Here is a 56351-nt window from a genome sequence, read left to right on the forward strand (position 1 = left end):
TGGAAATGCCGTGCAATGGCCAGATAATCCGACGCGCCGCGCGGCTGACCGCACAATCTTTTGAAAGAGAATACCGCAACGCCTTTCAGCGACTTTGGCACATGCAAGCTTCGCCCGCCCTGCACCGGCAATTCCTCGCTCGGCACATGGGCGCGATCTTCCGGCGGATAATCGGTCAGGCGGAAAAAAGCCTCGCTCAGCGCCTTGGTCGCCGCTTCGCCATTGGGGACATGCCACAGCGCCATGCCGCCCAGCCGTTCGCGCCGGTAATCGGTCGGACCGTTGAGTGAAATGACATCGAGCCGGGTTTTAAGCAAGCGGATGAAAGGAAGGAAATGCTCACGGTTAAGCCCGTCTTTGTGAAGATCGGCAGGCGGCCGGTTAGAGGTCGCGACCAGAGTCACACCCGCTTCGACCAGGCCGGTAAACAGCCGCGACATGATCATCGCATCGGCGCTGTTATTGACCACCATTTCGTCAAAGGCAAGGAAGCGCGCCTCTGCGGCCAGCGCGGCGACAACCGGCAACACCGGATCGCCCTGCTCCTTCTTGCGCTCTTCATTCAACCGCGCATGGACATCCAGCATGAATTCATGAAAATGCGCGCGTTTCTTGCGGTTTATCTGGAGGCTGTCGTAAAACAGATCCATCAACATGGATTTGCCGCGTCCGACACCGCCCCACATGTAAACCCCGCGCGGCGGCTTTGGTTTCTTGCCGAACATCCGCCACAGCACACTGCCCCGCGGCGGCACGGCTTCCAGTTCGTCCTGCAATAGAGCCAGTCGCTGGGCGCATGCTTCCTGATCGGGATCGGGCTTCAACTCGCCATTGGCGATCAGCGCCTGATAGCGCGCGTAAAATCCGGTCATTGGCTTGGCGCAGCTTGCGGCGACGGTTTCTTTACGATCGCCGTGAAAGACGCCTTGTTCTCGGCATGGTTATCACTTGCCTCGCCCTGCACTATCAGTCCGCGAAGGAACAGGAACCGGCCTGTTTCGCGAGTCACTTCAACGCGCGCTTCAATTGGTTCGTCAAGCTGCGCCGCGCCGATGAAATGGGTCTGCAACTCAACCGTCAGCGCAAAGCCGGAAGGGCCGATATCCAAAGCCCGCATCGCCGCGAACAGCGAACAATCAATAAAGCCCGCCAAGGCCCCGCCATGAACCACATCACCCAGATTGCGGTGCCGCTTCTGCGGGGTCATGCGAACGCGAGCAATATTATCAGCAACACCGTCACCGCCGCGCCGCACGATTATCGGGCCCAGAAAGCTATTATAGCAATCGGCCTCGCTTAATTCCCATCGATACCAGCCGGGATTATCGGGGTCCGGTTCATCGGCAAGAACAATAGGCTCAGCGTGCGTTATCGGCTTGTCTGCAGACAAGATCAGGCTTCTCGTGCAGCGGTCAACTTCTTGATCTCGGCAATCGCTTTTGCAGGCGACAGACCTTTGGGACAGGCGTTCGAGCAGTTCATGATCGTGTGGCAGCGATAGAGACGGAAAGGATCTTCCAGTTCGTCGAGCCGCTCTCCGGTCATTTCATCGCGGCTATCGGCCAGCCAGCGATAAGCCTGAAGCAAAATGGCAGGACCAAGAAACTTGTCTGAATTCCACCAATAGCTGGGGCAACTCGTCTGGCAACATGCGCACAGAATGCACTCGTAAAGGCCATCGAGTTTGGAGCGGTCTTCGGGTGATTGCAGACGCTCTTTACCGGATGGCGTAGGCGTTACCGTCTTCAGCCAAGGCTGGATAGAGGCATATTGCGCATAAAAATGAGTGAAATCCGGAACAAGATCCTTGATAACTTCCATATGCGGCAAAGGCGTAATTTTGATTTCCTTGGAGCAATCCTCAATCGCGGTGGTGCAGGCAAGGCCGTTCTTACCATCAATATTCATGGCGCATGAACCGCAAATCCCTTCGCGGCAGGACCGGCGGAAAGTCAAAGTCGCATCCTGATCGCTTTTCATTTTGATCAGCGCATCAAGCACCATTGGCCCGCAATCATCCAGATCGATTTTGAATGTATCATAACGCGGGTTTTCACCACTATCCGGGTCATAGCGATAGACCTTGAACGACCGTACTGTTCCGCTGCTCAGCGCTTCATGCACTTCGCCGGTCTTACGGATTTTGCTATTTTTCGGAAGGGTGAATGTTGCCATTGGGTTTCTCTTGTTAGTGGCGAAAGGAATCTTTCGTATATCCGAAGGTGGATGGCGCGCACCATAATTGGTTTTCTGCCAAATTCAATGACAGAATTATCAGTCGCCCGCGTCAATTTATGTTGAAAATCAGGTAAATCGGCACGGCGGGACTGGAAAGAACGGTAAATTAGGCTAAAGCCACAAGATGAGCGCAACAACCGGCAACGGTGGACAGAAAGACGATAAATGCTGACCGACAACGGCATCAAGCTATCCCTTCACGGGGCCAATGACACCCCGATCTGGGGCATGAGCAACGCGGTCCGTGTACAGCGGTTGGCGGGCAAGCTAACCGCCAAGGTAGATGGCACTATATGGGTCAACCTCGCCTATGCTTTCGATCCGCAATGGATGCGTCATATTGCCGAGCATCCCGGCCTTGTCCTGACAATGGATGGCACTCCCATTCTGGCCAACGCACGAACAGAGGCAGAGATTGATGCCCTCAACAGGCTCGAGATTCCTGCTGGTGGAGCGATGACTGAATATCGGGACGGGCCGCAGATCTACAATCACGAGCTACGTAAACTGGACACGCCTTTTGTCTCTATCCTCGATTCCGCAACTGTGAAGGACATTGAACGACAAAGCTATTTTGGCGCCTACAAGGGTGTCACCGACATTCTAACCAAATATCTTTGGCCGGAACTTGCCTTGGTCCTTACCCGCTTTGCAGCGCGTATCGGCATGACCCCGAATATGGTCACCGGTATTGGGGCCATCGGCTGTATCGCTGCGACATTTCTGTTCTATTATGGCTACTTCTGGACAGGGATGGCCGCCGGATTTGTGTTCATGGTACTGGACACAGTCGATGGAAAACTCGCGCGCTGCACCATCACATCTTCCTTTTGGGGCAATATTTTTGACCATGGGATTGACCTCATTCACCCGCCTTTCTGGTGGGTAGCCTGGGCATTAGGACTTGGCACAGCAGGATTGGCGCTACCCGATGAACAATTCCGCCTGGTAATGATCGTTATCTTGGGCGGATATGTCTTACAACGCATCATCGAGGGGATTTTCATGCGCGCCTTCGGTCAGCATATCCATGTCTGGCGACCAATCGATTCCTGGTTCCGCCTGATTACCGCAAGGCGTAATCCCAATATGGTGTTGCTATTTGTTTCGATGATTTTCGGCAGACCGGACATCGGGTTGATCGCCGTAGCATGGTGGACATTAATTTCGCTCGCCGTTCATATGGTGCAGCTCCTTCAAGCCATGAAGGTACGTATGCAGGGCGGAGAAATTGTGTCATGGCTGGAACGGGAGCAAGGATAAAGTGATGATCAACGATACCATCACCAAATTCGGTTATCCGGCAACTTTAATACACGACTATGATCATTGGATGGTTTTGCTGCGGCCGGCCCAAGTGACTTTGGGCTCCCTTATCGTCGCCGCGAAATCCGATGCACAGGATTTCGGTGCATTATCCGCTGATCATTTTTCCGAGCTTAAAGTGGTGACAGGGGATGTCTCAGCCGCACTGGCAAGCTTGGTATCGTATCAGAAACTTAACTGGCTGATGCTGATGATGGTTGATCCCCATGTCCATTTTCACCTCATTCCCCGCTATGAAGGAACACGCGAATGGGAGGGACAGGCTTTTGAAGATAAATCATGGCCCGGCCCACCGGTATTGAGCGACGCCATCAAGCTCTCAGATAACCAGATTTCCGGCATGGCGACTTGGTTGAAATCAGGCTTTCCAGATTAAAGGGCTTTATCCAGCCACTGATCTGTAAGGGCTGTCGCGGTTTCCACATCATTCAAGAAATCAACCTCAGCCCAGTCATATCCCTGTATAGAGATGGTGCCAACCTTGCCACTTGGCGCAAGCTCATCGATAATCTTGAGATACCAGTTTTCAACACCAGCAGGTGTTCGCATAAATTCACGCACCTTTTCGCGGAATAACGCCCCGCCTTCCCGTCGAAATGCCAGAAAACCGATAGATTCGGCGTTACTCTTCTCGGCAGCCAGCGTTTTGCCGATGGATATTAACCGGTCGCCATCAAGCGACACTTTCATATCGTCGCTATCATATTGATCTTTGATATCTACCGTGACTGTTATCGGCCAGGAATCGCTATTTTGTACAGTTTCGATAATCTCGGGCGAAATCAGTGTATCTCCGTTCAAGATCATAAAATCACCGTCCATTTCGTCGCGCACAATCCAGCAACTGCCCAGATTATCGGCAACCTTGTAGAATGGATTGAAATGGACGGTAATATTCGTCCCGGACGGTTTCAATTGTTCCAGCTCAGCCTCGACCATATCAGTCATAAAACCGGTCACTACATGAAAGTCGGTCACCCCTCTGGCGGCAAGAATCTCGATCTGCCAGGCGATCAGGCTTTTTCCCGAAAAATCGATCAAACATTTGGGCCGCTCTGCAGTCAGCGGCAAAAGGCGGGATCCTTGGCCCGCGCTCAATATTATTACTTTATCGATCATGTTGGCAATTGGCCTTTATCGGGATAGGGACATTTGTGGGAAGACACTTAGAACGATGTGCGAAAAAGCTCAATCCTGTTACCACCGGTTGCAGGGGCATTATAGGATGCAAGATTAAATCATGGCCGAGGACGCAGCGACCGCACCGGACAAAACCAAAGATAAGAAAACCGGGATAAGGCGTATCCTTACCAATACCGGCTGGTTGCTTGGCGGCAAGGGCTTTGGGGGAGTGCTAAGTCTTTTCTATCTGGCGATTTTGACCAGATCCCTTGGCGTTACCGTCTTTGGTCAGTTTGCGCTTATCACCGGCGCGGCTCAGGCGATTGTCCTGATCGTTTCTTTCCAGACATGGCAAGTCGTTGTGCGCTATGGCGCAGGTTATCTTGAGGGCGCTGTAAACCGGCAGAAATTTGGCCGGCTGGTTGGCCTGTGCACATTGCTCGATATGGCCGGGGCTGCGGTGGGATGCATTATTGCCTTTTTTGGCATACGCTGGTTAGCACCGCTTTTTGGCTGGGGCCCGGAATTGGCGCAAAGCGCGCTATTCTTTGCTCTCGCCGTGCTGCTTTCCATCAAATCAACGCCCACCGGCATATTGCGGGTTGAAAACCGTTTCGACCTGACCGTCTATGCGGAATCGATTGTTCCGATGGTCCGCCTGATCGGAACCGTCATTGTATGGCTGACGGACCCAAGCCTGGTAAACTTTCTGATCGTCTGGGCTTTGTCGGAAGTCTGTACCGCTATCGGTTACTGGATGTTCGCAATGTGGCATAGCCGTGACATCATGTCGCCCCGGAACCTGTTTCGCGCCAGGTTTGCGCTGCGCGAGAATAAAGGGATTGGCGAATTTTTGATGATAACCAATCTGGGATCAACCTTAGCCGGGCTATCCCAGAATATGGCGCTGCTTATCGTCGGTTATTTTGTCGGCCCCGCAGCAGCCGGCCTGTTTCGTCTTGCCAGCCAGCTCAGCGTCGCCATGACCAAAATATCGGTGCTCTTGTCGCGCGCGATTTTTGCCGAGGTTAACCTGGTCCGCTCACAGCAAGGCATAGGGGCCATGAAAAAACTGTTCCGCCAAACCAGCCGGATGTTGTTCATCACCGGCGGGGCAGTCATCCTTCTCGTGCTCATACTTGGCAAACCGGCGATATATTTCATGTCAGGGTCAGAGTTTTTACCCGCATATCCCTTGCTCGTCCTGCTGGCGACAGCCGCATCTATCGACCTTGCCGGCGCGATATATGAACCCACTTTATTATCGGGTAGCGGCGCGCGAACAGCGTTAAAGCTACAGGCCATCCTAGCCGCGCTATTCATAATATTGATGTTTACAGGGCTGGAGCTATACGGCGCGACGGGCGCAGCGGGCGCGATGGTGGTCACCGCTATCATCCGATTGTTAATATTTGGAAGGGCAGCGCGGCGCAGTCTGAAGCACGGTTAAGACCGGCTCTCGATAATCTGTTCAACCATCACAAGGTCGCTTTCCTTATCAACATCAATACAGGCTTCTGCCTGAGCCATTGATACGATCTTTATTTTGAGCCCCAGTTTTTTTCCCACCCTTGATGCAAGCTGGTCGATGGTAAGCATTCTGGTGACGGCAAGGAACAACAGCCACGGACCAAAAATCGTCAATATTTTCCAGCCTTTTTTCCGATCCTGCTCCACCGCAGCCCAATATTGCAATATCTGCCGCGCTTTGGGGGAGCCGAAATAAAACAGGTTCGCGCCGCTATATTGTCCCCCGCGCAGCTTTAACCAGGTTCGCTGTGATGCCGGATAGCGCTTTAGCAATGTCTTTTTTTCGACAACCGCAATGGCAATATCCGCCGATCCGGCAATACTCAGAAAATCGCCAATCATCTGCTCACTGAGCAACACATTATCCGCCGTGGTAATCAGCACGGGGAAGCGCATGTCCTCGCGTTCCAATACGCTATCCAGCGATGACGCAATAGTGGCGGAACTTGTTTTCGCTATCACACGATCATCGGATTTGAGCGCCTGTGTATCCGGGTTGTCCCAGAAGGGCTCGAAATCCTGCGCCAGCAAGTAAAGATTACTGATTTTTTTGTGTGCCAGCAAAGCCTCTGCGACATGGGCGAGCATTGCCTTACCCGCCACGGGTATCAAGGCTTTGACAGCGATGCCCCGGCTTTCGGCCATGGGATCGCCAGCCGGACGGCTGCCCGCCATGATGAGCGCGCTCGTTGATCCCATTTCCCGGCAATCATCCGGTTTATCTATTTGGCGCGTCATCATTTGCAGCTTTCAAAAAAGGCGATCATGTCGTCCAGCACCGGACCTTTACGGCGAAATGGTTTGGCAACCGCCATCATGATTTCAAGATGATCCATGTCGGCATATTCATTATATTTTGCACTGCCCCCGGCTTCGAGAATTTTGTCGCGCAATACACGGCTGTTTCGCGGCTTCACTTGTGTATCTTCAAGGCCGGTCGCAAGCCAGAGTGGCGGAGCATCAGCGCGGACGAAATTAACCGGCTGAGTCATTTCAGGAAGATCGTAAGAGCCAAAGCTATTCTTTGTCCTGTCACTATCGAAGGGATAAAAATCATAAGGTCCGGCCAGCGCCGCTACGCCCTTGATAAGATCAGGCGATTTGCCCAGACGCTCCAGCCACTGCCGGTCAAGTGCCAGCATCACTACATTATAAGCACCAGCGGAATGTCCCGACAGAAATATCCTGTCCGGATCGCCGCCCAAAGATGCAATATTATCATGAACCCATGCGACGGCTTTTGCACTATCTTGCAGAAAGCCGGGAAACTGGACGTCTGGATAAAGCCGGTAATCCACCAGTACTGTCATATATCCGCGATGGGCGAACGCACGGCCAGCAAATCCATAATCATTCTTTGACCCGGAGTTCCACCCGCCGCCATGGATGAAGATAACCACCGGGAGCGGCCTGTTTGATGCTTGATGGTCTGGCGTTTTCTTTGGCGCCCAGATATTCAGCGCCAGATTTAACTCTTCATCATAGACCTGATTCCGGATCACAGATTTTGCATTACCGTCACCGGGCAACAGGTTGTTGAGCATATCAAGCTGGCGCGGGCCGGATTGCGAGAAAAACCAATAGGCAAACCCTATCACTGCCAATCCCGCGGCGCCCAATATGATAAACCATTTCATCCACAACGCCTTAACCAGCGGATCAGATGCTGGCAATGGCACGTCAGAGTAGCGCCATCTTTGATGAAAAAAGCTATGACCTGTGGCAGGGCTGTCAAAAAAAAGGCGGCCCGAAGACCGCCTTTTCGTAATTTCGATAAGGACTGGTTTAGCGTTTCGAGAACTGGAAGCTCTTACGCGCTTTTGCCCGACCGTATTTCTTACGTTCAACCTTACGGCTATCACGGGTAAGGAAGCCTGCTGCTTTGACCGTGCTGCGAAGCGCAGGTTCAAATTTTGTCAGGGCCTGTGAAATGCCGTGCTTTACAGCGCCAGCCTGACCAGACAGTCCGCCACCTTTAACCGTAACGTCCACATCATACTGGCCTTCACGATCGGTGATCGCAAAAACCTGGTTTATGACGAGGCGCAGCGTAGGACGTGCAAAATAGACTTCCTGAGCGCGGCCATTGACGGTGATTATGCCTTTGCCGGGCTTTACCCAGACGCGGGCAACCGCATCTTTACGGCGACCGGTTGCATAGGCACGGCCATATTGATCGAGCTCCTGTTCACGTAGTGGCATGGTGGAAACCGGCGCTTCGGTTTCACTTGCGCCAGCCGTCGCAGCAGGGGTGTTGACCACCGCGTCTCCAGCAATTTCCTTAAGATCAGCGAGATCGGTTACGCCTTCTTTATTATCGGTCGCCATTATACGCTCACCTTGTTTTTGCGGTTCATGGAAGCCACGTCGAGCGGCTGCGGGTTTTGGCCGGCATAAGGATGCTCGGTGCCATTGAAGAGGTGCAGGGCGCGCATCTGCGCAAAGCCAAGCGGGCCTTTTGGAATCATGCGTTCAACCGCTTTTTCCAGGACGCGCTCCGGAAACTGGCCTTCAAGCACTTTTTCCGCCGAACGTTCTTTCAAGCCGCCGGGGTGGCCGGTGTGCTTGTAATACATTTTCTGCTTGGTCTTGTTGCCGGTGAACTTCACTTTGCCAGCGTTGATAACGATGACATGGTCGCCGCAATCAACATGCGGGGTATAGCTTGCTTTATGCTTGCCGCGCAGGATGTTCGCAATGATCGAGGCAACGCGGCCAACGACCAGGTTTTCGGCATCAATAATATGCCATTTCTTTTCGACGTCTGCCGGTTTAATCGACTGCGTCTGTTTGGTGATAGCCTTCATGGGCTTAACTCCTTTTGGAGCTCTCCGCTAAGGAGAGGGAACGAATCAATGTGATAAAGGCCGGACTGATACCCGGCCAAGTGAGGCGCTATTGGCTATGTTTTCGCTTCAAGTCAAGCAAAAGTGCGGCTTTGCTGACGGGTATAATAATACCCTCCATCAATTATCCGCGACCTGACCGGATAGCCACCTGCCATAATCAGGATCGCATTTATCGGCGCTCCAGCTCAATATCGCCGGCACATCATAGCTGTGCAATGCTTTCAAGCGCGCCATCGCCGCATCCGTCCGCGATGCCATGGTTTTCAATAGCACCGGATATTCCTGCTCTTCGCAGGTTTCGCCTTTCCAGACATATTGCGAGCTTGCCGGTGCCAGATGATTGGCGCAGGCGACCAGCTTTTCTTTGATCAATATTCCTGCGACCTGCTTCGCCTCTGCTCCCGACCCGAACAATGTATAGATCAGGACGGGCTGGTCCATCATGACCTGATGGAAGTGCGGCTTTTGCGTCCAAGGTCATGCACACCCCACGCTGTCGCTGCGACAAGCAGGGCACCAACCGCCTGGTGAAGCACCGCCATATAGATGTTCATTCCGGTCATTACCGTCGCGATGCCAAGCAATATCTGGACCCCAAACGCACTATGGATAGCGACAGATGCCATCCGTGACTGGCGGCGAATTTTACGAGCCAGCACGACTAGAAAACCGACTACAACCCACGCCCACCAACGGTGGATGAAATGCACCAGAAACGGGTCGTTATTGATCGCCGACCAAAGGCCAAAGCTATAGTCAATTCCCTCCGGCAGAAGCTGGCCATTCATCAGCGGCCACGTGTTGGACACATAACCTGCATTCAACCCGGCGACATAGGCCCCAAATAAAAGCTGCAAGAACAGCACCACCGAGACAACAAGACCAAAGCCCGTCATCCGCGCGGGTCTTGGAAAGCCGCTGGACGTGTTCCTGAGGTCAAGCGCGGTCCAGACAAGACACGCCAGAATGAATAGTGCCAGCAACAAATGGATCGCCAGACGGAAATGGCTGACATCCGTTTGCTGCGCGAGGCCGGAGGTGACCATCCACCATCCGATCAACCCTTGCAAACCACCCAGAGCAAGCAGCCCCGTCAAGCGCCAGCCATAGCCTTTCGGGATGGCCCGTTTCACCGCGAAGTAAACAAACGGTATCGCAAAGGCGATGCCAATCACGCGGCCCAACAGCCTGTGGATCCATTCCCAGAAATAGATGAATTTGAAATCCGCCAGCGTCATTCCTGCGGGGCCGGTAATTTCTATATATTCGGGAATCTGTTTGTATTTATTAAACTCGGCCAGCCAGTCCGCTTCACTCAGCGGCGGGATAGCTCCCATGATAGGTTTCCACTCGGTAATCGACAGGCCTGATTCGGTCAGCCGCGTAATGCCGCCGACTATCACCATGATAAATACCAGAAAAGCAACGGAAAGCAGCCAATTAGAGATTGCGACAGGACGTTTCCCGGAGGCTCCGTCAATGGACACTATGGATCTGGCTTTGCTGTTCATGGGCGGCAATGTATGCCAAAATTACAGACTGACAAGCGAAATAGCGGAAAAACATATGCAACCATTAATGATATGTTGTATCTTAACATTAAACAGCCTATGTCAGGTGTCAGCTTATCAGCATAATGGGAAATTCGTTCGTGTTGCCAACCTCTAAACTCTGGAACAAAGGCGCCCTTTTGGGCAAGGATGGTTTATGGGACCGCATAGCGGTGCTCATATCCGGCCTATGCCTGATCCATTGCATATCGACTATAGTTCTGGTCGCTCTGTTATCATCGACAGCGGGAGTGTTGCTGGACCCGATCATCCATGAAATCGGTATTGCCATCGCTATCGCACTAGGCCTGTTTGCGCTGGGTCGCGGAATAAGCGTCCATGGCTATTACATGCCAGCCATAGTCGGCGGAATTGGCCTTGCCATCATGGCAGCCGCGGTCCTTATCGGACATGAAGGCAGCCATGGTTTAACGGAAATATTGCTGACCATGGTTGGCGTCGGAATTCTGGCGCTAGGGCATGATTTAAATTACCGCGCCAGAGGCTAAGATTCCGGAAATTAGGTTAAGAGCAAAGCGAGATTGAGTTTCTAACTCAGCCGCGAAGTCCTTAATCCCCTTCGCCGGGAGCTTCGGAGAAATATTTCTCGAACTTGCCTTCAACGCCTTTAAATTCGTCGGCATCCGCTGGTGGTTCGCGGCTGACGGTAATGTTGGGCCAGGTTTCGGAATATTTTGTGTTCACTTCCAGCCACTTTTCCAGACCGTCTTCGGTATCCGGCAAAATCGCTTCGGCCGGGCATTCCGGTTCACACACACCGCAGTCGATACATTCGCTGGGGTTGATGACGAGCATATTGTCGCCTTCGTAAAAGCAATCCACGGGGCAGACTTCAACGCAGTCCATATATTTGCATTTGATACATGCGTCGGTAACAACATAAGTCATTGGGTCGTCTACTCCATTTTATAGACCGTGAATCATTCTGCTGTTCCTGCACGGTCGTCGCGCCTCTGCTATTGTGCAAAATTAATAACGTCAATAGCTGGTTTAAAGTCCTGTTATATTGACCCAGGTCATTGACGCCCATTCTTGGGACTCAGCTATCCGTTTCAAATCATTCTCCAACGGACAGTCGTTCAAAGCAGCTATGGGCATCGGGAGCGCTACCGCGGTGTTGCGGCAAGACGGTTATCCGGATGACATGCACTTCGCGGCCCTGCGGAATGGTCAGGATGTCACCTTGGCGGACCATCATGTGCGCCCGCCCCACCCGTCGGCCATTCAGGCGCACATGACCCGTATTGGCCAATTTCTTTGCCATCGCCCGATTGCCCGCGAAACGTAAAAACCACAGCAGCTTGTCTATTCTGAGATTCGAAAGATCAGAATCAATTGCAGCGGCGTTTTTCGTCTTCAAAGCGGTGTCCTGTTTTGTGCCCTATTTCTTCATCGTTTCTTTCAAAGCAGCCAGCTCGGCAAATGCGCCGCCGGCCGTGGCCAGAACCGGCTCTGGCTTGCGCGCTTTGGAGTCGGCTTTACCAAATTTCTTGCCGGGCTTTTTGCCGCGAGGCCGCGCGTTATGATCATTCGACTTTGCTGACCGCGCTTTGGCCATACCCTTCCAGCGCCAATAGGTTGCCGGTGTTTCAGCGGAAGGTTCTTCCGTAGGGACCGCTTCCGCCGAGGACGCTTCAACCGGAGCCGTTTCATTTGAAGCGGTCGCTTGAGCAGTTTCAACACCCTCCTGAGCAACGGGGGCTTCAGGCTGCGACGCTTCTGCAGGGGCAGTTTCAGCCGCTTCTGCTGTGTCCGGCGCCTTATCGGTTCCGGAAACCTGTGGCTTCTCGTCCGTCTTCACAAATCCGGCCATTGCAAGCAGCTCTTCATGTATCTCCGCCGATAGGCCAAGGGAGGTTGCGAGCGCCGGATCAATCGTGAAAACCGGTCCTGCCTTCCGTGCTTCATGCGCCTGTTTGACAAGCCGTTCCGCCATATCGACCCGGACATATTCACCGGCAATCCTGCGAAAGCCCAGGCGGCTTGCATGTTCGGGGGCGGCGAATTTCCAATCTTTAAGATGCACCGCATTATCATCGGGAAGCGCGATCATCGGCTGTTCATCCAGCGCCGCGAACAAGGCGTTTCGCCACAATACCGCGCCGGGCTTCATCAACGCATGGTGGAAAATATCAAGCGCACCGAAAACCAGCCCGCCGCGCCGCGCCACGCCGCGCAAGTCATTGTCCAGAGCGCGAACAGCCTGATCGATATGACGGCGCATGATGATTCCGCCCGCGTCAACAATCTGGGCAAACAGCGCGCGCACAGAGGCCGGTGTGGCGGCATCATTGGCAAGCACGTCAATCTTGACCAGCCCTTCCAGATGCTTCGCCTTCATCGCCTCCACCCATTGCTTGATGCGCTCTTCGGCCTTCTTGCAATTTTCCGAAGACATATCTTTCAACGCGCGATCAAACTTGATTTCGGGATGAAGCAGGTTTTTGCCCTTGGTAAGCACGGCAAGTTTTGTTCCTTGCCAATGGATGACCGGCTGACCGGCCTCGTCGGCAGCCAGCGTCAATTCATTATCGGGGGCTTTTGCCAGCGCGTCGGCTTTGTCGGTCATAATTGGTCCCAAATATCTTTCCGCTGCGGCAAGCAGCATCTTGCGGTCTTCCCTCCGGCTATCCGAAGGCACAGAAAATTGAAAGCCTCTCAACATTCCAATTTCCAGTCCGTCCACCAATACCGCACCATCGGCTTCCAGTGCAACATATTGCGGCATGGCATCTTTCATTAATCCGCGCATCAACACACGGGTGCGCTTGTCGACAAATCTTTGAGTGAGTTGATTGTGCATCGCATCACTCAGTCGTTGTTCCAGCACGCGGGTGCGCTTCACCATCACATCGGCTTGCTCCACCCAGCGTGATTTTTGCGCGATATAGCTCCAACTGCGCGCAGCAGATATGCGGGCCGCAAGCGTGGAAATATCCCCCTGGACATTTTCCAGCCGCGCTATTTCCTGAGCCATGCGTGCATGGGGAATGCGGCCGTTGCCCTGTGCCAGAAAGGGCCAGAGCGATGCGACAAAGCGGGCCTGATGATCCGCGCCAACTTTACGAAAATCCGGGATAGAGGCCGCTTCCCAAAGCAGGCCCACTCTGTCCCGTCCGGTTGCGAGGCGGGTAATATCCTGGTCCTGTGCAAGCCGTTTCAGCACCGCCAGATCAACCGCTTCCGGTGCAGCCTGCAAAAGACGGTCGCCGGGCTTTTCCTCCAGCGACTGGATCAAGCTGGTCACGCTAGTCAAATCCGGTTCGGAATTGCGCCAATAAAGCCATTCCAGTCGCGGAAAATCATGCTGCTCCAGCCGCTCGATTTCTTCCGGCTCCAACTCGTCTGAAGAATCGAGCCCCGAAAGCACACCGAAACTGCCGTCCTTTTGATGGCGACCGGCACGTCCGGCAATCTGGCCGATTTCCGCAAGTGTCAAGCGGCGGCGTCTGTGGCCGTCAAATTTCCGCAAAGACGCAAAGGCAACATGGGAAACATCAAGGTTCAGCCCCATGCCAATCGCATCCGTAGCGACAAGATAATCCACCTCTCCATCCTGATACATTTTAACCTGCGCGTTTCGGGTTTGCGGGGACAGCGAGCCCATCACAATCGCCGCCCCGCCATGTTGCCTCCGGAGCATTTCGGCGATGGCGTAAACATCCTCCAGAGAAAAGGCGACAATGGCAGACCGGCGCGGCAAACGTGATAATTTGCGCGAACCGGCATAGCTAAGCGTCGAAAATCGGGGACGAGAGATAATTTCCGCATCGGGAATCAACTGTTGAACCAAGGGCCGCAAGCTGTCGGACCCCAGTATCATCGTTTCATCACGGCCCCGGACATTCAACATGCGGTCGGTAAAAATATGCCCGCGTTCGGGATTTATACCAAGCTGCGCCTCATCAATCGCGACAAAACTGAAATCGCGGTGGACCGGCATTGCTTCGGCTGTGCACAGGAACCAGCGGGCATCTGGCGGGATGATCTTTTCCTCCCCCGTGACCAGCGCCACGCGGCTTGCTCCTTTTAGTGCAACCACGCGATCATAAACTTCCCGCGCCAACAAACGCAGTGGAAAACCGATCATACCGCTGGAATGGGCACACATGCGCTCGACCGCCAAATGGGTCTTTCCGGTATTGGTCGGACCAAGAACAGCGATAACAGGGGACTGGGAAAAGTCGGACATTTGCCCTACCTCACCGTATCTGGCCCAAACAGGCAAGCAGATTCCACCCGCCACCAGCAAGATTATTTGCTTTCCCGCTGAATATCCACGTTTTTACACGCTTTACCGCATAGCTTGCGATCAGATTCGATCTTAATTTGACTTTAACCTTGTTCCTTCACACAGGAAAAAACAACATTGCGATGAAACCCTGTCTTCTGCTTGGAGGAAGCCAGCATCGTGAAGGGGTGCATTTGTTCAAGAGTATCGACATGCTTGCCGATCAGGGAATGGGAACTGCTGCTATGGCAGTGGATGCCCCTGTGCAAGAACCGGCACCAGCATCCGTTCTCCCCGAAAAACTAGCTCACAAAATTGACGACTGGCGCGACAGATTGGCCCAGACCGACTGGGTACCCGATCTTGGCCGCGATATTGGCAGCCTTACATGGTTTCGCGGCCTTGCGACCCTGACCTTGCTTTGCGGCTTCGCTCTATCCTGTTTGCCCGATTTCGGTCCGATCAACGGCCATGCAAAAGCGGCACTGACCGGCCTTCACGCCGACCGCGCGCGCTCGCAAATGATCGCGCCGCTGGCCTTTGGGGCGGATACAGGCATCAGCATGGCTGCAACAGATGCGGTTCGTCCGCTGTCCGAAAGCCCGGAACGCCCCTTCATCGAACTGGTGGCAACTCTGGGCCGGGGGGACAGCCTGCACCGGGTTTTGCAACGTGCGGGCGTGGCCGATGGACAGGCACGTGAAGTAACCGATATGGTCGCTGGCGAGGTCAGTCTGGACGAGATCAAGCCGGGCACCAAAATTGATGTGACCCTGGGCCGCCGTTTTACAAAAAACCAGCCCCGTCCGCTGGACCATCTGGCGTTTCGGGCGCGGTTTGACTTGAACTTGGAAGTGCTTCGCAGCGCGGATCAACTGAAGCTCAACCGCAAGCCGATCCTGGTTGATAACACGCCGCTCAGGATCAAGGGTGAAGTCGGGTCCAGCCTGTATCGCTCCGCGCGTGCTGCGGGCGCTCCGGCAGAAGCCGTGCAAAAATATCTACAGGTCATCGGCAAGACAATGTCGGTTTCCCGCGATATCCGTTCGACAGACAAATATGATATCATCGTAGAATATCGCCGTGCCGAAACCGGGGAGGTGGAAGTTGGCGACTTGCTTTTTGCCGGCATAGAGCGCGATGGCAAAATGAAGGCGCAGATGCTCAAATGGACCAGCGGCGGTCGCAGCAACTGGTTTGAAGCGTCCGGCGTCGGACAGTCCCGCGGCGAGCTGGTCCGCCCCACCGCTGGCCGTCAGACTTCCAACTATGGCATGCGCCGTCACCCGATATTACGCTACAGCCGCATGCATAGCGGTATGGATTTTGGCGGCGGCTATGGCGCCCCGATTTACGCGGTGACAGATGGCGTCGTCACCTATGCGGGCCGCAAGGGCGGTTACGGCAAATATGTGAAGTTAAAGCATAGCGGCAAGCTGGGTTCCGGCTATGCACATATGAGCCGCATCGCAGTGAGCAACGGAAGCCGCGTTCGCAAGGGGCAGATTATCGGCTATATCGGTTCGACCGGATTATCGACCGGGCCGCACCTCCACTACGAACTCTATCGCAATGGCCGGAAGATCAATCCCAGTTCGGTAAAATTCGTCGAACGCTCCGAACTGGCCGGTAAAGAGCTGGCAAGGTTCAAGGAAGAATTACGGCGACTGCAAAATGTGACGCCCGGAGCAGCACTCAGCGCGATAAAAAGCGCATCGAGCGATCAGGAACAGCAAAGAGAGATCAGCCGGATCGGCAAGCAATCGATTAGTTGAAGTTAAATAAAACACTTTATAATAATAAATTGCTCTACACCGCCGCCGCTCTATATTGCCCCCCATGACCACAAATAACGCATTCCCACGCACCCGCCTGCGCCGCACGCGCGCATCTTCTTGGACACGAGCGATGGTGAGGGAAAATGTCCTGACGCCTGCGGATTTGATCTGGCCGCTGTTCATTTCGGAGGGGAGCGGGGTAGAAGATCCGGTGGCCGCCCTGCCCGGCGTATCGCGCTGGTCCGTGGACCTGATTGTTGAACGTGCAAAGGAAGCCCGCGACCTTGGCATCCCGTGCATCGCATTATTTCCCAATACTCCGGCGGACAAACGCAGCGATGATGGCGCGGAGGCGCTGAATATAGACAATCTGATGTGCCGGGCGACCAAAGCGATCAAAGATGCTCTGGGCGATGATATCGGCGTGCTGACCGATGTGGCGCTGGACCCCTATACCACCCACGGACAGGACGGTCTGCTTGATGCCAAGGGTTATGTCGAGAATGACAGGACGCTTGATATGCTGGTCAAACAGGCGCTGAACCAGGCCAATGCGGGGGCGGACATCATTGCCCCTTCCGATATGATGGATGGCCGGGTCGGCGCGATCCGCGACACTTTGGAACTTGCCAATCATCACAATGTCCAGATCATGGCCTATTCCGCAAAATATGCCAGCGCCTTTTACGGGCCGTTCCGCGATGCAGTGGGTTCCAGCGGGTCGTTGAAAGGGGACAAGAAAAGTTACCAGATGGACTTCTACAACAGCGATGAAGCGATGCGCGAAATTGCCATGGATATTGCCGAGGGCGCGGACAGCGTCATGGTCAAGCCCGGCCTTGCCTATCTCGACATCATCTACCGCGCGAAAAGAGAATTTAACGTGCCCGTTTTCGCCTATCAGGTATCCGGCGAATATGCGTTGGTAGAGGCCGGCTGCGCCGCAGGGGTCGGTGATCGTGATGCGTTGATGATGGAAAAGCTGATCGCCTTTAAACGGGCGGGTTGCGCCGGTATCCTGACCTATTATGCCGCCGACGCAGCACGGTTATTGCGTGATGGGGCGTTTGCATGAGTGACATAGTTCTGGAAACGGAGCGGCTTTACCTGCGCAACTGGCGTGAGAGCGATATCGAACCGTTTATGGAGCATCTCAACACGCCCAAAGTCATGCGCTGGCTGGGCGGTCTGCAAACGCGGGAGAAGTTTCTGGCCGCGGTTGAGCGAATCAAGGGCTATCACCGCGATTTCGGCCACACTTTCTGGATTGTCGAGCGCAAATCCGATGGCGCGTTATTGGGCTTTTGCGGTTTGAAGCGGGTAAATGCCCCGCAACCCAAATTAACCGGCGCGTTTGAAATTGGCTGGCGGCTGCGCGAAGATGTCTGGGGCCAGGGCTATGCAAAGGAAGCGGCAACGGCGGCATTGGATGCCGCTTTTACCCGTCACAAAGCCCCCTTTGTGGTGGCGCTGACGGTTGCGGGCAACGAATCGTCATGGGGGCTGATGAAACGGCTTGGCATGACCCACCGGCCGGAACTGGACTTTCACGATCCAAATTATGATAATGACCTGAATCCGACCATTGTTTACCGTATCGAAGCCCAAGACTGGCTAACTGCCAAAGATTGAAAGCCCGACCCATGACTGAACCGCTCATCCTTCCGTTTAATGGCAAAACGCCAAAGATTCACGAATCGGCCTTTATCGCCCCCGGTTGCAAGATTATCGGTGATGTGGAAATCGGGCCGGAGGCCAGCATCTGGTATAATTGCGTGGTCCGCGCAGACGTGAATTTCATCAAGATCGGCGCGCGCAGCAATATTCAGGACGGCACGACCATCCACTGTGACAGCGCATCACCGGCTACGCCGAACGGACATCCGACGATCATTGGCGAAGACGTATTGGTCGGCCATATGGTCATGCTACACGGCGCAACTCTGGAAGATCGCGCCTTTGTCGGCCTTAGCACCACCGTCATGGACGGCTGTGTCATCGAAGGCGACGCGATGTTGGCGGCGGGCGCTATTTTGACCCCGAACAAGCGCATCCCGGCGGGCCAGCTTTGGGCAGGATCACCCGCCAAATATATGCGCGACCTGACGGAGCCTGCCATCGCAGGGATGCGGCTGGGCGTCGCCCATTATGTGGAGAATGCCAAAGCCCACAAAGCAGCGATAGAAGCGGCCCGAAAATAAACGGTACAATAAAATGTAGTTAGCGGAGGCGGGATCGCAGTGATTCGATTTCCCGCTGCTGGGAAGCAACCTGGCTTTCAATCTTGTCCCTTGATTCTGCGACCAACGCCGCGCCGCCGGGCTGAGCCCCTTCCACCTCGTCGCTGAGCCGCTGCCTGTAAAGCAAATCCATATCTGCCAGCGCCGATACGGAAGGACTGCGATCCATTTCTAGTGACGAGAGTTCCATCTGGGCCACCACCCATGATTCGCTTGAGGGTGCAGCGCCCTGCGCCGCCAAAACCCGCTGCCGGGCACTGGGCAGACTGCCTAGAAAAGCCTGATGCGCCATATTGCTTTGCCGGATAGCCGCCGAGACTGCATTACCCAGGTCAGCGGGCAAAGCCGTTATTTCAGGTGCAGGCGTGGGGACCATTTCCTCTATGGCCGGATCATCCTCATATGGCCGCTTGGCCAGCGAAGGAAAATCACCGGACTGCATAGCGCAAGCGGATAAAGAGAGGCCCAGAACCGGCACCAGAAGCACAGATAATTTCATAAAATGTCTTTAGGCTGCGGGGATTGCCGCCGCAATGGCCTTTACGCGCTCTTGCCCCGCGACAGCGGCTTCCTTACATCCTTGCCACAGCTCTACACCCCGCTGATACTGGACATGGAACTGGGCATGTTGGTGGGCCTGCATCAAATTAGCTAAAAATCGGCCAATACCGGTTGACACAGGGAAGCCCATCTAGTAGCCGCTCACTCTTTCCAGCGTGAGCGTAGAGACTCGCGTTTCCTTGCCTATGCGCTGGAACCACAAGATTGAAACGGAAAAATGCCATGTTCGCTATAGTGCGCACCGGCGGTAAACAATATCGTGTTGCCGCAGGAGATATAATCGCAGTCGAAAAACTAGCTGGTGAAGCCGGTGATTCGGTAACCTTGGATGATGTTTTGCTGGCCGGTGACGGCGGTGAGGTGAAAGATCTTAAAGGTTTGACCGTGGCTGCTGAAATTCTTGCACAGGAAAAAGGCGAGAAGGTCATTATCTTCAAGAAGCGGCGCCGGCACAATTATCGCCGCAAGAACGGCCATCGTCAGCAGCACACCGTGTTGAAAATCAACGCAATCGGTGATGTGAAGGCAGAAAAGAAAGCCGCTCCTAAGAAGGAAGCTGCCAAGCCTGCTGAAGACAAGCCAGCAGATACCAAGCCGGCTGCCGAGAAAAAGGCTGCTCCGGCAAAAGAAGCTGCGGCAACGAAAAAAACTGCTGCTGACAAGCCAGCGCCAAAAAAGGCAGCTGCTGACAAGGAAGCAAAACCGGCCGCAGCGAAAAAAGCTCCAGCCAAAAAGCCAGCCGCCAAAAAACCGGCTGCGAAGAAAGAGGACTAAACCATGGCACATAAGAAAGCAGGCGGTTCATCACGTAACGGTCGTGATTCAGAAGGCCGCCGTTTAGGCGTCAAAAAATTTGGCAGCGAAGCTGTAGTGGCTGGCAATATCATTATCCGCCAACGCGGAACCAAGACCCATCCGGGTCGCAATGTCGGTATGGGCAAAGACCACACCCTTTTTGCGCTCGTCGATGGCAAAGTGGAATTCCACAAAGGCAAGCTCGGCCGCAAATATGTGTCCGTTGATGCCATGGCGGAAGCCGCTGAATAACCGGATAACCATGAACGGGTTATCCTTTGAGGGATGACCCGGCTGGTTCGAAAGAATCACCGATTTCAGGGAGAGGGTCACCCCCTCTCCCTTTTTTTATGCCTCGCAAATATCTCTCTCCCTGTCGAAAATGTCACTGCTTTGTCACAGGCCTATTCTAAAGAGCGGCCAGAGGAACAAAAAGGCAAAGCAGGGGCGCTTTAAATTCAGGCTTCGGCCGAAAAGAAAACGGAGAGTCCCAATGTTTGCAAGAACGCCGAGATTATTATTAAGACCGGGCTGGCCCGAAGATACGGACGCACTTTATCACGCGATTAATGACGAAGCGATCGTCCGCAATCTCGCCAGCGTGCCATGGCCTTATAGCCGGCAGGATGCCGAAGAGTTTCTGTCACAATCAGGGGACATCAAAACGCCGCGCTGGCTGATTTACCGGCGGACGGTTGGCACGCCTTGCCTCATCGGTACCTGCGGGCTTGATTGGACTCCGGACGATAGTGTCGAGCTCGGCTATTGGATTGGCCGCGATCATTGGGGCCTCGGCTATGCTACGGAAGCTGGTCGTGCTGTGCTGGAAACGGCAAAGGCACTGGGTCACCGCGAAATTATCGCCAGCCATTTCATCGATAACCCTGCTTCCGGAAATGTATTGACCAAATTGGGTTTCCGTCGGACCGGCAGAACCTCCTACAGGTTCAGCAAAGCCCGCGGCGCATCTGTTCCTGCGGTTGAGCACCAGCTTTTCCTGGAAAAGGATGTGGACCAAGGATCCAAAACGGAAAGTGACGACATGCGAGCCTTAGCGGCTTAAGCAACTTTCCTCAGACGATTTCCTCTGCGTCGATCACCCACGGGCGCGACAATTTCCGGTGCTTGCGGCTTGTCCATAATCGCGGCCTCATATTCGCTTTCCGCCAGTTGGATCAGGTGCCGGTCATCCTTGTTCCAGGGGTGGAAGCCGGGGAGCAAAAACTGCATCCAGGGCCATAGAGTGTTGCGGAACGGGGCTGGACGGACCAACGCATAGTGCAGGAAACCAAACCATGCGCGTGGTCCGGTAATACCATCCTGACGGAGCAGGTCAAAAACCCCCTTGCTGCGATTTTTGGCGAAACCCAGCGAGATACGAACCATGAACAGGGATTTGACAAGCCATCGTTTTGCCCGGCTCCAGTCTCTGGTGGCATAGAGCCATGTGTCATACGCAACGCCCTTATGCTCAACCTCTTCCGAGGCATGCCAAAGCCACATTTTGCGCTGCTCTGCATCGGCATCTTTGAAATGGTTTGGATTGGCAATCAGTTCGGCTGCCAGAATCGCGGTCAGATGCTCAAGGCAAGTCGTGGCCACAAGCTGTTTGATAAGCGGCATGGTACCGATATGGTCCAGCACCGTATCCAGAGTTTTTTCCAGTCTTGAAAGGTCGAAACCCGACTCTGTGAGCTGTTTGTTGAAAAACAGATGCTCCCTGCTATGGACCGCCTCTTGCTGCACAAAGCCGGAAATCTCGCGCCGTAATTTCTCTGGAACCTCGTCACGATATTGTTTGAGGACCCGCATGAAAAACGTCTCCCCTTTCGGAAAGGTCAGCGACAATGCGTTGAAAAAGGCGGTCGCATAAGGATCACCGCCAACCCACTGGCGGCGCTCTATTGCCGCGCTGGAAAAGTGCCGGTTGCGTGACTGGATATTCAAATCTGCGGGCGTGGCGCTGCCTGTTACGGCCTGCTCTTCGCTGTTGGCGTTATGATAGGTTGATTTGTCGCCCATTTTTATGTGGCCTCCCTGAAAAGTCCAATAGCTGCGCGACCAGTTTATTGATGGAATGACTTATAAATCGACAGGGTTAACAAAATCTTCCCGGCAATGAATATATGCCGGTTTGACTGTGAACTTTCAGGCAAATATAATGGAAAGACAGTAAAGTTAGAGACTAGGATTGTTGTTTTAAACCGTCACTTGCGCTGATAGCGGAAATACCAGACCTCATGCCCCTGCCGCCGGGCCTTGGCTTCATAACGGGTTTCGGGCCACCCGCCCGGCCGGATCAGCCAGCTTTGCGGACCATTGCTAAGCCAGTTAAATTCGCTGCGCTGGTTCATGATCATCATCGCCCATTCCAGATAGACCGGATGATCGGTGCCAAAGCGGAACTCCCCGCCGGGCTTCAGCTTGGCCGCGATCATGTCAACGGGGCCATGGTTCATGAACCGCCGTTTGGCATGGCGCGCCTTTGGCCAGGGATCGGGGTGCAGCAAATAGACAAAACTCAAACTGCCATCGGGTATGCGCTCCAGCACATCCAGCGCATTGCCCATGTGAAGTCGGATATTGGGCAGGATACCGCTGCGAATATGCTGCAAGGCCCCGACCACGCCGTTAAGATAAGGCTCGCAGCCAATAAATCCGTGGTCCGGCAACATATCGGCCCGCGCCGCCATATGTTCGCCTGCGCCAAAGCCAATTTCAAAATGCAGCGGGCGGTCATCACCAAATAACCGTTTCGAGGTGACCGGCCCCTCTGTCGGTACGCTGATTTGCGGCAGGAGTTTTTCCACCAGTTCGACTTGACCTTCACGCAGTGCATGGCCTTGTCTGCGGCCATAAAGCTGCCGCACGGTGGTTGGGTCGTGATTCTCTCTGCTGGTCATCCGGGGCGGTTAGCACCCATTAACCGATTCAAAAAGCGGCTTTTAGCGCATCCACCAAATCGGTCTTTTCCCAAGTGAAAAAATCACCCTCGGCCTTGCGGCCAAAATGTCCATAAGCGGCTGTCGGGCTGTAAATCGGCTTGTTCAGTCCCAGATGGGTGCGGATACCCTTGGGCGTCAGACGCACCAGTTCCGGCAACAGCTTTTCCAGCTTTTCCTCGCTCACTGTGCCAGTGCCATGCAAATCGACATTGATCGACAGAGGTTCAGCGACACCAATTGCATAGGACAGCTGGATAGCGCAGCGCTTGGCAAGGCCCGCCGCAACAATATTTTTTGCCAGATAGCGGGCAATATACGCCGCCGACCGGTCTACTTTTGTTGGATCCTTGCCGGAAAAGGCACCGCCTCCATGGGGGCTGGCGCCGCCATAGGTATCGACGATGATCTTACGCCCGGTCAGTCCTGCGTCTCCATCTGGTCCACCAATTTCAAATCGGCCCGTTGGATTGACATGAATAACCGTCTTGTCCGTGATGAAGCCTTCCGGCAGAACCGAGTGAAACACACCCATGACATAATCATGCAGCTCTTGGTAAAGCGCGGGATTGTCACTGTCTTTATAATAGCCCGGTGCATGCTGCGTCGACACCACCAACGCAACCGCCTCTACGGGAACTTCGTTTACATAGCGCAAGGTAACCTGGCTCTTGCTATCCGGTCCCAGAAACGGAGCTTTGCCGCTATGACGGTCATCGGCCATCCGTTTCAGGATCTGGTGCGAATATTCCAATGTAGCAGGCGTTAACTCAGGCGTTTCATCACTGGCATATCCAAACATGATCCCCTGATCGCCAGCGCCCTCATCCTTGTTGCCGCTTTCGTCCACGCCCTGAGCGATATGGGCAGATTGTGGATGAAGGTAATTTTCAAAGACAAGTGTTTCCCAATGAAATCCGTCCTGCTCGTAACCGATTTTCTTCACGGTATCGCGAACTGTTTTTTCAATTTCAGCAAGCGCCCCTTCGGCCCAATTGCCATCTGTATCAATCATACCCTTGCCGCGTACTTCGCCGGCCAGAATGACACGATCAGTCGTCGTCAAAGTCTCGCAAGCCACACGCGCTTCAGGATCTTTGGATAAGAACAGATCAACAATCGCATCGGAAATCTGGTCCGCGACTTTGTCCGGATGGCCTTCGGATACTGATTCGGAAGTGAAGATATATTCTGAACGCATTATTTTCTCACTATTTGTCCGCTAGGGGTGGTGAACAACAATATAAAGAAATGTTTATATCCGATGCTTAACGCGTACGGAGCCGAATGGCAATGGCACAGAATATCAGTAATAACGCAAAGCCCAGCGGCAGGACATTTCCATACCGGGCAAATAATGTCGGAGTTTCCGGTGGTGGCATCTTGGTGTCGATCCGCCCGGCATGCCCCATCGGTATAGAATCCACAATTTTGCCCTTGCTGGTAATCACTGCCGATATGCCGGTTGGCGTAGAGCGGATTATAGGCAAACCTTCTTCAACTGCGCGCAGGCGGGCCTGAGCCAGATGTTGTGGCGGACCCCATGATCCGAACCAGGCGTCATTGGACGGGTTAAAGATAAAGTCGGGCCGGTCCTCACGATTCACAACTTGTCCGGAGAAGATGATTTCATAGCAAACCTGTAACCCCGCTTTGCCAAGGCTCCCCAGATCAAGTGATTGCGGCCCCGGGCCCGGCCAGAAATCAAAATCGCCCGGAGCCAGACGAGACAGGCCAAGAGCGGAAAGGAGCGGGCGCATGGGAAGATATTCACCATAAGGAACGAGATGGCTCTTGTCATAGCGCCCCAATATTTCCCTGTCCGAATCCATAGCGAATACACTGTTCCGCGCTCCGATAGCCCGCCTTTCATCCGGCGCACGGGTTTCTTCGAACTCCAACTTTAATGCGCCCAGTACCAACACATCACCGGGCCGCATCAGGCTGGCGAGCTGTCCGCGCACCATCTGCGGAGGGCGGCCGTAATAATAGCGCTCAGGGTAACCAGTCTCAAGATAATCGGGAATCGCCGCTTCGGGCCAAAACAAAATACGAGGTTCACCGCCCTCTGTGCGTCCGGTGTCTATCGGCACGGTCAATTTGGCAAGTTTCGTAAGGTTCAGGTCTTCATATCCAGCCTGCCATTTATCCTGCTGACCGATATTAGGCTGGACGACGGTTATATTCGGTTGATCGCCAGATTTGGAGACTTCATCCCCGCTACCCACAAGACCCAGCAAAACAGCACTTATGCCCACCATTATAAAAAGAGCGACGCTGCGGCCAGCAATCCGCCATTGTGAGTTCAATAATCCGCTTATCGCGGTGCCAATGAAGCCCGCGATACCGATCACCATAGCGGAGAATCCATAGGTTCCGATTGATCGGGTGCTAAGGGCCAAAGGAGTATCAATCAGGATCACGCCTAGAGGATTCCATATAAAACCGCTAAAGACCCAGCTTCGAAGCCATTCTGTGACGATCCAGAAGCCCGCAAAGGATAGCACGAAAGCTATCGGACGACCCTTGGCTAATAACCATGAGCCAATGGCCGCCAAGGCCGGATAGATGGCTAGGATCAGGGATAATAAAATGACCGCCACATAGCCCAGCCACTCCGGCATTGCCGCCTGAAAGGTAAAGGCCTTTGCAATCCAGTTCAAACCGACCATGAAATGTCCCAGGCCGAACAACCACCCCGCAAGGAACACAGCTTTGCGACTGCCAAGACTGCCCACAATCGCCATCCATAATGCCAGCGTAAGCAAGCTGATCGGCCATAGGTGGAGCGGTGCAAAACCTGTCGCCGATACCACGCCTGCTATCAGCGAAAGCCAGAACGGATATTTTTTGAACAATGTATCTAGAATTTTCACCCGCCGCTTCTGCCGTGTTCTCGAAACAGGTTCAAACGTTATTTGGCAATTGCCGTTTGCAGCCAATGTCAAAGCACCGCTATAGCGGGATCCATGAAATTATTTCTTCTCATGATGCTCGCATTTGTGCAACCTGCGCCCGATGTTTCCGGGCCGGTTCCGGAAAATGAAACAGCCGCGCCTTTGAGCGACGCTCACAAACAAGGACTTTCCTGTGTAGCCGCCTTTGCGATTGTCGCATCGGAACAGGAGCGCGGGGTCGAAAGCGCATTACGCTATCCGCTGCTTTCAGAGCGTGGCCGCATCTATGCCGGTCAGATCGGTGAAAAGGTCATGGCAGAGACCGGCCAATCACGCGAACAGGTGCGCGATGCAATTTTGACGGCGGTTGCGGATCAACAGGCTAAGGCCAAAGATGTTGCCGAGCCGGCTGAAATCATTGCAGCCGAAATGGCAAAATGCCTGCCGCTGCTGGAGGCTGAACTTCCGGCAAAGCCCACGCCCACACTGAACCAGTGCGCGGTCTTGATGCAGATGGCCTATGAAGAAGTTTACCAACAGGAAAAACTATCCAAAATGGCGCAAGATTTGAAGACTTTGGCCTTCGTTCTCGATAGCCGGGCCCGCGAACAGATGCGGGGCGAAGGTAAAAGCGGCAATGAAAGCGATATTATCCTCACCTTGATTCGGGAGGAGTTGGAAGCCGAACAAGCACATCAAAGCGGGCAAACGGAACTGGATGTTGACCATTGCTTTACATTGGCAGCTCCCGATAAAAAGGTTCAGAGCTTTGAGCACTGAGCTGCGCCCTTTCCATCTGGCCTTTTCTGTCAACGACTTGGCGGCGGCGCGCCAATTCTATGGCGGCCTGCTAGGCTGTGAGGAGGGCCGGAGCAGCAACTCGTGGATTGATTTCAACCTTTTCGGTCATCAGATTGTCGCCCATCTGGACAAAGATATGCAATCGCATGCTATTACCAATCCGGTGGATGGAGAGGACGTTCCAGTCCCTCATTTCGGGATTGTTCTGACCATGTCGCAATGGCAGGATCTGGCAAAACGTCTGGAAGATGAAGGAACTGATTTCATCATCGCTCCGACCATAAGATTTCGTGGACAGGTTGGCGAGCAAGCCACGATGTTTTTTCTCGATCCCAGCGGAAACGCTCTTGAATTCAAGGCTTTTGCCGATGATGGGCAGTTATTCGACGCGGGTTGATGAAGACTGTGGTTCCACTAGTGCCATTTTACGTTCAATCTTGTGACGGCGCATTTTCTCCACAAATGTAGTCCGGCGCAGGCTGACCAGATGTGCCGCTTCCGCGACCACCCCTTCGGCCATTCTAAGCGCTGAAAGAAGATATTTGCGCTCCTCTTGCATGAGGTGTTTTTTAAGGTCAAAACCGCCGCCTAACGTGCCCTTGCTGCTGCTGTCATCCGCAACATAGCTGAATGGACGCGCTTCACCGCGATTTGGGAAACTCGATGGCAGAGCATGTTCCTGATAGGTTGGCGCATTGGAAGCGCGGCGACGGAACAGCGATGACACCTGATTGGCCGTTATCATTATTCCGGGAAATAGAACTACCGCACGCTCGATAATATTGCGAAGTTCACGCGCATTTCCGGGCCATTCATAATTTTCCAATATGTCCATGGCTTCAGGGGTAAAATATATCTCTTCCCCGCCAATCTTTTTAATGAAGTGCCGGATCAGCGGCGCAATATCATCCCGGCGCTCTTTGAGAGCGGGTATGTCAATGGGAAAGACCGAAAGACGATAAAACAGATCCTCCCGAAAACGTTTCTCGGCAATTGCCTGATCCAGATTCTGGTGCGTGGCCGATATGATCCGCGTATCAATTGCGATGGACTGTGTGCTGCCAATCCGCTCAATCTGCTTTTCCTCAAGCACACGGAGCAATTTGACCTGCATATCAAAAGGCATATCGCCGATTTCATCAAGGAATAAAGTGCCGTTATTGGCATCTTCAAACTGCCCTTTGCGCTGCGCTATCGCGCCGGTAAAGCTGCCCTTTTCATGCCCGAATAATTCTGATTCCAGCAGATCGCGGGGTATAGCGCCGCAATTCACGCCAACAAATTTCTCATCAACCCGTGCAGAACAAAGGTGCAGCGCCTTTGCCACGACTTCCTTTCCGGAACCTGATGGTCCGGTAATCATGACAGGTATTGATGTGGCCGCAGCATATCGGATCATGCTGCGGACTTCTTCTATCGCCGCGCTATCCCCGACAAGATGAAGGGACGGGTCATCAGGGTATAATATCCGTTCTTTTCCGATAGCATTAGGGCGTTGTTCCATAGCAAATCCACACTCTTGTTAACTGAGCGTCTCTTATGAGGGCTATGGCAAAGCCTATATGTAACGGGTCGTAAATTGTTTTACAATTTAGTCGATTCTGGAGGAAACCGGCCTGACGCGCTGGGTCACTTACTCTTCATGTTCCTTTTGCCAGCGGCTCAGCGCATGTTCCAAATGGCGTTCCGCCACATCGCGCGCCTTGTTACGCGGAAGGCCAAGCGAGCTGGCAAGCCGCTCCCCGATCAGCGCATCTCCCAGTGCCATGAGCACCAGTGTCAACGTATCTTCATGCATTTCCTGGTCTTCATGGCCGCCCTCACCCACTTCATCGACCAGCGTATGGATCGCATCAACAATCGGATCGAGCGCGTCTTCATTCCCGGTGAGCAGCATCCATGACGACAATGCCGCTGCGCCCTGCGTGTCAAAGGCGTCGAAGGTCAGGTCGACAATATCCCGCACCGACCCTTCACCCGTGCGCGACTTCAGCACCGCTTCGGCAATCGACCCGCACACCTGATCCGTCAGATATTTGGCGAGCGATTTTTGCAATCCCGATGCCGAACCGAAATGATGGAGAAGGTTGGCATGTGTACGGCCGATCCGCGAGGCAACGGCTTTCAAGGTTACTGCTTGCGGCCCGGATTCGATCAACAGATCACAGGCGGCGGCCAAGGCCATTCTGCGGCTTTCTTCCGGAGAGAGGCGTCTCTTAGCTATTGACATTGGTGTAGGTTAACTTTCATTATCACACTGTCAGTCTAAACAGTTATTGTATAAAAGCGAACCTTTATGAACATGCAGGCCAGTGCGCAACCGCCAAGGGTCGGCAGTTAGCCCCGCATAGCTACCCGCGCTTTGGACCATAGCGATCCAACACCTACTCCATAAGCCTATTCAATGGGCAGCGTTACCCGTCTCCACTTTCTCCACCCATTCGGGGAAAAAACTGGGCGCGCGGGTAGACCAACCAGGGGCAGTTGCGGCGGCTTCGCTAATCGACTGAAGCAAAGTCTTGCGGATCTTCGGGTGAAGGTGCGGCAACGACGCGGCCGCACAAAAGCTGGCTGGAAGCCAAGGCCTGATATCTGGGCCAAGTAAACGTTCGTAAAGAAAACGATAAGCAGGAAAGCCGTTAATACGCCCCTCCCCCAGGTCATAAGCCGATAGCGAGATCAGGGCAGGCATGAAATTTTCGATACTGTCAATCGCGCAGTCCTCAGGAATGGCTTTGCGGATATCGGCAAGGCGCATGTAGAGTTTCGCCTGCTCCTTGATGCCAGCTTCCTCGACTGCATCACGGCCCCATGTTCCCACAGCGTCGCCGCGGTCCAGCCCAACGTCAAGAGAGCGCCGGATATAACGCTGGGTCGCCGAACCGAAACCGGCAAACTCCCTCATCTCTGCCAGTGTCATTGCGCCGGGTATCACTTGCATATCTTTGGCCATGTTAACTCCTCGCCATGAAACAATTGTTCTTTTCTGGCGGGGGCCATTGAACCAAAACATGGTTAGTATTTCGTTAAATCCTGACCAAAAACGCTGGCTGAAACCACTTATTACTGCCCAAACAATGGATGAAGTGCGGTGTAATGAGCGGCGATTGGTCAAAGGTTTCGACCAACTGTAATCCTGTCTCGACCAGGCACGATTCCAATGAAGACAATTGATACCTTTTCATTCTAAACTGGAGTGAATGGAGAAGCTAAGCAATTAATGAGAAAATTCGAGATCGCTAATCACAAACCATCGGTTGGGCAGCAGGTCGCCATCTTGTCGATCCTCGGCTTTTGGTTATTTTATGTTATCATCATCACCCTGCGTGCTGCGGTCGGAGACTGGCCTGCACAGGGCGAGATGGCGATAAGGCGCGTGGTCGTGACCATCTTTGGCATCGGGCTTACATATATACTTTATCTCTTGCTCCGGCAGTGTGAGAACAAGGCGCTTTCCATCCGGATTCTGACAGCCTTTGCCGGGGCGATTCCCTGTGCCCTCGCCATTGCGGCGTTCAACTATTATGTGTTCAACATCTATAGTCCTGAAAACCTGCTGGACGAAAAGAATTTCGCCGCAATTCGCGAATATATGGAGCAGGAGAATTACGCCCTCAAAGCGATTGTAGAGGACAGCATTTCTCGCTTTTTCTTCATCATCAGCTGGGCCTCGCTCTATCTGGCGCTCAGCTATGCCGCAAAGGTTCGCAGCGTGGAACGCAAGGCCGCCCGCTTTGCACAAGCCGCCCAGGATGCCGAGCTGCGGAGCCTGCGCTATCAGGTGAACCCCCATTTCCTTTTCAACACGCTCAACAGCCTGAGCACTCTGGTCATGCGGAGCCATCCCGGAGAGGCGGAGAAAATGATTCTCAACCTGTCGAAATTTTACCGCACCAGCCTGTCTGCCGACCCTCTGGAAGATGTCGCATTGTCCGAAGAGGTGCATCTGCAAAACCTTTATCTGGATATAGAGGCCGTGCGGTTTCCGGAGCGGTTGAAGGTTGAGATTGATATTCCCGAAGAGCTGATGACCGTTCTTGTCCCCGGCCTTATTCTGCAACCGCTGGTTGAAAATGCGATTAAACACGGGGTGGCCCATTCCAAACGGCCGGTCACGGTGCGTATCAGCGCGCAGGCACAAGGGGATTTCCTGAAACTTACCGTCGCCGATGATGGCGAGCCGCCGCAGCGCAAGGAATCCAGTTGCCACAATAGTGACAATAATAACGGCATCGGCCTTGCCAATGTTCGTGACCGGCTGGAAATCAGGTTCGGCAAACAAGCCGACCTTAAAACCTATCGCCCGGAAAATGGCGGCTTTGTTGCGGAGCTGACAATTCCTTTACTAACGGATATCTGATAAGGATGGACCAAATGGACTCTGCTGCACAACATTCGGAAATGCCGCCGCGACAGCTCAACACCTTGATCGTTGATGATGAGCCCTTGGCGATCGAGCGCTTGCAGCTTCTTTGCGCCCGGCAGGAGTATATCAACCTTGTGGGCACGGCCAGCGACGGGGAAGCCGCGCTTCGGCTGGCGGAGCAATTGGAGCCGGACCTGCTCTTGCTCGACATCGCCATGCCGGGCATGGACGGGCTGGAAGTGGCCAAAAAGCTGGCTTCCCTTAGCCTGTCCCCGGCGATAATCTTTGTCACCGCCTTTGACAAATTTGCTGTCGAAGCCTTTGGCGTGGCCGCTATTGATTACCTTCTGAAGCCCGTCGAGTCAGATAGGCTGTCCCTTGCCATATCGCGCGTTCTGGAGCGCAAGAGCGAACAGAGCGCGGCCCCGCAACCCTCCGAACAATCCCCCTGGGCCGAGGAATTCTGGGTGCCCTATAAATCCGAACTGCGCCGGATTGCCGCCTCTGAAATCAACCGGATAGAGGCGGATCGCGATTATATGCGGCTGCATGTCGGCGGCGACCCGCAGCGCGAGCATGAGGGCACAAGCTATTTGCTGCACCAGACCATCACCGGCCTTGCCGAACGACTGAACCCCGACCAGTTTATCCGCCTGCACCGGTCCCACCTTGTCCGCCGCGACTGGATCAGCGGCCTGCGTCACGATGGCGGCGGGATATGGATTGCCTGCCTGAAATGCGGCACAGAAATCCGCATCGGCCGCACCCATCTGGCCGAAGCCAAAAAGCTCGCGGGAAGGTAACGAAGCCTCCCCTCCTCGTTCCCGCATCCCCCGGTACACGCTTAAAAGCCTGCCTGCGAAGACATTCGTTAAGGATAAACTGCTGAAGTAGCGGACAAAGCTCTCTTGCCGCGCAGCGTTCCCGGCTCTATGGTTTGAGGAGGAGCAGGGTCGCCCATGAATCTGGGAAGCTGAAATATGGCAGATGTTTTTATAAGTTATTCGCGTAATGACAGGGACCGGTGCACGGCCATCCGCGATATACTGGAGGAGCTGAAAGTCAGCGTCTGGTTTGACGCAGGCATTGGCGCAGGTTCGTCATTTGACCGGGAAATTGAACGGGAAATCGATGCGGCAAAAGCTTTGCTGGTATTATGGTCGGAACAATCCGTGGAGTCCGACTGGGTGCGTAATGAAGCACGCACGGGCAAGGAACGCAGCGGGCTGATCGCGGTCCAGCTACGTCCCTGCACCCTGCCGCTTGAATTCCGGTCGGTTCAGGCAGAAGTCTTGCCGGAAGGGGCTGAAGGCACCGACAATTCGACATGGCTCGGCATATTGGAGCGGATTGGCGATTTGCTCGACCGCAAAGGGCTGGTTGAATATACCCGCCTGAAAGCAAAGGGCAGCGTGGCCGACTGGAAAAAGTGGCTTGCCCGCTATCCGACAGATCCGCTTGTTCCCGATGTTATCGACAATATCATTGAAAACGCGACGCCGGATATGGGCCAGCAACTGGCCAGCGAACGCGCCAAACGCTCCGCTCTGGAAGCCGAGCTGGCGGAGCTTTCCGCCGCGTCCAAGGCCCAGTCGAGCGAAGTCGCGACCAATGCGAGAGAGCTTGTGCGCCTGCGCCGCGAGCTGGATCAGGCCCAGTCCGGCCAACATGATGCCGAGGCCGAGCTTGCCCGTTTCCGTGAAGCGTCCGGCGGAAAGAGCAAGGATGACGGCCTGTTCGGGCTGGGCATCGTGCTTAACGACAAGATCGCCCTTTACATCACCGCTTTGCTATGGATCGTGGCTATCCGGTTCATCTGGGAACATCTGAACCAGCTTATCAAGGGCTATGGCGGGCTTGGCGATGTATTCTGGATCGCATTCGGGATCATGACAGTGGCCGTGCCAGCCGCATTGCTGAGCATCAAGTTGTTTCGCAAACGCAAGGCGATGCAGCGTGAAGAGGAAAGATTGGCGCAAACTGTTGCCGAATAATGGAAACGGTTGATGCGACAGCGCTAACCCAGGCGGCGATTGACAACGGCAATCTGCTGCTTGCCTATGACACGGCAATCTCTGCGATAAACGAAGGCGACCCTTCGGTTGAATTGCGTCACCTGATGGTATTGGCACTGGCCCGTATGGGTAACAGTGAACAGGCAATGGCCCTGTTTCACCAATATGGTCTGGACAGTTCGCCCGACGCCCATCACCGCAGCATTGCAGCGCGCATCCTGAAAGATGCGGCATTTTCAATTTCCCCGACTGCAACATCGGCAGCAGACGAACGGCAAAGCGCCCTGCTGAACGCCTATCACGCCTATCGGGTAATTTTTGAAGAAAGCGCAGACTCCTATCCGGGGATCAATGCCGCGTCGCTGGCCTTTCTGGCCGGGCAAACGGATGAAGCCGCCGCCATTGCGGCCTCAATCCTTGAACTGCCGAAAATCGCGGAGCCGGATAATTATTTCGATACCGCCACGCAGGCCGAAGCCTTGACGATTACCGGGCGATTGGATGAAGCGCACCGCAGTTTGACCAAAGCGGGCGCGATGCCGGATGCCAATGCCGGGGCCAGAGCCAGCACCAACCGGCAGTTGGAGCTTGTCGCCAGACAGGCGGGTTTGGACGAAGATGCAATCAAGACTCTGCTCGCCCCCATAGCGCCGCCATCGGTCATCCATTTTTGCGGCCATATCTTTCTGGAAGATGCCGGGACCGAGGCACGGCTGCGAAGCGCCATTGACGATTTTCTGGACGAAAATGATGTTGGCTATGCCTATGGCGCCCTGGCAGCGGGGGCCGATATATTGATTGCAGAGGCGGTGCTGGAACGCGGCGGGGAGCTTAACGTTATCATGCCGTTTGCACAGGAGGATTTCATTGCCCAGTCGATCACCCCTGCCGGTGGCAATTGGTTCAAGCGTTATGAAGCCTGCATGGCGGCGGCAAGCAGCATCAATTTTGCCACCGAAATGCACTATGTCGGTGATCCGGACCAGTTCGGCTATGCCAGCAAGGTTGCCATGGGTCAGGCGGTATTACGCGCCCAATATCTGGGCAAACCGGCGCAGCAGCTTGCTGTTTGGGACGGGCGTGAATCATCCGGACCTGCTGGAACCGGCGCGGATGTTGCGGCATGGAAATCTTATGGGGGCGAAAGCTTTATTATCGACGCGGGCGCGATAGACCGTAATATTGCACGATCCCAAAATCCCGGTGAAGACCTGTATAAGCGCACGGCTGCGGCGATATTATTCACCGATTTTCCCGGCTTTTCAAAATTGGGAGAGGCATCGCTTCCTGCCTTCTGGAACGGGGTGATGGGGAGCATGGCGAGCGTGCTGGAACACTATCCGGGGCAGATATTGGCGCAAAACAGTTGGGGGGATGCGCTGCTTGCCGTGACCCCCGACGCCCCTTGCGCCGCCAGTCTGGCGCTGGAACTGCAAAGCTCGCTGCAAAATTTCGATTATGCGCTTTTAGGGATGACAGAGCGTAGCGGGATGCGGATCGGCGTGCATTTTGGCCCTGCCTATGAAACGCGCGATCCGATTACGGGAAAGACAACATTTTATGGCACGGAAGTTTCCAGAGCCGCGCGGATCGAACCCGTGACGCCCCCCGGCGCGGTATTCGTCACAGAAGCTTTTGCGGCGGTTCTGGCGCTTGAGGCACCGGAGCAATATAAGTGCCGTTACGCCGGAAATATCGAATTTGCAAAAGGCTATGGCACTTATCCCATTTATCAGCTCACCTATCGGAACTGATAGATAGCGGCACGGCCCCCTATACATTTGCGATCCCGTGCGCCAGAAAGCGGCTATGGAACTACATCTGGAAAATAAAACCGTCCTCGTCACCGCTGGTAGCAAGGGTATCGGATTGGCGACCGCAAGGGGATTTCACAAGTGCGGTGCAAAAGTGGCCATTTGCGGCCGATCACAGGACAAGCTTGATGCCGCCGCCGCGCAGATGCCCGGCTGTCTGGCGATGATAGGTGATGTTTCCAGATCACAGGATATCGAGCAAGTAGTTGCCGCGGTGAACAAGCAATTTGGCGGCATTGATATTCTGGTAAACAATGCAGGTGGCCCGCCTCCCGGCCTGTTTGTCGACCTGTCTGACGAGGATTGGGACAAAGCCGTCAACCTGACTTTAAAGTCCGCCATTCGTGCAACGCGGCTGGTGTTGCCGCATATGCGCGCCCAAAAATGGGGCCGCATCATCAATATTTCATCGTCCGGAGTGAAACAGCCGGTGCCGGGGCTTACGCTATCCAATAGTATAAGGATGGCTGTATTGGGCTGGGCCAAGACGCTGGCCAATCAGGTCGCGGGCGATAATGTGCTGGTCAACACCGTATGTCCGGGCTTTACAGAAACCGACCGGGTCACGCAAATCCTTGAGCAGCAATCGGCGGCTTCGGGCCAAAGCGTCGAGGAGGTTGCCGCCAAAATTGCAGCGCAGATCCCGATGCAACGGATCGGCCAACCCGAAGAGGTCGCCAACCTTGCCGTTTTCCTTGGATCGGAAGCTGCAAGCTATATTACCGGAACAGCGATTCAGGTCGACGGCGGATCAGTGCAGGGTTTCTGAATAATACCGGTTCGATTGCCGCCCGGGAGCTCATGGCAATAGTTTATCTGACAAATCATTGTCTTTTGTGCAAATTGCCTTTTATGCAAAAAGGTGAACGTTACGAATGAATCTGACGGCAATCTCGCCTTAACTTGATTTTGATGAGCCCGATAACGAATGACAGATGAAAACCTGCTGCTAATTCTTGCGGTCCTGCCATTTCTGGGCAGCATGATTACAGCATTTCTGCCATCACAGGCTCGCGGTCTTGCTGCGCTGATCGCCGGCATACAGGCCGTTCTGGTTACCGCCATCATAATCTGGCTCTATTCATCCATGATCGGCGGCCAGGTCATTCGCCAGAATTTCGAATGGCTGCCTTCGCTTGGCCTGAACCTGACCATGCGGCTGGACGGGCTGGCGTGGCTGTTTGCCTTGCTTATCTCCGGTATCGGCGCGCTGGTCGTGCTTTATGCCCGATATTATATGTCACCGGCTGATCCGGTGCCACGCTTTTTCTCCTACTTACAGGGGTTCATGGGGGCGATGCTGGGCATTGTATTGTCGGGCAACCTTATCCAGCTTGCTTTCTTCTGGGAATTGACCAGCATTTTTTCGTTCCTGCTGATCGGATACTGGTATCACAACCAAAGCGCCCGTGACGGTGCGCGTATTTCCTTGCTGGCCACGGCAGCGGGCGGGATGTGCATGTTGCTGGGCTTCCTGCTCATCGGCCGTATTGTCGGCAGCTATGACCTTGACCTTATCTTTGCATCGGGCGACCTGATCCGCCAGAGCGATCTTTATATACCCACGCTTATCTTCATTTTGATCGGCGCCTTTACCAAGAGCGCACAGTTCCCGTTCCATTTCTGGCTTCCCCACGCCATGGTCGCACCGACCCCGGTATCGGCCTATCTGCACTCGGCAACCATGGTGAAAGCGGGCATTTTCCTCATGATGCGGTTGTGGCCGGTACTGGCTGGCACCGATGAATGGTATCTGATTGTCACCATAACCGGGCTTATCACCTTGCTGGTAGGGGCATGGTCAGCCATTTTTCAGCAAGACCTTAAAGGCTTGCTCGCCTATTCGACCATCAGCCATCTGGGGCTTATTACGCTGCTGCTCGGTCTGGGCAGCCCGCTGGCCGCCGTCGGCGCCATATTCCACACGGTCAACCACGCGACGTTCAAGGCATCGCTCTTCATGGCCGCCGGGATTATCGACCATGAAACGGGCACCCGCGACCTGCGGCTGTTGAGCGGGCTTTACCGCTTCATGCCGATCACCGCGACGCTGGCCATGGTGGCGGCCGCCGCTATGGCGGGTGTGCCGCTGCTCAACGGGTTCCTTTCCAAAGAGATGTTTCTGGCGGAATCGCTGGAGGCAGATACAGGGACGATCATAGATATCCTGCTGCCGGTCCTTGCTACGATGGCCAGCGCATTCAGCGTGCTTTATTCGCTGCGCTTCATCCATCAGACTTTTTTCGGACCACCACCCACCGAATTACCCAGAGAGCCAGCCGAAGCGCCGCCATGGATGCGGCTGCCGATCGAGATACTGGTCATCCTGTGCCTGCTCATCGGTATTTTCCCCACACTCACTATCGGGCCGATCCTTGGCCTTGCAGTAGATGCCGTGCTGGCGGAGCGGACGCCCGTATATAGTCTGGCCATCTGGCATGGTTTCAATGCACCGATGATCCTCAGCCTGATTGCGCTGAGCAGCGGCGTCATCCTTTACCTGAAATTCGGCAAGCGGCTTAACAAGGCCAAACGCTCGCCGGTGATTGGCCGTTTCAAGGCAAGGCAGACGTTCGAGGCGATTTTGAACTTCATTCTGGTCGGTGCGGGTATGCTGGAGGAAATTCTGGCAACCCGGCGGCTTCAGGTCCAGCTTCGTCTTTTGGTGGGAATCGCGCTGGCAGCCGGGGTGCTGCCGTTTATAATGTATGGCTATTGGCCGGGGACCGTGCCGGTGTCATTGCTCGATCCGGTTTTCGCCATGGTCTGGGTAATCGGCGGGCTGTCCGCAATCGGCGCCGCCTGGCAGGCCAAGTTCCACCGGCTTGCCGCCCTGATCTTGTTGGGCGGGGCGGGACTTGCCACCTGCATCAGCTTTATCTGGCTCTCTGCACCCGACCTTGCCCTGACCCAGATACTGGTCGAGATCGTCACAACCGCGCTCTTGTTGCTAAGCCTGCGCTGGTTGCCGCAGCGGCTACCGGATATTTGGGCAGGCGACCGCACACCATTATTAGTCAGGCTACGCCGCGGCGGGGATCTGGCTATTGCCCTGATTGCCGGACTGGGCATGGCTGCACTGACCTTTGCCGTCGTAACCCGGCCCATGCCGGAAAGCATATCGCGCTTTTTCCTTGAGCACGCCTATAGCGATGCTGGCGGGACAAATGTCGTCAACGTCATCCTTGTCGATTTCCGCAGCTTTGATACGCTGGGCGAGATAACCGTTTTGTGTATCGTCGGGATAACAGTCTTTTCATTGCTGCGGCGTTTTCGCCCTGCGCCGGAAAGCATTAAAACACCTTCACAGCAACGTTTTCAGGATGCCTATGACGAGCGGGCGGTAGGGCGCTCGGTTGGCGATTCCCTGAAAGATTATATCACTATCCCTCGGATTATCATGATCTGGATATTCCCGTGCATCATCATGCTGGGCATATTCCTGCTGTTACGCGGGCATGACCTTCCCGGCGGCGGGTTTGCCGGGGGAATTACCATGACGATCGGTATCGCCCTGCAATATATGGCGCTGGGTACGCGAAAAACCGAAGTCCGTTTGACAGTGCAACCGTTCCGCTGGATCGGCATCGGCCTGTTATTGGCCGTGGTCACCGGCATGGGAGCATGGCTCTTCGGCTATCCTTTCATGACCTCGCATTTCCAATATGCCGACTTGCCGTTGATCGGGAAAATCCCGCTGGCCAGTGCATTGCTGTTCGATATTGGTGTGCTGTCCGTGGTTGTCGGAGTCACCGTTCTGATTTTGATCGCGCTGGCCCACCAATCGGTGCGCAAACCGCGCAGCCAGATTGAGGAGGCCGAGTAATGGAGATAGTATTCGCCCTCGCCGTCGGCGTGCTGACCGCATCGGGAATATGGCTATTGTTTCGCCCCCGCACGTTTCAGGTCATTATCGGCCTGTCGCTTCTTTCTTATGCCATCAACCTGTTCATCCTTGGCACCGGACGCCTGAAAACCGATGCCCCGCCCGTCATCCCGCGCGATGCAGCAACAGACCCGGCGCTTTTTGCCGACCCTTTACCCCAGGCGCTGGTGCTGACGGCCATTGTCATTTCCTTTGCGACCACCGCTCTGTTGCTTGTCGTGCTTCTCGCCTTGCGCGGGCTGACCGGCACTGACCATGTCGATGGCAAGGAACATGACAAGAGCCGGAACCTGAATCAGGATGACCCGCAAAATCACGACCAGAAGCAGGACGATCAATGAACGGTTTGATGCAGCACCTTGTCGTGACTCCAATCTTGCTGCCGCTAGTGGTCAGCGCGGCGATTTTGGTGCTCGATGAACAGCGCCGCAAGCTGAAGCGCGGGATAACCCTGCTCGCGGTTCTTGGCCTTATCATTAATGCAACGATGCTTATCGTCGTAAGTGCGAAAGACAGCGTTCCGATCGTCTATCTGCTCGGGAACTGGACTGCGCCCTTTGGTATCACGCTGGTCGCGGACAAGCTGACAGCGATAATGCTTATGCTTACCGGCATATTGGCACTGGCGACCCTGCTCTATTCTTTTGCGCGATGGGACCGGGCTGGGCCGCGTTTCCATGCGCTGTTCCTGCTGCTGCTCATGGGGGTGAACGGAGCGTTCCTGACCGGGGACCTGTTCAACCTCTTCGTCTTTTTTGAAGTCATGCTGGCGGCCTCATACGGTCTGGCCCTGCATGGCGGGGGGATGGCGCGCACGCGGGTTGGCCTTCATTATATCGCAATCAACGTGGCGACATCCCTGCTGTTCCTGATCGGTGTGGCTTTGCTTTACAGCGTGACCGGCACACTCAACATGGCGGACCTTGCCATGCGTATTCCCGCTGTCCCGCGTGAGGATATCATGCTGCTCGAAGCCGGGGCGGCAATTCTGGGCATCGCATTTCTGGTCAAGGCGGGGATGTGGCCGCTCAGTTTCTGGCTGACCCCGACCTATGCCGCCGCGGTGATGCCGGTTGCCGCTCTATTCGCGATTCTCAGCAAGGTCGGTGTCTATATCATCCTGCGCCTGACGAGCCTGCTTTTCGGGGACGAGTCCGGCACCACGGCCCATTTTGCCGATGACTGGCTATATGCCGCGGGCATAGCCACTCTTGTCTATGGCATAGTCGGCGTGCTTGCCGCGCGGCGTCTGGCGATATTTGCCGGCTATTCGATCATCATGTCGACCGGGACATTGCTGGCCTCCATCGGCATGGCGAATATCCCGGTATTGACCGGCGCCTTATTCTATCTGGTCAGTTCTACCTTGGGAATTGCCGCGCTCTATCTGCTGATCGAGCCGATCGAGCGCCACCATGACTTTGATGAGCCTGCACCCGCACCGGAGCCGGTGTTCGAGGACGAATATCTGGCTTATTATGAAGGCGGGCATGAAGATGAAATTGGCGTCGTCATCCCCGCGACAATAGCCATATTGGGTGTGGGTCTGGCATTTTGTGCGCTGCTGCTCGCCGGTTTGCCGCCATTATCGGGCTTCATTGCCAAGTTCGCCATCATCAGCGGCCTGCTTGGTGAAGGGCAGGCCATTACTGCCGCCAGCTGGGTTTTCATTTCCCTTATCATCATCTCCGGCCTTGCCGTGCTGATAGCGACAACCCGTGCAGGTATCGAACTCATCTGGAGCCCGACCGAGAGCTCCCCCACCCTGAGCATCGTCGAGGCGGCTCCGATTGCCTTTCTTCTTGCGGTATGTCTTGGCCTGATGCTCTTTGCCGGGCCGACAATGCGCTACATGGAGGAAGCGGTCAGAGCCATTGGTCAGAAAAACCTGTATATAGAGGCGACGATGAAAACACCGTCGAGTACACAGCCATGAAGCGCTTCTTCCCGCACCCGCTCATGTGGTTTGCCTTGCTGGTCATGTGGCTGCTGCTCAACCAGTCGGTTTCGCTTGGGCATATCCTGCTTGGCGGCGCCGTTTCCGTTCTCGCTTTGCAAGGGCTTGCCGCCCTTAAGCCGGAACCGGTCAAAATCCGTTTCACCCTTTCGATATTCAAGCTGATCGGGGTGGTGTTGTACGATATTATCCGTTCGAATATTGCAGTGGGGAAGATCGTCACTTCACCTGGGAACGACCGGATAGGCTCCGGCTTTATCACGCTGCCAATGGACATGACCAGCCCATATGGCCTGTCTATACTCAGCACAATTCTTACCGCCACTCCCGGCACCTTGTGGATGCAATATGATCCTAGCCGCAACGCCCTGATGATCCATGTGCTGGATCTTGTTGACGAGGGATATTGGGTTAATCTTATCAAGTCACGCTATGAAACATTGCTGATGGACATTTTTGAATGACGACACTCATCCTCGCCTGGGCCATTACAACCGCGCAAATATTGCTGGGTCTGGCCATGTTATGCGCGATGTGGCGACTGCTATACGGCCCGCGCGCGCAAGACCGGGTGCTTGGCCTCGATACGCTCTATATCAACGCGATGCTCATATTGGTGACCTATGGCATACAGACGGGGCGGACGCTCTATTTCGAATCCTCCCTCATCATCGGCATTCTGGGATTTACCAGCACGGTTGCCCTGTCCAAATTCCTTATGCGCGGAGAGGTGATAGAATGATCGACGCTCCTGAACTGCCCGCCTGGGCGGCCTTGCTAACGGCATTTCTGGTTCTCGCCGGGGCCATTATCACGCTTATCGGGTCGATTGGCCTTCTCAGGCTCAAGGATTTTTACCAGCGGGTTCACGCCCCGACATTGGGCGCAACTTTAGGGGCAGGCGGGATCCTCATCGCGTCTATCGTCTGCTTTTCGGTCTTGCAAACGCGCCCGGTCATCCACGAAATACTGATCGCCGTATTCCTGACGATTACGACGCCGGTCGGCCTGATGCTGCTTGGCCGTGCAGCCCTGTATCGTGACCGTTATGCCGCGCGCAAGGATGTCCCCCCGGAATCCCGCACCGCCTCAACCCACGAGTTTGACTGATCGTGCTTAAGAGGAACAGCATAAACAAATCTTAGGGCTTACCCGTGTGATTTAGCGGGTATGGGATAGACCGCCCTTCCTGCCCGTCTATCACCGCTGCACCAACCTGTATAAGATTTGGAGCGCCGAAGACATTGCTATAGGTTCTTCCACGGGAGGGGCGTTATGCCGCGATTCTGTTTAACCGTTTCAATGCGGCACCAAAAACGGAAAGGAAATAGATATGGAAATTGCCATCATCACCGGAAGCCTGCGCGCCGAATCTTATAACCGGAGACTTGCCAAAGCCCTTACGAAACTGGCACCCGAAGACATAGATTTCAAATTTGTCGAGATTGGCGACCTGCCGCTCTATAATCAGGATGACGACGATAATCAGGCAGCGTCTGTTCGACGGTTAAAGTCGGAAATTTCCTCGGCGGACGGCGTCATGTTTGTCACGCCCGAATATAACCGCTCGCTTCCGGGCGTGTTGAAAAATGCCATCGACCACGCATCGCGCCCTTACGGCGAAAGCGCATGGGCCGGAAAGCCCGCAGGTGTCATCGGCGTTTCGATCGGAGCCATTGGCACCGCCATAGCGCAGCAAAATCTGCGTAAGATCCTCGCTTATCTCGATATGCCAACTCTCGGGCAACCAGAGGCTTTCATACAGGTGAAGCCAGGACTGTTTGATGACGACGGCAATATCGGTCCCGACAGCCGCAAATTCCTGCAAGGCTGGGTTGACCGCTTTATCGATTGGGTCCGGGAGCACAGCAAAGCGGATTGAAAGCGTTGAACGCGATACCGCCAACACCAATCACCCCTTCTGCGGCTGCCCTGTTCCGCTACCGCTTAACACCATGACGGATGCGCCCAGACCGCCATCGACGGCCAGATCCTGGCCGGTAATATGTCCTGCTTGCGGGCTCAACAGAAACTGCATCGCACGGGCGACATCGCTAGCCACTCCGACCTTGCGGAGCGGAATATTTGCCGCGCGGGCGGCGCGCAATTCTGGGTCGTCATATCCGCTGGTCATCGGCGTATGGGTCGGCCCCGGTGAGACGGTATTGGCGCGAATACCGTCCGGTCCCCATTCAACCGCCATTTGCCGAACAAGCATCACCAGTGCGGCCTTGCTCGCCGAATAGCTGCCCAGTGCCGCAACCGGGTGTTGGGCCGCGATTGACCCCGTTGCGACAATAGCCCCGCCCGATTGTTTCAGGAACGGATGCGCGGCCTGTGCCAATAACCATGTCGGCTTTGTATTAACCGCGAACAAATGGTCATAAGCCTCTTCCGAAAGTTCACGGAGGGGAGCGCCGCTTGTAACACCGGCATTACTGGCCAGGCCGTCAATCCCGCCAAAAGCCGCCACGCATTCGGCGATGACCCGCTTGCAAAACGCCGCATCGGTCAGGTCTCCGACCAGCGTTTCAATCTTGCTCTGGCCAGCAAGCTTTTCCGCCAGCTCCATGAGCGGAGCACTTTGCCGGTCAACCAGAAACAGGTCCGCCCCCTCATCGTCCGCAAGAAATTCCGCAAGCGCGCGGCCTATACCGCTTGCTGCGCCTGTGATGATGATGTGCCGTGCCATTTTTGCCCTCCCCTGCTTACCGGATCACACATGACTCTAGTCCGGTTTCCAATAAATTCAAACGGTCATCAGGTAGATTCTTTACAATGATGCGCATCATGCTAACGTCATTCAATGCTATCATCGATATCGGACTTTGAACGCATCACAGTCACTGCGCCAGATGGACTGTCACTGGCGGGTGAACTGTGCGGGCGCGCCGACGCGCCGCTTGTATTGTTACTCCATGGCGGGGGACAAAGCCGTTCGGCTTGGCGCGGTGCGGCGCGGCGCTTGGCAGAGGCGGGTTACCGCGCTTGCATAATAGATATACGCGGCCATGGCGACAGCGACTGGTCTGACCAGCTCCGTTACAGCTTCGATGACTATGTCGGGGATGTCATTGCCACGATCTCTGCGATCGGCGGTCCGGCGGCGCTGGTCGGTGCATCACTGGGCGGGCATATCGCTATGCTTTGCGCGGCCCGCTATCCCGAGCATATTACGCATCTGGCATTGGCCGACGTCACGCCGTGGATCGATGAAACGGAGGGCGACGCAATGCGCGCAGCCCTGCGCAAATCGGCAGAGGGCTTTGCCACAGTGGAAGAAGCGGCAGACGCAATCGCTGAAATGCGCGGCACACCCATGCGCGGCGGCAGCCTCGATAAGCTACGCCGGCGGCTTGACCTTCGCGAGGATGGACGATTGTACTGGCAATGGGATGTGCGGCTTATGAATGACCAGCTTTTACGCGGAGGCGGTGAAGGCGGGCTGTTCCGCCGAGAGGCAGAGCGCCTTGGCATGCCCGTGCTGGTCATGCGCGCTGAACATAGCACATTGACAACCCAGGAAGAGATTGACGCTTTCCGCGCGGTGAAGCCCGATTTGCAGCAGGTCGTGATTGCAGGCGCCGGACATATGGTGAGCGGCGACGTCAATGATGCCTATGCCGAAGCGATACTGAATTTCCTACCAGCGGCAAAAGCCTGTTGCCCGCCAGAAACCTTGTGAATGGGCCGAAAACCCCTCGTGAAGAGAATATGGAAAAAAGCTTTTACTGACATACGTTTGAAAATTGCTATAATAGATTTTTCTCACCCTTGCCGCTCGTTAGAACATTCCAACCCTGCCCCATTTGGACCTGTGAACCCAATTGTCAGCGGTTCTTATAGTATCGGAATGAAGGCCGGGTCGGTATGAATATGAACGAGTTTGTTGGAACGAATTGCTTTGGAATATTATATGGCGGACAACTCAAAGACCCGGAAACATGCCGAACGCAAAACGGAAAGTGAAAGTTCTTCCTCCGGTCGCAGCTCTACAAAATCGCAGAAACGCTGGGCATCCATTCTGGAGATTGCCACTAACCTGTTCAGGGAAAAAGGGTTTTATGCATCATCCATGCAGGACATCAGCGATGCCGTTGGTATCAAGAAAGGGAGCCTTTATTATTACGTAAGGTCCAAGGAGGAGCTTCTTTTCGAGATTCTCAAGGATCTGCACAAAGGCGGCGAAGCCCTGATCGAAGGCGTGAACTTGAATTCGTCCGATCCCCTGGGTGAATTAAGGTCGCTCCTCGTGCAATTCGGGCTTTATGCGGCGAAACATTCCACCCGTTTGCAAATATTCGACAATGATTTCGATTATGTCAGCGAGGAATCAAAGAAAATAATCATTTCCGAGCGGCGCCTTTACTGGACTGCTGTGGTCCAGCTAATAACCGCAGCTATTGAAAAGGGCCAGATTTCCTCAGCAATAGAGCCTGAAGTTGCAGCACATGCTGCCCTGCGGACATCAACAAGTGTCTCGGACTGGTATCGTCCGGGCGGGAAACTGGCAATTGAACAGATTGCGGTCCAGAATGCCGCGCTTATCGTCAAAGGTCTGGCAAATTACGACCGGCCATAAGGCCCGCCTGTTCAGCCTTCCAGCCGGATTGATGCTTCACAAATTATGGCCCGTCCGCGCCCCTCGATTTCCAGCCACGCCTCGCAGGTTATTCTGTCGCTATCAGCCGATAACACCCGGCCAGCCGCAGTGGCGATATCCCCGCCAAAGACATTATCGGAAAATTGAGTGCTGATCTTCTCAATCGTCTTGCCCGGGAAATTAGCCATCAGCAAGTTGATGACATAGGCAAGATTTGCAGGTCCCTGACTGATAACCCTGTGCCCCAGTCCCATGGCAGCAGTAGCCGCGGGATCAAGATGGATCGGGTTCGGATCGGCCAGAAATTCTGACCATAAACGGATCGTTTCTTCCGATATCCGGCCAATCTCCAATGGTGCAAGCAGATCACCGGATTTCATGACAATTCCTTTCGCGGCAACACCCACCGGGTTTTGGATTCAAGGACCACTGCGTCCTCCCCCATGTCATCAGCGTGTAGATCAAGCGTATATTCGGCAAGATCCATTACCCCCAGCTTGCGGCTCATCTTGCGATCAAGGGAGTTGATAGAACCGGTGACCGTATAGGGCTGATCGACCATCAAAGGCTGCCGGAAGGTGACTTCGGACCCTACAATCATCGGGCCGTCATCAACATCAAAGTCGCAGGCCTCGCAAAACTCGGCAACGCTTGGCCCCATGCCGATCTGGGTCGCAATATAGTAATAAATCGGGTGCGCAGTGCCATCACTGGCAGGTTCGCAGCCAATAGACCGGCACAAAGCAGCGTTCTGCTCTGCGGTGATAGTATAGGCTTCGCTGCCGTCGAGGGAGAAGCCTGCAGGATTAGGTGGCGGAGGCAGATCCTTGCTCATTTATGCGGTGCTCCTCTGTCCCAGATTATATGCTCAAAACCTGATCGAACGGCCAACGAAAATGACCGCTCATCCGGCCCTTGACCTACGGACCGTGGCATGGCAAGTCAAGATATTATCTACCGTCCGTTTGAATATATTTTTCATACGGAACAATCAAATATTAAAAGGAAACATAAATGAAAGCGCTCACGCTCAATGAAGTTTGTGATCCCCCCAAGTTCGCGATCGAGGATGCACCAATGCCGGTCGCCCAAAAGGGCGAGGCAGTTGTTCGGATGGCCGCGGCGGGGCTCAATCATCGTGAATTATGGATCGTGAAGGGGCAATATCCCGGCATGGCGCTGCCCGCGACTCTTGGCGCCGATGGTGCCGGGAAGGTGGCCAGCGTGGGACCGGGCGGCGATGATGCCTTGGTCGGGCAGGATGTCGTGCTCTACCCTGGTCTGGACTGGGGTGACGATCCGCAATATCCCGCCGCTCAGTTCGGCTTGCTGGGAATGCCTGGCCCCGGCACGATTGCCGAATATATCTGCGTGCCTGTTCAAAATATATTTCCCCGTCCAGCGCATCTTGATCCGCTTCAGGCTGCGGCCCTGCCGCTTGCGACATTGACGGCATGGCGCGGACTGGTCACCAAGGCAGGTCTGAAATCCGGCGAACGGCTGCTGATTACCGGCGTGGGCGGCGGGGTTGCCGTGCAAGCATTGGCACTGGCATCGGCTATGGGCGCCGAAACATGGGTCACCAGCGGCTCAGACGATACAATTGCATGGGCCGAGGCCCATGGCGCGGCAGGCGGCGTTAATTACAACAAGGAAAAATGGGGTAAAGAGCTCGCATCGCTGGCCGGACCGATTGACGCGGTTTTTGATGGCGCACCGGCCTCTGGCTATCCTCAATATGGCAGGGCTTTGGCGATGGGCGCACGCGTGGTGATATATGGTTCGACTGCGGGCATGGCCTTTCCAGTGAACGCCCCCGAGCTGTTTCTGAAGAACCTGAAAATCATGGGGACCAATGTTGGCAATATCGAGGAATTTTCCGCAATGCTGGATTTCGTCAACGAACATAAGTTGACGCCTGAGGTAGAGCGCGTTTTCCCGTTTGACGAAGCTGCCGATGCCATCGCATTCCTTGGCGAAGGACACAGCCTTGGCAAGGTCATGATCGAGATAGCACCCGAAGCCGGCTGATTAGTCCGCGATAGGTTCAATATCCATACGGTTGCGGATGATGCGCCCTTTTGCGACGACGCCTTCCGCAACATGGACTATGCCGATTGCAAACATGCTGGCTTTCCCGCCTTTTTGGATCGCGCCGATATTATCAACGGCGCGGCCAAACTGGCGGACGTGAAAGCCGACCCGGTTACCGACCGAAAACAGGTCAATCACCTCGATATCCTGCTGATCAAATATCGGCACTTGCCCGCCATTGCACCATGCATCGTCGGCGAGCACAGTGGGGGTGATGTCAAGGCCTCCGCCATTTAGCCAGTTTCGCACCACTGTTTCAGCGGACTGATCGGCAAGTTCCGGATCGCCGTCCCAAGGCGCGACTTCCGGATGGTCAACCGGGTCGGGAATACCACTTGCAATTTGCCGGTGACGTGACGTGTAGTCCTGTTCCACATTACATTGAAGCAGGACATCACCGTTCCAGCGATAAAGCCCGATCCCGCCCCAGACACATTTCTTGCCGTCCTTTGCCCGCCTGCCATGTTCGGAAAACCGCATCATAAGCCGTTCACCGGACGTAGCGATTTCATGCACCGTCAGTTGCAGATTGGGATATTGCGTCATCTGGCGCGCAGTGGCGTCAAAATATGCGGTGTCCCGGCCGCGAACCTCATGCAGCCCCATGCGAAGCAGATAATCCTCGACCATCAGATCGCGCGTTACCGATTGGTCACCGGCATTGACATAATCGACGCAGTAACGCTTCATGAGTTGAAGAAATTTTGGTCCCAGCTCAGTCCCTAATGCCATATCAATGCTGTTCTTTCGTTCGCCACAGATCAGTTTGCGCCTGAATTAAAGCAGGTCGCGTAGCCGGAATTTCTGCACTTTTGTGGCCGACATTGGCCATTCCTTCACGAAGATTGCCCGGCGCGGGATTTTCCATTTGGCAAGCTGACCCTCGCAGCGCGCGATCAGCTGGCTCTCGTCCAACACTGCGTCGTCGTCCATCAATTCAACAAAGGCGACAGGGACTTCCCCCATCCGTTCATCGGGAACCCCGATAACCTGTGCAAGCCGGATCTCGGGAAATTCCTGAAGGAAGGATTCAATCTCCAAAGCGCCGACATTCTCACCGCCGACTTTTAGCATGTCCTTGATTCGGCCAAGAAAATAAAGCGTGCCATCCTCGCCCACTTTGCCCCTGTCACCTGTGCGCACCCAGCCGCCTTCGATAATCGTTTCCGCAGTTGCTTCGTGATTGCGGTAATATTTTTTGAAAGCGCCAGCCCCCCGGAACTGGATTTCGCCAACCGTTCCATCTTCGCAAGGTTCCAGCGTTTCGGGGTCGGCAATCCGGACATCGGTATGCGGCGGCGGCAATCCGGATGATTTGATGCGCAGCGATAACGGCGCGTCGGCCGGAGTAAAAGTGACAATACCGGACCCCTCCGTCATCCCGAACAGATTGAGCAACAGGGCACCATCGGGGAGTAGCGAGTCAATCCGACGCTGCGTCGCCTCCGGCCCCACGTTGAGACAGGATTTCACGAAAGTGAACCGCTCCCGGTCGAACCTGGGGCTTTCCAGTACCGGTAGAGTCAGTTGCGGGAAACCCGAATAGAGATGGTTCACCTCATACCGTTCAATCATCTCGACAATCTCTTCGGCATCAAAATGCGGCTGCGTTATGAAGGAAGCGCCATGTTCGAGGATCGTCGTCATCGGTCCAATCCCGCCGGTGTGGAAGAACGGCATGGGCAACCACATGCTCTGGGTTTCGTCCAGTCCGATAACGCGTGAAAAGGTCGACCAGCAATTTTGAAGGCCGCCATGCGTCAGTTCGCAACCTTTCGGATTGGATGTTGTGCCCGATGTATAAATAATGGCCGCCGTGTCATCCACGTTGCGCGTATCCCTGGCAGACTGGAGTGCTTCAGGCTGGACCGAGGTACCAAGAGCCAGAAACTCCTCATGGTTTGCGATTGCTCCTCCGGTACTCTTGCCAAACATGACGATGGAGTTCATATCAGGCGCAGCTTTGACGTTCAGCTGCATGGCCGTTTGCCCGCTTAGGTCAGGCAAGACATCGGCAAGCAATTCACGATAATCGACATGTTCGGCGAAGGCCTCTGTAGTCACGAGAATCTTCGAACGGCTGTGCGCCAGAGTATATGCCAGCTCATGGCGCTTATAGCGGGAATTGAGCGCGACGAGTATCGCGCCGGCATAAAGCGCGCCGTAATAGACTGGCACCCATTCCCAGCAATTGGGCATAAGCGTTGCTACATGGTCGCCGGGCCGGATTCCGGCAGCATGGAAAGCCGCCGCCCAATCGGTCGCTTGGGCGTGTAATTGCGCATAGGTCAACGTCTTGTCCGGGAAATGTGCATAGGGCCGATCCCCGCATTTTTCGGCCTGTTTTTGTAGTAATTCCGGGATGGTCGCTGTGGCAATCTCACCTGAAATATCGAGTTTTTTCACCTATATTCTCCTCGTCCCGATTTTGTATGCACGCCGGTGTAACTAAACGGCATTGCGATATTATGAGAGCGTTTCGAGCGCTGCCTTGTCAAATGGCATTAACTCATCGAAACGACCTTCCTTGACCTTTCGCGCCCAGGCCGGATCAACCAGTAGCGCCCTGCCCACGGCGGCAATATCGAATTCGCCTGCCGCAATCCGCCGGGCCAACGGCTCAAGATCGCTGGAAACATCGGCATGTTCCCCGATATTCGTTACCGACATAGGCCCTGCGAGGCCGATGCTGCCAACCGTAATTGTCGCGCGGCCCGTGAGCTGCTTGACCCAGCCCGCCAGATTCATGGACGAACCTTCGAATTCACTTTCCCAATATCGCCGTTCGGAACAATGGAAGATATCAACCCCTGCATCTGCAATCGGTTGAAATATGGCCTTTAGCAACTCTGGCGTTTCAGCAAGACGAGCGGAATAGTCCTGCTGTTTCCATTGTGATATGCGTAACGACACGGGAAAATCATCTCCGACCGCCGCACGCACGGCTGCGATAACTTCGACTGCAAAGCGGGTACGCTCCACCGCATTGCCGCCATAGTCCGATGCTTCGCGCTTGTTCAGTTCGGACCACAGAAACTGGTCGATCAGATAACCATGCGCGCCGTGAAGCTCGATTCCGTCAAAACCGAGTTCACGGGCATCGGTAGCGGCGCGGGCGAAGCTATCAACGACCGCCTGAATCTCCGCACGGTCCATGGGTTCGAAGACGTTTTTCCCGCCCGGTTTGTAAATACCCGACGGACTGACGCTGGGAAGGTCCGAATTAGGATATTCGTCGATGCGCGGGTCACGCATGATCCCCACGTGCCAAAGCTGCGGAATGATCTTGCCGCCCGCTTCATGCACGCCATCGACCACCCGGCGCCACCCGTCCAGCGCCGGACCGTTAAAGGCAGGCACGCGAACGGAATAGGACGATACCGGGTGATCGATCGTCGTGCCTTCGGTGATGATTAATCCGACTTCATTCTCTGCCCTGCGCCGGTAATAATCGGCAACATCCTGCCCCGGTAACTGTCCGGGTGAACGCCATCGGGTCATCGGAGCCATGGCGATGCGGTTTTTTAGCTCCAGATTGCCAATCGAGAGCGGGCTGAAAAGTGCATCAATGCTCATCCATGATTTCCTTTATCTTCTGACTCGGCAAATTCAGACCTGTTCCGGTTCAGAATGAGCGCGGCAATCCCATGCATTCGCCAATGACGTTGCGGGCCATCTCGTTCGTGATCGGTCCAATCCGCCATAGCCGGCTGTCGCGCCAATAGCGCTGCATGTCGGTTTCCGCCGAATAGCCCATGCCACCAAGAATCTGGATGCCAAGGTCGGCACATTTATTCGCCTGCTCGGATGCAACGACCTTTAATGCGGTCACCTCGTCAAGCTGGTCCCGGCCGACCGAAAGCTTCCATGCGCAGTCGATAAGCATGGTTTCGACCTGATATTGCGCGATGCGAATATCGGCGATCATGTGCTGAATAGCCTGAAACTGGCCGATGGGGCGATTATAAGCCTTGCGCGTTTTGGCATAATCAAGAGCATCTTCAAGAACGCCGTCGATTACCCCCAGGCAGAATGCGCTGACCATCATCCGCTCGTTATTCAGCGTGGGCAGCAAGGTCCGCCATGCGTTATTTGGCTCACCCAGAACCAGATTGTCAGGCACGAAAACATCATCGAAATGAACGCTGCAACTTCCCATCGAGCGCATACCGAGCTTCGCCAGTTCCGTGCAGGTAATGCCGTCTGATTTGGCCGGAACCCAAAACAGTGTGACGCCATGATGGTTCTTTTCAACATTCTTGTCACTGCGCGCGAGCACCAAAAGATAGTCGGCAACATGGGCACTGGAGCTCCAGATCTTTTCACCATTGATTTTCCAGCCGCCTTCGACCTGGGTCGCCGTGGTCCGCAGAGCGCCCAGAACGTCGGTTCCGCCGCCCGGTTCAGTGAACGAGATGGCCGCCCGAAGCTTACCTGCCGCGATTTCGGGCAGGAACTTTCGCTTCTGCTCCTCTGTGCCATAGAGGCCGATTGATTTAACCCCGGCAAAAGAGGTGAGCCCCCAAATCCACGCCAGCCCGCCAAGCGTTCGCGCTAGGCTGCGTGCCAGGGTCATCTGCATCAGGATATCGCCACCGATGCCGCCATATTCTTCGTCAATGCCCAGACCGTGAAAACCGGCCTTTGTGAATTTATCCCAAAGTTCGAAGGGATATTCATGTTCCTTGCGCTCAAGCTCGCGCGCCCAATCCTTGGGCAGCTCTGCCGCAACAAAGCTATCTACCATATCTTTAAAGGCGCGGTGCTCTTCAGGTAACTCAAGATTCATACTGGTCGCACCTGCGCTGTTATTGGCTGTTGCATTCATGGATTAAAATTCCCTCTCTATGTGTCAGTGTGATTTGGTAATGGTCGTTATATGTTGGCAGAGCCGCCTAGCGCCGGTTGCCCTTGGAAAGTCGCCGGTAAAGTCCCCAGCGATCACGGATGATATGTCCCGCCACGACGCGGCCCTTATCGACGGTGACAAGACCGCTCATATGGATGGAAACCGGCTGCTCTGCGGCACCCGATACTTCGCCAAAGTCCGGGGCAAGATTACCGGAATGGACCGCATGAAACGCTACCCTGCCGCCTCCTGATACGATCAAGTCTATCTCGACGCTTCCGCCGTCTATTATGCGTTCACGCTTGCCCGTTGCGCTCTCATCATCAAGCATCACATCCTTGCAATCGAGCCAATCGCCACTGTTCAGCCAATCGCGCACAATTTTCTCGGCGTCCCTGTCGGGCATCTGCTCCGCTTCATCCCATGGAGCGATGGCCGGTGGATCGACCGCCATCGGCTGACCATCGATAAGCTGGCGTCGGCGGGAGAAATAGTCCTGCTCGATAGTGCAGCTCGACATTAGACCGCCTGACACTTCATAAATCGCGATACTGGTCCACGCTGCGCGCGCATTGTCGTGCAGGCGTGAAGCGCCGTGTTCGGTAAAACGGACGCAGATATGTGCCCCGGTGACGAGAATCTCGTGAAGGGTGAACAAGAGGCCCGGAAACTGTTCCAACTGGCGGGCTACCGCAGATTTATAAGCATCATCACGGCCCGCGACGGTCATGCCAGAAGTGAAAAGCCGGTAATCGCTATGCATGATTCGCGGCAAAATTGAAAAGTCATGGCAGTTCACGAATCCGGTTACATACCGGCGGAACGGACGCAAAATAGCCGCACCGGTCGCTGGATGCTCGCTGGACTCGCGTGGCAATGTTCTGGGCTCAGACATTTCAAAATTCATTCTTTGTATAGAATCTAATGGTTGGTCGATTTAATTGCATTTTCGATTGCCATCGTCAAGCTGGGTTCGGCCCGGTCCAGTGTCCTAATATGTTAAAAATACCACAATATTGTAGGGATTATGGCTTGAAATATGTTATTTCTGCCTCAATAAATATGGCTTATCTATCTGATAATATTAGATTAAATATGCAGCCTCGTCGCCATAGACAATATCTATCCATACAAAACATGCACGATGATATACTTTGATTGACAAGCTCTAAAACTCTGCATAAAGATATCGACCGAACGAATGAAAGTTCTGCACAACCGGCCCGTTATGAACGTCAATAGACGCCTTAAACGGGACCCGCGTGGATGGCGGTGGCGCAGGATTCGCTCGCAGGATGAGGAATGATTGACAAATGAACGCTCCAGTGAATTTGCTTAAGGCGACTACGACATTTCTAGAACGCCAGCACGGGCTGCTTGTCGACGGAGCTATGGTCGATTCTTTAAGTGGAGCGCGTTTTGAAACACGCAACCCGGCGGACGGGACTGTCATTGCCAGCATTACCAAGGGCGACGCGAAAGATATCGACCGCGCTGTAACTGCGGCGCGCAAAGCATTCGAATCCAATCAGTGGTCAGGTATTTCGCCGGATGCACGCGCGCGAATGATATGGAGATTCGCCGACCTTCTTGAAGCCAATATTGATGAACTGGTCGAGCTGGAAGTCCTGGACAACGGCATGCCACGTGGCTTTGCCCAGTGGGGAGTGAACGCTTCGGCAGCTTGGCTGCGGCACTTTGCCGGGATGACTGCCCAGACAATGGGCCGCAATGCTTCGGCAGCCATGTCGGGTGACGGTGCCCGGTTCCACTCCTATACATCGCTTGAACCGGTCGGGGTCGTAGGCTTGATAATCCCGTGGAACGGCCCGATCGCAAGCCTCACGATCAAGGTGGCCCCTGCACTGGCCGCGGGCTGCACCTGCGTTGTCAAGCCGGCCGAAGATACGCCGCTAACCGCGCTTCGCATGGGTGAACTGGCGCTGGAAGCGGGGATACCCGCAGGCGTGCTCAATATCGTAACCGGGTACGGCGATGCGGGTGCTGCGCTTGTCGCTCATCCCGACGTCAACAAGATATCGTTCACCGGCTCGACCGAAACGGGCAAGGCAGTGCTCCGCTCCGCCGCAGACAGCGTCAAGCGCGTGACCCTGGAACTGGGCGGCAAATCCCCTTGCATTGTGTTTGACGACGCAGCGATGGACAGAGCTATTCCGGGCGCTGCCATGGCGATCTTTGCAAACACGGGGCAGATATGTTTCGCAGGTTCGCGCCTCTATGTGCAGCGCTCTTCATTCGATCAGGTTGTCGAAGGGGTTGCCGAAATGGCAAAGGGACTGAAGATCGGTCACGGCCTTCAGGACGACAGCATGCTGGGGCCGCTTATCTCCGAAAAGCAGCGGCAGCGCGTGAGTGATTTCATCACCTTGGGCAGCGCCGAAGGTGGGCAGCTTGTTGCTGGTGGCAAGCCGGTAAGCGGCGACGGATTTTTTATCGAACCGACGATATTCACCGATCTGTCACAAGACGCACGGATTAGCCGGGAAGAGATTTTCGGACCGGTAGTCGTCGCCACGCCCTTTGATGATTTTGAAGAAGTCGCCCATCTGGCCAACGATACCAATTACGGATTGGGCGCAGGCATTTTTACATCGAGCGTGGACAAGGCGCACCTGCTCGCCAGGCGGCTGCAGGCCGGGAATGTCTGGGTTAATTGTTACGGTGTGACGCATCCTTCAATGCCGTTCGGCGGCTTCAAGGAATCGGGACTGGGCCGGGAAATGGCCGAAGAGGGCTTCAGGGCATTCCAGGAAACCAAATCGGTCTATATCGCCTTGGGGGAGCAATAAGGATGCGGCATCAAGTCCTCCCGTTCATGGCCCCGCTCATTGCTCTTTCCATGATGGTAAGCGCGTGCGGGCAATCTGCCTCTGATAATAGCCCCTCCGGCGATAGTGCGACGGCGGCAAATGACCCCGCTGGCTGGTCATCGATTGGCGGATCTTCGGACGAACAGCATTATTCGAAAATGGATAGCATCAACACCGCGAATGTCGGGGAATTGGGGCTGGCATGGTCGCTGGATCTCGATACCTTTCGCGGGCAGGAAGCAACGCCTTTCGTTATCGGCGATACCATCTATTCCACGACGGCGTGGAGCAAAGTCATCGCGGTGGATGCTGTCAGCGGCAAGCTGAAATGGCAATATGATCCCGAGGTACCGGGGCCGACCGCCTATAAAGCATGCTGCGATGTGGTGAACAGAGGCGCGGCTTATTATGACGGAAAGATATATTCCGCGACGCTGGACGGGCGGCTGATTGCGCTGGATGCGGAAACGGGCAAACTTGTCTGGAGCGTAGATACAATCGGACCGGATACGGAAGGCAGCTATACTATTACCGGTGCACCGCGCATCGCCAAAGGTAAGGTCATTATCGGTAATGGCGGAGCCGATTACGGTGTGCGCGGCTATGTCACTGCTTATGATGCAGCGACCGGCAAACAGGCATGGCGCTTTTACACTGTACCGGGCAATCCCGCCAAAGGGCCGGACGGTGCGGCATCGGACGATGTTCTAAAAGCCAAGGCGCAGGAAACATGGTTCGGCAATTACTGGAAATATGGCGGCGGCGGCACAGTCTGGGATGCGATCGTCTATGACGAAGAACTGGACCAGCTTTACCTCGGTGTTGGAAATGGTTCCCCATGGAATCACCGCATCAGGTCAGATGGCAAGGGCGACAACCTCTTCCTTTCGTCGATTGTGGCACTTGATCCCGATACAGGAAAATATCTCTGGCATTATCAGGAAACACCGGGTGAAAGCTGGGACTTTACCGCGACGCAACCGATCATTCTTGCTGACCTGACAATCGACGGGACCGACCGCAAGATATTGATGCAAGCCCCGAAGAACGGCTTT

General features: G+C 54.7%; 60 protein-coding genes (2 of these 60 running past the window's edge). 31 read left to right on the forward strand and 29 right to left on the reverse strand.

Features of this window, described 5'->3' with window-relative positions:
* The 3 genes in view from zapE to VIN76_RS06365 are tightly spaced (at most 2 nt apart) and all read right to left on the reverse strand, a layout consistent with a single transcriptional unit that may run on beyond the window.
* Window positions 1-872, reverse strand: partial view of a cell division protein ZapE gene (gene zapE / locus VIN76_RS06355; protein WP_332040992.1) — the 5' portion only. The gene continues 256 nt to the left of window position 1, outside the view; only the first 872 of its 1128 coding nucleotides appear in the window; its start codon is at window positions 870-872; its stop codon lies beyond the left edge, outside the window.
* Window positions 869-1390 carry a PaaI family thioesterase gene (locus tag VIN76_RS06360; protein WP_332040993.1) on the reverse strand — a complete coding sequence of 174 codons (522 nt, stop codon included), beginning with the start codon at window positions 1388-1390 and terminating at the stop codon, window positions 869-871. The genes zapE and VIN76_RS06360 overlap by 4 nt, the downstream gene beginning before the upstream one ends.
* A gap of 2 nt (window positions 1391-1392) precedes the next feature.
* Complete coding sequence (locus VIN76_RS06365) at window positions 1393-2175, reverse strand: succinate dehydrogenase iron-sulfur subunit (protein WP_332040994.1); 783 nt, start codon at window positions 2173-2175, stop codon at window positions 1393-1395.
* A 228-nt stretch (window positions 2176-2403) separates the two neighbouring features.
* Between VIN76_RS06365 and VIN76_RS06370 the strand changes: the two genes are divergently transcribed.
* Together VIN76_RS06370 and VIN76_RS06375 are read left to right on the forward strand one after the other, a co-directional pair.
* On the forward strand, window positions 2404-3501 hold the full coding sequence (locus VIN76_RS06370) for a CDP-alcohol phosphatidyltransferase family protein (RefSeq protein WP_332040995.1): 1098 nt from the start codon (window positions 2404-2406) through the stop codon (window positions 3499-3501).
* Between the two features lie 7 nt (window positions 3502-3508).
* Window positions 3509-3940, forward strand: coding sequence for an HIT family protein (locus VIN76_RS06375; RefSeq protein ID WP_332041062.1), 432 nt, complete (start codon window positions 3509-3511; stop codon window positions 3938-3940).
* Here the strand turns inward: VIN76_RS06375 and VIN76_RS06380 are convergent.
* A complete protein-coding gene (locus VIN76_RS06380) occupies window positions 3937-4683 on the reverse strand; it encodes a phosphocholine cytidylyltransferase family protein (RefSeq protein ID WP_332040996.1) in 747 nt (248 codons plus the stop codon). The two genes, VIN76_RS06375 and VIN76_RS06380, sit on opposite strands and share 4 nt — an antisense overlap.
* A 121-nt stretch (window positions 4684-4804) precedes the next feature.
* Here VIN76_RS06380 and VIN76_RS06385 point away from each other — a divergent pair, with 121 nt between their 5' ends.
* The gene (locus tag VIN76_RS06385) at window positions 4805-6136 is read left to right on the forward strand and encodes a lipopolysaccharide biosynthesis protein (RefSeq protein ID WP_332040997.1); all 1332 of its coding nucleotides are present in this window, start codon (window positions 4805-4807) and stop codon (window positions 6134-6136) included.
* Here the strand turns inward: VIN76_RS06385 and VIN76_RS06390 are convergent.
* The 6 genes from VIN76_RS06390 to VIN76_RS06415 form a co-directional block, all read right to left on the reverse strand.
* Entirely contained in the window at window positions 6133-6957 is an 825-nt protein-coding gene (locus tag VIN76_RS06390) for an NTP transferase domain-containing protein (protein ID WP_332040998.1), read from the reverse strand. The genes VIN76_RS06385 and VIN76_RS06390 overlap by 4 nt on opposite strands.
* Window positions 6954-7853 carry an alpha/beta hydrolase gene (locus VIN76_RS06395; protein WP_332040999.1) on the reverse strand — a complete coding sequence of 300 codons (900 nt, stop codon included), beginning with the start codon at window positions 7851-7853 and terminating at the stop codon, window positions 6954-6956. Before VIN76_RS06395 ends, VIN76_RS06390 begins: the two co-directional genes overlap by 4 nt.
* A 148-nt stretch (window positions 7854-8001) precedes the next feature.
* Complete coding sequence (gene rpsI / locus VIN76_RS06400; RefSeq protein WP_332041000.1) at window positions 8002-8544, reverse strand: 30S ribosomal protein S9; 543 nt, start codon at window positions 8542-8544, stop codon at window positions 8002-8004.
* Complete coding sequence (gene rplM, locus VIN76_RS06405; protein ID WP_332041001.1) at window positions 8544-9023, reverse strand: 50S ribosomal protein L13; 480 nt, start codon at window positions 9021-9023, stop codon at window positions 8544-8546. Before rplM ends, rpsI begins: the two co-directional genes overlap by 1 nt.
* A 159-nt stretch (window positions 9024-9182) precedes the next feature.
* Complete coding sequence (cutA, locus tag VIN76_RS06410) at window positions 9183-9509, reverse strand: divalent-cation tolerance protein CutA (protein WP_332041002.1); 327 nt, start codon at window positions 9507-9509, stop codon at window positions 9183-9185.
* Complete coding sequence (locus VIN76_RS06415; RefSeq protein WP_332041003.1) at window positions 9506-10576, reverse strand: COX15/CtaA family protein; 1071 nt, start codon at window positions 10574-10576, stop codon at window positions 9506-9508. The genes cutA and VIN76_RS06415 overlap by 4 nt, the downstream gene beginning before the upstream one ends.
* A 140-nt stretch (window positions 10577-10716) precedes the next feature.
* Here VIN76_RS06415 and VIN76_RS06420 point away from each other — a divergent pair, with 140 nt between their 5' ends.
* Window positions 10717-11124: a MerC domain-containing protein gene (locus VIN76_RS06420; protein ID WP_332041004.1), complete on the forward strand. Its 408-nt coding sequence runs from the start codon at window positions 10717-10719 to the stop codon at window positions 11122-11124.
* A 61-nt stretch (window positions 11125-11185) separates the two neighbouring features.
* Here VIN76_RS06420 and fdxA read toward each other — a convergent pair whose 3' ends face one another.
* The 3 genes from fdxA to VIN76_RS06435 all read right to left on the reverse strand — a co-directional run bounded on the left by fdxA (window position 11186) and on the right by VIN76_RS06435 (window position 14828).
* A complete protein-coding gene (gene fdxA, locus VIN76_RS06425) occupies window positions 11186-11524 on the reverse strand; it encodes a ferredoxin FdxA (RefSeq protein WP_332041005.1) in 339 nt (112 codons plus the stop codon).
* A 169-nt stretch (window positions 11525-11693) separates the two neighbouring features.
* Entirely contained in the window at window positions 11694-11996 is a 303-nt protein-coding gene (locus tag VIN76_RS06430; RefSeq protein WP_332041006.1) for an RNA-binding S4 domain-containing protein, read from the reverse strand.
* Window positions 11997-12017: 21 nt separating this feature from the next.
* Window positions 12018-14828: a helicase-related protein gene (locus VIN76_RS06435; RefSeq protein WP_332041007.1), complete on the reverse strand. Its 2811-nt coding sequence runs from the start codon at window positions 14826-14828 to the stop codon at window positions 12018-12020.
* 182 nt (window positions 14829-15010) lie between these two features.
* Between VIN76_RS06435 and VIN76_RS06440 the strand changes: the two genes are divergently transcribed.
* The 4 genes from VIN76_RS06440 (at window position 15011) to VIN76_RS06455 (ending at window position 18846) form a co-directional block, all read left to right on the forward strand.
* The gene (locus VIN76_RS06440; RefSeq protein WP_332041008.1) at window positions 15011-16642 is read left to right on the forward strand and encodes a M23 family metallopeptidase; all 1632 of its coding nucleotides are present in this window, start codon (window positions 15011-15013) and stop codon (window positions 16640-16642) included.
* A gap of 64 nt (window positions 16643-16706) precedes the next feature.
* Window positions 16707-17720, forward strand: coding sequence for a porphobilinogen synthase (hemB, locus tag VIN76_RS06445; RefSeq protein ID WP_332041009.1), 1014 nt, complete (start codon window positions 16707-16709; stop codon window positions 17718-17720).
* Window positions 17717-18277, forward strand: a complete 561-nt coding sequence (locus VIN76_RS06450) for a GNAT family N-acetyltransferase (protein ID WP_332041010.1) — start codon at window positions 17717-17719, stop codon at window positions 18275-18277. The genes hemB and VIN76_RS06450 overlap by 4 nt, the downstream gene beginning before the upstream one ends.
* Window positions 18278-18288: 11 nt before the next feature.
* Window positions 18289-18846, forward strand: coding sequence for a gamma carbonic anhydrase family protein (locus tag VIN76_RS06455; RefSeq protein ID WP_332041011.1), 558 nt, complete (start codon window positions 18289-18291; stop codon window positions 18844-18846).
* 19 nt (window positions 18847-18865) lie between these two features.
* On the opposite strand, the gene VIN76_RS06460 is transcribed toward VIN76_RS06455, so the two are convergent.
* Complete coding sequence (locus tag VIN76_RS06460) at window positions 18866-19384, reverse strand: hypothetical protein (protein WP_332041012.1); 519 nt, start codon at window positions 19382-19384, stop codon at window positions 18866-18868.
* A gap of 3 nt (window positions 19385-19387) precedes the next feature.
* On the opposite strand from VIN76_RS06460, the gene VIN76_RS06465 reads away from it, so the two are divergent.
* The 4 genes from VIN76_RS06465 to VIN76_RS06480 all read left to right on the forward strand — a co-directional run bounded on the left by VIN76_RS06465 (window position 19388) and on the right by VIN76_RS06480 (window position 21304).
* Window positions 19388-19540, forward strand: coding sequence for a hypothetical protein (locus tag VIN76_RS06465; RefSeq protein WP_332041013.1), 153 nt, complete (start codon window positions 19388-19390; stop codon window positions 19538-19540).
* 128 nt (window positions 19541-19668) lie between these two features.
* Window positions 19669-20220 carry a 50S ribosomal protein L21 gene (rplU, locus tag VIN76_RS06470; protein WP_332041014.1) on the forward strand — a complete coding sequence of 184 codons (552 nt, stop codon included), beginning with the start codon at window positions 19669-19671 and terminating at the stop codon, window positions 20218-20220.
* A 3-nt stretch (window positions 20221-20223) separates the two neighbouring features.
* On the forward strand, window positions 20224-20493 hold the full coding sequence (rpmA, locus tag VIN76_RS06475; protein WP_332041015.1) for a 50S ribosomal protein L27: 270 nt from the start codon (window positions 20224-20226) through the stop codon (window positions 20491-20493).
* 241 nt (window positions 20494-20734) lie between these two features.
* Window positions 20735-21304, forward strand: coding sequence for a GNAT family N-acetyltransferase (locus VIN76_RS06480; RefSeq protein WP_332041016.1), 570 nt, complete (start codon window positions 20735-20737; stop codon window positions 21302-21304).
* Here VIN76_RS06480 and VIN76_RS06485 read toward each other — a convergent pair.
* From VIN76_RS06485 to lnt, 4 genes are all read right to left on the reverse strand, one after another.
* Window positions 21301-22263: a metal-dependent hydrolase gene (locus VIN76_RS06485; RefSeq protein WP_332041017.1), complete on the reverse strand. Its 963-nt coding sequence runs from the start codon at window positions 22261-22263 to the stop codon at window positions 21301-21303. The two genes, VIN76_RS06480 and VIN76_RS06485, sit on opposite strands and share 4 nt — an antisense overlap.
* Before the next feature lie 185 nt (window positions 22264-22448).
* Window positions 22449-23144 carry a tRNA (guanine(46)-N(7))-methyltransferase TrmB gene (trmB, locus tag VIN76_RS06490; protein WP_332041018.1) on the reverse strand — a complete coding sequence of 232 codons (696 nt, stop codon included), beginning with the start codon at window positions 23142-23144 and terminating at the stop codon, window positions 22449-22451.
* Between the two features lie 28 nt (window positions 23145-23172).
* The gene (gene metK, locus VIN76_RS06495; protein ID WP_332041019.1) at window positions 23173-24384 is read right to left on the reverse strand and encodes a methionine adenosyltransferase; all 1212 of its coding nucleotides are present in this window, start codon (window positions 24382-24384) and stop codon (window positions 23173-23175) included.
* A gap of 67 nt (window positions 24385-24451) precedes the next feature.
* Window positions 24452-26059 (reverse strand): apolipoprotein N-acyltransferase, encoded by a 1608-nt coding sequence (gene lnt / locus VIN76_RS06500; RefSeq protein WP_332041020.1) that lies wholly within the window; start codon window positions 26057-26059, stop codon window positions 24452-24454.
* Between the two features lie 93 nt (window positions 26060-26152).
* Between lnt and VIN76_RS06505 the strand changes: the two genes are divergently transcribed.
* Window positions 26153-26860 (forward strand): hypothetical protein, encoded by a 708-nt coding sequence (locus VIN76_RS06505; RefSeq protein WP_332041021.1) that lies wholly within the window; start codon window positions 26153-26155, stop codon window positions 26858-26860.
* Window positions 26850-27278, forward strand: coding sequence for a VOC family protein (locus VIN76_RS06510; protein ID WP_332041022.1), 429 nt, complete (start codon window positions 26850-26852; stop codon window positions 27276-27278). Before VIN76_RS06505 ends, VIN76_RS06510 begins: the two co-directional genes overlap by 11 nt.
* On the opposite strand, the gene VIN76_RS06515 is transcribed toward VIN76_RS06510, so the two are convergent.
* From VIN76_RS06515 to VIN76_RS06525, 3 genes are all read right to left on the reverse strand, one after another.
* Window positions 27261-28385 carry a sigma-54 dependent transcriptional regulator gene (locus VIN76_RS06515; protein WP_332041023.1) on the reverse strand — a complete coding sequence of 375 codons (1125 nt, stop codon included), beginning with the start codon at window positions 28383-28385 and terminating at the stop codon, window positions 27261-27263. The two genes, VIN76_RS06510 and VIN76_RS06515, sit on opposite strands and share 18 nt — an antisense overlap.
* A gap of 129 nt (window positions 28386-28514) precedes the next feature.
* Window positions 28515-29111 carry a helix-turn-helix domain-containing protein gene (locus VIN76_RS06520; protein WP_332041024.1) on the reverse strand — a complete coding sequence of 199 codons (597 nt, stop codon included), beginning with the start codon at window positions 29109-29111 and terminating at the stop codon, window positions 28515-28517.
* A 171-nt stretch (window positions 29112-29282) separates the two neighbouring features.
* Window positions 29283-29834, reverse strand: coding sequence for a hypothetical protein (locus VIN76_RS06525; RefSeq protein ID WP_332041025.1), 552 nt, complete (start codon window positions 29832-29834; stop codon window positions 29283-29285).
* A 267-nt stretch (window positions 29835-30101) separates the two neighbouring features.
* Between VIN76_RS06525 and VIN76_RS06530 the strand changes: the two genes are divergently transcribed.
* The 12 genes from VIN76_RS06530 (at window position 30102) to VIN76_RS06585 (ending at window position 42801) form a co-directional block, all read left to right on the forward strand.
* Window positions 30102-31241, forward strand: a complete 1140-nt coding sequence (locus tag VIN76_RS06530) for a sensor histidine kinase (RefSeq protein WP_332041026.1) — start codon at window positions 30102-30104, stop codon at window positions 31239-31241.
* Window positions 31242-31255: 14 nt separating this feature from the next.
* The gene (locus VIN76_RS06535; protein WP_332041027.1) at window positions 31256-32050 is read left to right on the forward strand and encodes a LytTR family DNA-binding domain-containing protein; all 795 of its coding nucleotides are present in this window, start codon (window positions 31256-31258) and stop codon (window positions 32048-32050) included.
* Between the two features lie 177 nt (window positions 32051-32227).
* Window positions 32228-33241, forward strand: coding sequence for a toll/interleukin-1 receptor domain-containing protein (locus VIN76_RS06540; RefSeq protein WP_332041028.1), 1014 nt, complete (start codon window positions 32228-32230; stop codon window positions 33239-33241).
* On the forward strand, window positions 33241-35016 hold the full coding sequence (locus VIN76_RS06545; protein WP_332041029.1) for a tetratricopeptide repeat-containing protein: 1776 nt from the start codon (window positions 33241-33243) through the stop codon (window positions 35014-35016). The genes VIN76_RS06540 and VIN76_RS06545 overlap by 1 nt, the downstream gene beginning before the upstream one ends.
* Before the next feature lie 55 nt (window positions 35017-35071).
* On the forward strand, window positions 35072-35845 hold the full coding sequence (locus VIN76_RS06550; RefSeq protein WP_332041030.1) for an SDR family oxidoreductase: 774 nt from the start codon (window positions 35072-35074) through the stop codon (window positions 35843-35845).
* A gap of 159 nt (window positions 35846-36004) precedes the next feature.
* A complete protein-coding gene (locus VIN76_RS06555; RefSeq protein ID WP_332041031.1) occupies window positions 36005-38902 on the forward strand; it encodes a monovalent cation/H+ antiporter subunit A in 2898 nt (965 codons plus the stop codon).
* The gene (locus VIN76_RS06560) at window positions 38902-39303 is read left to right on the forward strand and encodes a Na+/H+ antiporter subunit C (protein WP_332041032.1); all 402 of its coding nucleotides are present in this window, start codon (window positions 38902-38904) and stop codon (window positions 39301-39303) included. Before VIN76_RS06555 ends, VIN76_RS06560 begins: the two co-directional genes overlap by 1 nt.
* On the forward strand, window positions 39300-40898 hold the full coding sequence (locus VIN76_RS06565) for a monovalent cation/H+ antiporter subunit D (RefSeq protein WP_332041033.1): 1599 nt from the start codon (window positions 39300-39302) through the stop codon (window positions 40896-40898). Before VIN76_RS06560 ends, VIN76_RS06565 begins: the two co-directional genes overlap by 4 nt.
* Entirely contained in the window at window positions 40895-41383 is a 489-nt protein-coding gene (locus VIN76_RS06570) for a Na+/H+ antiporter subunit E (RefSeq protein ID WP_332041034.1), read from the forward strand. The genes VIN76_RS06565 and VIN76_RS06570 overlap by 4 nt, the downstream gene beginning before the upstream one ends.
* A complete protein-coding gene (locus VIN76_RS06575; protein ID WP_332041035.1) occupies window positions 41380-41661 on the forward strand; it encodes a K+/H+ antiporter subunit F in 282 nt (93 codons plus the stop codon). Before VIN76_RS06570 ends, VIN76_RS06575 begins: the two co-directional genes overlap by 4 nt.
* Window positions 41658-42029: a monovalent cation/H(+) antiporter subunit G gene (gene mnhG, locus VIN76_RS06580; protein WP_332041036.1), complete on the forward strand. Its 372-nt coding sequence runs from the start codon at window positions 41658-41660 to the stop codon at window positions 42027-42029. The genes VIN76_RS06575 and mnhG overlap by 4 nt, the downstream gene beginning before the upstream one ends.
* 223 nt (window positions 42030-42252) lie before the next feature.
* Window positions 42253-42801, forward strand: coding sequence for an NAD(P)H-dependent oxidoreductase (locus tag VIN76_RS06585; protein ID WP_332041037.1), 549 nt, complete (start codon window positions 42253-42255; stop codon window positions 42799-42801).
* Window positions 42802-42831: 30 nt separating this feature from the next.
* On the opposite strand, the gene VIN76_RS06590 is transcribed toward VIN76_RS06585, so the two are convergent.
* On the reverse strand, window positions 42832-43611 hold the full coding sequence (locus VIN76_RS06590; RefSeq protein ID WP_332041038.1) for an SDR family oxidoreductase: 780 nt from the start codon (window positions 43609-43611) through the stop codon (window positions 42832-42834).
* A gap of 114 nt (window positions 43612-43725) precedes the next feature.
* On the opposite strand from VIN76_RS06590, the gene VIN76_RS06595 reads away from it, so the two are divergent.
* Window positions 43726-44604, forward strand: a complete 879-nt coding sequence (locus VIN76_RS06595; protein ID WP_332041039.1) for an alpha/beta hydrolase — start codon at window positions 43726-43728, stop codon at window positions 44602-44604.
* Between the two features lie 231 nt (window positions 44605-44835).
* Window positions 44836-45501, forward strand: coding sequence for a TetR/AcrR family transcriptional regulator (locus VIN76_RS06600; protein WP_332041040.1), 666 nt, complete (start codon window positions 44836-44838; stop codon window positions 45499-45501).
* A gap of 11 nt (window positions 45502-45512) precedes the next feature.
* Here the strand turns inward: VIN76_RS06600 and VIN76_RS06605 are convergent, their stop codons facing one another.
* Together VIN76_RS06605 and VIN76_RS06610 are read right to left on the reverse strand one after the other, a co-directional pair.
* A complete protein-coding gene (locus VIN76_RS06605; protein ID WP_332041041.1) occupies window positions 45513-45902 on the reverse strand; it encodes a MaoC/PaaZ C-terminal domain-containing protein in 390 nt (129 codons plus the stop codon).
* Window positions 45899-46357, reverse strand: coding sequence for a hypothetical protein (locus VIN76_RS06610; RefSeq protein WP_332041042.1), 459 nt, complete (start codon window positions 46355-46357; stop codon window positions 45899-45901). Before VIN76_RS06610 ends, VIN76_RS06605 begins: the two co-directional genes overlap by 4 nt.
* A gap of 179 nt (window positions 46358-46536) precedes the next feature.
* Here VIN76_RS06610 and VIN76_RS06615 point away from each other — a divergent pair, with 179 nt between their 5' ends.
* On the forward strand, window positions 46537-47553 hold the full coding sequence (locus VIN76_RS06615) for a zinc-binding dehydrogenase (RefSeq protein WP_332041043.1): 1017 nt from the start codon (window positions 46537-46539) through the stop codon (window positions 47551-47553).
* Here the strand turns inward: VIN76_RS06615 and VIN76_RS06620 are convergent, their stop codons facing one another.
* The 5 genes from VIN76_RS06620 to VIN76_RS06640 form a co-directional block, all read right to left on the reverse strand.
* Window positions 47554-48348 (reverse strand): nuclear transport factor 2 family protein, encoded by a 795-nt coding sequence (locus VIN76_RS06620; RefSeq protein WP_332041044.1) that lies wholly within the window; start codon window positions 48346-48348, stop codon window positions 47554-47556.
* 45 nt (window positions 48349-48393) lie between these two features.
* Complete coding sequence (locus VIN76_RS06625; protein ID WP_332041045.1) at window positions 48394-50022, reverse strand: class I adenylate-forming enzyme family protein; 1629 nt, start codon at window positions 50020-50022, stop codon at window positions 48394-48396.
* Between the two features lie 60 nt (window positions 50023-50082).
* The gene (locus VIN76_RS06630) at window positions 50083-51192 is read right to left on the reverse strand and encodes an NADH:flavin oxidoreductase (RefSeq protein WP_332041046.1); all 1110 of its coding nucleotides are present in this window, start codon (window positions 51190-51192) and stop codon (window positions 50083-50085) included.
* Between the two features lie 49 nt (window positions 51193-51241).
* Window positions 51242-52444, reverse strand: a complete 1203-nt coding sequence (locus VIN76_RS06635; protein WP_332041047.1) for an acyl-CoA dehydrogenase family protein — start codon at window positions 52442-52444, stop codon at window positions 51242-51244.
* Between the two features lie 67 nt (window positions 52445-52511).
* Window positions 52512-53360 carry a nuclear transport factor 2 family protein gene (locus tag VIN76_RS06640; protein ID WP_332041048.1) on the reverse strand — a complete coding sequence of 283 codons (849 nt, stop codon included), beginning with the start codon at window positions 53358-53360 and terminating at the stop codon, window positions 52512-52514.
* A 418-nt stretch (window positions 53361-53778) separates the two neighbouring features.
* Between VIN76_RS06640 and VIN76_RS06645 the strand changes: the two genes are divergently transcribed.
* Both VIN76_RS06645 and VIN76_RS06650 read left to right on the forward strand, forming a co-directional pair.
* A complete protein-coding gene (locus VIN76_RS06645) occupies window positions 53779-55275 on the forward strand; it encodes an aldehyde dehydrogenase family protein (RefSeq protein ID WP_332041049.1) in 1497 nt (498 codons plus the stop codon).
* A gap of 2 nt (window positions 55276-55277) precedes the next feature.
* Window positions 55278-56351 carry the 5' portion of a PQQ-dependent dehydrogenase, methanol/ethanol family gene (locus VIN76_RS06650; RefSeq protein WP_332041050.1) on the forward strand. The gene runs 1041 nt beyond the window's last position, so 1074 of the gene's 2115 nt are visible here — the first part of the coding sequence; its start codon is at window positions 55278-55280; its stop codon lies beyond the right edge, outside the window.

This window comes from Parasphingorhabdus sp. (genome assembly GCF_036568145.1).
Lineage (GTDB): Bacteria > Pseudomonadota > Alphaproteobacteria > Sphingomonadales > Sphingomonadaceae > Parasphingorhabdus.

Excerpts from the sequence above, each read along its gene's own strand:
- mnhG (WP_332041036.1), top strand. The coding sequence starts at position 41,658 with ATGATCGACGCTCCTGAACTGCCCGCCTGGGCGGCCTTGCTAACGGCA.
- VIN76_RS06630 (WP_332041046.1), bottom strand. The coding sequence starts at position 51,192 with ATGAGCATTGATGCACTTTTCAGCCCGCTCTCGATTGGCAATCTGGAG.
- cutA (WP_332041002.1), bottom strand. The coding sequence starts at position 9,509 with ATGATGGACCAGCCCGTCCTGATCTATACATTGTTCGGGTCGGGAGCA.
- VIN76_RS06610 (WP_332041042.1), bottom strand. The coding sequence starts at position 46,357 with ATGAGCAAGGATCTGCCTCCGCCACCTAATCCTGCAGGCTTCTCCCTC.
- VIN76_RS06645 (WP_332041049.1), top strand. The coding sequence starts at position 53,779 with ATGAACGCTCCAGTGAATTTGCTTAAGGCGACTACGACATTTCTAGAA.
- VIN76_RS06550 (WP_332041030.1), top strand. The coding sequence starts at position 35,072 with ATGGAACTACATCTGGAAAATAAAACCGTCCTCGTCACCGCTGGTAGC.
- VIN76_RS06545 (WP_332041029.1), top strand. The coding sequence starts at position 33,241 with ATGGAAACGGTTGATGCGACAGCGCTAACCCAGGCGGCGATTGACAAC.
- VIN76_RS06535 (WP_332041027.1), top strand. The coding sequence starts at position 31,256 with ATGGACTCTGCTGCACAACATTCGGAAATGCCGCCGCGACAGCTCAAC.
- VIN76_RS06465 (WP_332041013.1), top strand. The coding sequence starts at position 19,388 with ATGTCTTTAGGCTGCGGGGATTGCCGCCGCAATGGCCTTTACGCGCTC.
- trmB (WP_332041018.1), bottom strand. The coding sequence starts at position 23,144 with ATGACCAGCAGAGAGAATCACGACCCAACCACCGTGCGGCAGCTTTAT.
- VIN76_RS06565 (WP_332041033.1), top strand. The coding sequence starts at position 39,300 with ATGAACGGTTTGATGCAGCACCTTGTCGTGACTCCAATCTTGCTGCCG.
- VIN76_RS06370 (WP_332040995.1), top strand. The coding sequence starts at position 2,404 with ATGCTGACCGACAACGGCATCAAGCTATCCCTTCACGGGGCCAATGAC.
- VIN76_RS06540 (WP_332041028.1), top strand. The coding sequence starts at position 32,228 with ATGGCAGATGTTTTTATAAGTTATTCGCGTAATGACAGGGACCGGTGC.
- VIN76_RS06515 (WP_332041023.1), bottom strand. The coding sequence starts at position 28,385 with ATGGAACAACGCCCTAATGCTATCGGAAAAGAACGGATATTATACCCT.
- VIN76_RS06590 (WP_332041038.1), bottom strand. The coding sequence starts at position 43,611 with ATGGCACGGCACATCATCATCACAGGCGCAGCAAGCGGTATAGGCCGC.
- VIN76_RS06520 (WP_332041024.1), bottom strand. The coding sequence starts at position 29,111 with ATGTCAATAGCTAAGAGACGCCTCTCTCCGGAAGAAAGCCGCAGAATG.
- VIN76_RS06385 (WP_332040997.1), top strand. The coding sequence starts at position 4,805 with ATGGCCGAGGACGCAGCGACCGCACCGGACAAAACCAAAGATAAGAAA.
- VIN76_RS06460 (WP_332041012.1), bottom strand. The coding sequence starts at position 19,384 with ATGAAATTATCTGTGCTTCTGGTGCCGGTTCTGGGCCTCTCTTTATCC.
- rplM (WP_332041001.1), bottom strand. The coding sequence starts at position 9,023 with ATGAAGGCTATCACCAAACAGACGCAGTCGATTAAACCGGCAGACGTC.
- rpmA (WP_332041015.1), top strand. The coding sequence starts at position 20,224 with ATGGCACATAAGAAAGCAGGCGGTTCATCACGTAACGGTCGTGATTCA.
- VIN76_RS06435 (WP_332041007.1), bottom strand. The coding sequence starts at position 14,828 with ATGTCCGACTTTTCCCAGTCCCCTGTTATCGCTGTTCTTGGTCCGACC.
- VIN76_RS06365 (WP_332040994.1), bottom strand. The coding sequence starts at position 2,175 with ATGGCAACATTCACCCTTCCGAAAAATAGCAAAATCCGTAAGACCGGC.
- VIN76_RS06595 (WP_332041039.1), top strand. The coding sequence starts at position 43,726 with ATGCTATCATCGATATCGGACTTTGAACGCATCACAGTCACTGCGCCA.
- fdxA (WP_332041005.1), bottom strand. The coding sequence starts at position 11,524 with ATGACTTATGTTGTTACCGACGCATGTATCAAATGCAAATATATGGAC.
- VIN76_RS06635 (WP_332041047.1), bottom strand. The coding sequence starts at position 52,444 with ATGAATGCAACAGCCAATAACAGCGCAGGTGCGACCAGTATGAATCTT.
- VIN76_RS06560 (WP_332041032.1), top strand. The coding sequence starts at position 38,902 with ATGGAGATAGTATTCGCCCTCGCCGTCGGCGTGCTGACCGCATCGGGA.
- hemB (WP_332041009.1), top strand. The coding sequence starts at position 16,707 with ATGACCACAAATAACGCATTCCCACGCACCCGCCTGCGCCGCACGCGC.
- VIN76_RS06390 (WP_332040998.1), bottom strand. The coding sequence starts at position 6,957 with ATGATGACGCGCCAAATAGATAAACCGGATGATTGCCGGGAAATGGGA.
- VIN76_RS06380 (WP_332040996.1), bottom strand. The coding sequence starts at position 4,683 with ATGATCGATAAAGTAATAATATTGAGCGCGGGCCAAGGATCCCGCCTT.
- VIN76_RS06615 (WP_332041043.1), top strand. The coding sequence starts at position 46,537 with ATGAAAGCGCTCACGCTCAATGAAGTTTGTGATCCCCCCAAGTTCGCG.
- VIN76_RS06620 (WP_332041044.1), bottom strand. The coding sequence starts at position 48,348 with ATGGCATTAGGGACTGAGCTGGGACCAAAATTTCTTCAACTCATGAAG.
- VIN76_RS06600 (WP_332041040.1), top strand. The coding sequence starts at position 44,836 with ATGGCGGACAACTCAAAGACCCGGAAACATGCCGAACGCAAAACGGAA.
- VIN76_RS06530 (WP_332041026.1), top strand. The coding sequence starts at position 30,102 with ATGAGAAAATTCGAGATCGCTAATCACAAACCATCGGTTGGGCAGCAG.
- VIN76_RS06395 (WP_332040999.1), bottom strand. The coding sequence starts at position 7,853 with ATGAAATGGTTTATCATATTGGGCGCCGCGGGATTGGCAGTGATAGGG.
- VIN76_RS06440 (WP_332041008.1), top strand. The coding sequence starts at position 15,011 with ATGAAACCCTGTCTTCTGCTTGGAGGAAGCCAGCATCGTGAAGGGGTG.
- VIN76_RS06575 (WP_332041035.1), top strand. The coding sequence starts at position 41,380 with ATGACGACACTCATCCTCGCCTGGGCCATTACAACCGCGCAAATATTG.
- rplU (WP_332041014.1), top strand. The coding sequence starts at position 19,669 with ATGTTCGCTATAGTGCGCACCGGCGGTAAACAATATCGTGTTGCCGCA.
- VIN76_RS06525 (WP_332041025.1), bottom strand. The coding sequence starts at position 29,834 with ATGGCCAAAGATATGCAAGTGATACCCGGCGCAATGACACTGGCAGAG.
- rpsI (WP_332041000.1), bottom strand. The coding sequence starts at position 8,544 with ATGGCGACCGATAATAAAGAAGGCGTAACCGATCTCGCTGATCTTAAG.
- VIN76_RS06570 (WP_332041034.1), top strand. The coding sequence starts at position 40,895 with ATGAAGCGCTTCTTCCCGCACCCGCTCATGTGGTTTGCCTTGCTGGTC.
- VIN76_RS06415 (WP_332041003.1), bottom strand. The coding sequence starts at position 10,576 with ATGAACAGCAAAGCCAGATCCATAGTGTCCATTGACGGAGCCTCCGGG.
- VIN76_RS06450 (WP_332041010.1), top strand. The coding sequence starts at position 17,717 with ATGAGTGACATAGTTCTGGAAACGGAGCGGCTTTACCTGCGCAACTGG.
- metK (WP_332041019.1), bottom strand. The coding sequence starts at position 24,384 with ATGCGTTCAGAATATATCTTCACTTCCGAATCAGTATCCGAAGGCCAT.
- VIN76_RS06640 (WP_332041048.1), bottom strand. The coding sequence starts at position 53,360 with ATGTCTGAGCCCAGAACATTGCCACGCGAGTCCAGCGAGCATCCAGCG.
- VIN76_RS06555 (WP_332041031.1), top strand. The coding sequence starts at position 36,005 with ATGACAGATGAAAACCTGCTGCTAATTCTTGCGGTCCTGCCATTTCTG.
- VIN76_RS06505 (WP_332041021.1), top strand. The coding sequence starts at position 26,153 with ATGAAATTATTTCTTCTCATGATGCTCGCATTTGTGCAACCTGCGCCC.
- VIN76_RS06455 (WP_332041011.1), top strand. The coding sequence starts at position 18,289 with ATGACTGAACCGCTCATCCTTCCGTTTAATGGCAAAACGCCAAAGATT.
- VIN76_RS06480 (WP_332041016.1), top strand. The coding sequence starts at position 20,735 with ATGTTTGCAAGAACGCCGAGATTATTATTAAGACCGGGCTGGCCCGAA.
- VIN76_RS06585 (WP_332041037.1), top strand. The coding sequence starts at position 42,253 with ATGGAAATTGCCATCATCACCGGAAGCCTGCGCGCCGAATCTTATAAC.
- VIN76_RS06605 (WP_332041041.1), bottom strand. The coding sequence starts at position 45,902 with ATGAAATCCGGTGATCTGCTTGCACCATTGGAGATTGGCCGGATATCG.
- VIN76_RS06485 (WP_332041017.1), bottom strand. The coding sequence starts at position 22,263 with ATGGGCGACAAATCAACCTATCATAACGCCAACAGCGAAGAGCAGGCC.